Annotated in this window: 50 protein-coding genes and 1 pseudogene; 30 read left to right on the plus strand and 21 right to left on the minus strand. The window is 68.3% G+C overall.

Annotated elements, in window-relative coordinates; translation table 11 throughout:
• Nucleotides 1-96: 96 nt before the first annotated feature.
• A complete protein-coding gene (locus tag ASC98_RS30625) occupies nt 97-357 on the minus strand; it encodes a hypothetical protein (RefSeq protein WP_157597674.1) in 261 nt (86 codons plus the stop codon).
• A 1,108-nt stretch (nt 358-1,465) separates the two neighbouring features.
• Between ASC98_RS30625 and ASC98_RS30630 the strand changes: the two genes are divergently transcribed.
• The 3 genes from ASC98_RS30630 to ASC98_RS19810 all read left to right on the plus strand — a co-directional run bounded on the left by ASC98_RS30630 (nt 1,466) and on the right by ASC98_RS19810 (nt 3,162).
• Entirely contained in the window at nt 1,466-1,801 is a 336-nt protein-coding gene (locus ASC98_RS30630; RefSeq protein ID WP_157597675.1) for a hypothetical protein, read from the plus strand.
• Between the two features lie 86 nt (nt 1,802-1,887).
• Nucleotides 1,888-2,382 carry a hypothetical protein gene (locus ASC98_RS30635; protein ID WP_157597676.1) on the plus strand — a complete coding sequence of 165 codons (495 nt, stop codon included), beginning with the start codon at nt 1,888-1,890 and terminating at the stop codon, nt 2,380-2,382.
• Nucleotides 2,383-2,517: 135 nt separating this feature from the next.
• Complete coding sequence (locus tag ASC98_RS19810; protein WP_056810158.1) at nt 2,518-3,162, plus strand: uracil-DNA glycosylase family protein; 645 nt, start codon at nt 2,518-2,520, stop codon at nt 3,160-3,162.
• A gap of 55 nt (nt 3,163-3,217) precedes the next feature.
• On the opposite strand, the gene ASC98_RS19815 is transcribed toward ASC98_RS19810, so the two are convergent.
• Nucleotides 3,218-5,806 carry a chemotaxis protein CheW gene (locus ASC98_RS19815; RefSeq protein ID WP_056810163.1) on the minus strand — a complete coding sequence of 863 codons (2,589 nt, stop codon included), beginning with the start codon at nt 5,804-5,806 and terminating at the stop codon, nt 3,218-3,220.
• 382 nt (nt 5,807-6,188) lie between these two features.
• On the opposite strand from ASC98_RS19815, the gene ASC98_RS19820 reads away from it, so the two are divergent.
• The 5 genes from ASC98_RS19820 (at nt 6,189) to ASC98_RS30650 (ending at nt 11,974) form a co-directional block, all read left to right on the plus strand.
• Nucleotides 6,189-7,667: a helix-turn-helix transcriptional regulator gene (locus ASC98_RS19820; protein WP_056810166.1), complete on the plus strand. Its 1,479-nt coding sequence runs from the start codon at nt 6,189-6,191 to the stop codon at nt 7,665-7,667.
• A gap of 7 nt (nt 7,668-7,674) precedes the next feature.
• Nucleotides 7,675-8,397: a lytic transglycosylase domain-containing protein gene (locus ASC98_RS31775; RefSeq protein ID WP_056810169.1), complete on the plus strand. Its 723-nt coding sequence runs from the start codon at nt 7,675-7,677 to the stop codon at nt 8,395-8,397.
• A 154-nt stretch (nt 8,398-8,551) separates the two neighbouring features.
• Nucleotides 8,552-9,502 carry a CesT family type III secretion system chaperone gene (locus tag ASC98_RS19830; RefSeq protein WP_056810172.1) on the plus strand — a complete coding sequence of 317 codons (951 nt, stop codon included), beginning with the start codon at nt 8,552-8,554 and terminating at the stop codon, nt 9,500-9,502.
• Between the two features lie 292 nt (nt 9,503-9,794).
• Complete coding sequence (locus ASC98_RS30645) at nt 9,795-11,492, plus strand: hypothetical protein (RefSeq protein ID WP_157597677.1); 1,698 nt, start codon at nt 9,795-9,797, stop codon at nt 11,490-11,492.
• Entirely contained in the window at nt 11,486-11,974 is a 489-nt protein-coding gene (locus ASC98_RS30650) for a hypothetical protein (protein ID WP_157597678.1), read from the plus strand. The genes ASC98_RS30645 and ASC98_RS30650 overlap by 7 nt, the downstream gene beginning before the upstream one ends.
• A gap of 231 nt (nt 11,975-12,205) precedes the next feature.
• On the opposite strand, the gene ASC98_RS19835 is transcribed toward ASC98_RS30650, so the two are convergent.
• A complete protein-coding gene (locus ASC98_RS19835) occupies nt 12,206-13,975 on the minus strand; it encodes a tetratricopeptide repeat protein (RefSeq protein WP_162249214.1) in 1,770 nt (589 codons plus the stop codon).
• Between the two features lie 171 nt (nt 13,976-14,146).
• Here ASC98_RS19835 and sctU point away from each other — a divergent pair, with 171 nt between their 5' ends.
• From sctU to ASC98_RS19885, 10 genes are all read left to right on the plus strand, one after another.
• Nucleotides 14,147-15,241: a type III secretion system export apparatus subunit SctU gene (sctU, locus tag ASC98_RS19840; protein ID WP_056810176.1), complete on the plus strand. Its 1,095-nt coding sequence runs from the start codon at nt 14,147-14,149 to the stop codon at nt 15,239-15,241.
• 23 nt (nt 15,242-15,264) lie between these two features.
• Nucleotides 15,265-17,220: an FHIPEP family type III secretion protein gene (locus ASC98_RS19845; protein ID WP_056810179.1), complete on the plus strand. Its 1,956-nt coding sequence runs from the start codon at nt 15,265-15,267 to the stop codon at nt 17,218-17,220.
• 118 nt (nt 17,221-17,338) lie between these two features.
• On the plus strand, nt 17,339-17,983 hold the full coding sequence (sctP, locus tag ASC98_RS19850; protein WP_082541599.1) for a type III secretion system protein SctP: 645 nt from the start codon (nt 17,339-17,341) through the stop codon (nt 17,981-17,983).
• Nucleotides 17,984-17,989: 6 nt separating this feature from the next.
• The gene (gene sctQ / locus ASC98_RS19855) at nt 17,990-19,060 is read left to right on the plus strand and encodes a type III secretion system cytoplasmic ring protein SctQ (RefSeq protein ID WP_056810187.1); all 1,071 of its coding nucleotides are present in this window, start codon (nt 17,990-17,992) and stop codon (nt 19,058-19,060) included.
• Nucleotides 19,038-19,694: a type III secretion system export apparatus subunit SctR gene (sctR, locus tag ASC98_RS19860; RefSeq protein ID WP_056810190.1), complete on the plus strand. Its 657-nt coding sequence runs from the start codon at nt 19,038-19,040 to the stop codon at nt 19,692-19,694. The genes sctQ and sctR overlap by 23 nt, the downstream gene beginning before the upstream one ends.
• A gap of 13 nt (nt 19,695-19,707) precedes the next feature.
• Entirely contained in the window at nt 19,708-19,968 is a 261-nt protein-coding gene (gene sctS, locus ASC98_RS19865) for a type III secretion system export apparatus subunit SctS (protein ID WP_056810193.1), read from the plus strand.
• On the plus strand, nt 19,965-20,822 hold the full coding sequence (locus tag ASC98_RS19870) for a hypothetical protein (protein WP_157597679.1): 858 nt from the start codon (nt 19,965-19,967) through the stop codon (nt 20,820-20,822). The genes sctS and ASC98_RS19870 overlap by 4 nt, the downstream gene beginning before the upstream one ends.
• On the plus strand, nt 20,819-21,343 hold the full coding sequence (locus tag ASC98_RS19875; RefSeq protein ID WP_235581327.1) for a molecular chaperone Tir: 525 nt from the start codon (nt 20,819-20,821) through the stop codon (nt 21,341-21,343). Before ASC98_RS19870 ends, ASC98_RS19875 begins: the two co-directional genes overlap by 4 nt.
• A gap of 73 nt (nt 21,344-21,416) precedes the next feature.
• Nucleotides 21,417-23,273, plus strand: a complete 1,857-nt coding sequence (locus ASC98_RS19880) for an ATP-binding protein (protein WP_056810200.1) — start codon at nt 21,417-21,419, stop codon at nt 23,271-23,273.
• Nucleotides 23,274-23,346: 73 nt separating this feature from the next.
• Nucleotides 23,347-24,297: a hypothetical protein gene (locus ASC98_RS19885; RefSeq protein WP_157597680.1), complete on the plus strand. Its 951-nt coding sequence runs from the start codon at nt 23,347-23,349 to the stop codon at nt 24,295-24,297.
• Between the two features lie 25 nt (nt 24,298-24,322).
• On the opposite strand, the gene ASC98_RS19890 is transcribed toward ASC98_RS19885, so the two are convergent.
• Together ASC98_RS19890 and ASC98_RS19895 are read right to left on the minus strand one after the other, a co-directional pair.
• Nucleotides 24,323-24,622 (minus strand): hypothetical protein, encoded by a 300-nt coding sequence (locus ASC98_RS19890; protein ID WP_056810206.1) that lies wholly within the window; start codon nt 24,620-24,622, stop codon nt 24,323-24,325.
• Between the two features lie 43 nt (nt 24,623-24,665).
• Entirely contained in the window at nt 24,666-25,736 is a 1,071-nt protein-coding gene (locus ASC98_RS19895; protein ID WP_157597681.1) for a hypothetical protein, read from the minus strand.
• Between the two features lie 115 nt (nt 25,737-25,851).
• On the opposite strand from ASC98_RS19895, the gene ASC98_RS19900 reads away from it, so the two are divergent.
• From ASC98_RS19900 to ASC98_RS19935, 8 genes are all read left to right on the plus strand, one after another.
• Nucleotides 25,852-27,243 (plus strand): sigma-54 dependent transcriptional regulator, encoded by a 1,392-nt coding sequence (locus tag ASC98_RS19900; RefSeq protein WP_056810270.1) that lies wholly within the window; start codon nt 25,852-25,854, stop codon nt 27,241-27,243.
• Nucleotides 27,244-27,747: 504 nt separating this feature from the next.
• On the plus strand, nt 27,748-28,491 hold the full coding sequence (locus ASC98_RS19905; RefSeq protein WP_162249215.1) for a response regulator transcription factor: 744 nt from the start codon (nt 27,748-27,750) through the stop codon (nt 28,489-28,491).
• A gap of 33 nt (nt 28,492-28,524) precedes the next feature.
• The gene (locus ASC98_RS19910; protein WP_056810215.1) at nt 28,525-30,462 is read left to right on the plus strand and encodes a SulP family inorganic anion transporter; all 1,938 of its coding nucleotides are present in this window, start codon (nt 28,525-28,527) and stop codon (nt 30,460-30,462) included.
• Nucleotides 30,459-31,052 carry a hypothetical protein gene (locus ASC98_RS19915; RefSeq protein WP_056810218.1) on the plus strand — a complete coding sequence of 198 codons (594 nt, stop codon included), beginning with the start codon at nt 30,459-30,461 and terminating at the stop codon, nt 31,050-31,052. Before ASC98_RS19910 ends, ASC98_RS19915 begins: the two co-directional genes overlap by 4 nt.
• 29 nt (nt 31,053-31,081) lie before the next feature.
• Complete coding sequence (locus ASC98_RS19920) at nt 31,082-32,149, plus strand: TAXI family TRAP transporter solute-binding subunit (RefSeq protein ID WP_056810221.1); 1,068 nt, start codon at nt 31,082-31,084, stop codon at nt 32,147-32,149.
• A gap of 6 nt (nt 32,150-32,155) precedes the next feature.
• Nucleotides 32,156-32,866 carry a hypothetical protein gene (locus tag ASC98_RS30655; RefSeq protein WP_056810223.1) on the plus strand — a complete coding sequence of 237 codons (711 nt, stop codon included), beginning with the start codon at nt 32,156-32,158 and terminating at the stop codon, nt 32,864-32,866.
• A 98-nt stretch (nt 32,867-32,964) separates the two neighbouring features.
• The gene (locus ASC98_RS32140) at nt 32,965-34,848 is read left to right on the plus strand and encodes an RHS repeat-associated core domain-containing protein (protein ID WP_082541603.1); all 1,884 of its coding nucleotides are present in this window, start codon (nt 32,965-32,967) and stop codon (nt 34,846-34,848) included.
• Nucleotides 34,849-35,290: 442 nt separating this feature from the next.
• Nucleotides 35,291-35,752: an SMI1/KNR4 family protein gene (locus tag ASC98_RS19935; protein WP_157597682.1), complete on the plus strand. Its 462-nt coding sequence runs from the start codon at nt 35,291-35,293 to the stop codon at nt 35,750-35,752.
• A 72-nt stretch (nt 35,753-35,824) separates the two neighbouring features.
• Here ASC98_RS19935 and ASC98_RS19940 read toward each other — a convergent pair whose 3' ends face one another.
• The 16 genes from ASC98_RS19940 to sctC all read right to left on the minus strand — a co-directional run bounded on the left by ASC98_RS19940 (nt 35,825) and on the right by sctC (nt 48,648).
• Nucleotides 35,825-36,301 carry an RES family NAD+ phosphorylase gene (locus ASC98_RS19940; RefSeq protein WP_056810232.1) on the minus strand — a complete coding sequence of 159 codons (477 nt, stop codon included), beginning with the start codon at nt 36,299-36,301 and terminating at the stop codon, nt 35,825-35,827.
• Complete coding sequence (locus tag ASC98_RS19945) at nt 36,298-36,714, minus strand: antitoxin Xre/MbcA/ParS toxin-binding domain-containing protein (protein ID WP_056810272.1); 417 nt, start codon at nt 36,712-36,714, stop codon at nt 36,298-36,300. The genes ASC98_RS19940 and ASC98_RS19945 overlap by 4 nt, the downstream gene beginning before the upstream one ends.
• A 212-nt stretch (nt 36,715-36,926) precedes the next feature.
• Nucleotides 36,927-38,603, minus strand: a complete 1,677-nt coding sequence (locus tag ASC98_RS19950; RefSeq protein ID WP_056810233.1) for an HrpF/NolX family T3SS translocon protein — start codon at nt 38,601-38,603, stop codon at nt 36,927-36,929.
• Nucleotides 38,604-38,634: 31 nt separating this feature from the next.
• Nucleotides 38,635-39,453, minus strand: a complete 819-nt coding sequence (gene sctT / locus ASC98_RS19955; protein ID WP_235581328.1) for a type III secretion system export apparatus subunit SctT — start codon at nt 39,451-39,453, stop codon at nt 38,635-38,637.
• On the minus strand, nt 39,446-39,964 hold the full coding sequence (locus tag ASC98_RS19960) for a hypothetical protein (RefSeq protein ID WP_162249216.1): 519 nt from the start codon (nt 39,962-39,964) through the stop codon (nt 39,446-39,448). The genes sctT and ASC98_RS19960 overlap by 8 nt, the downstream gene beginning before the upstream one ends.
• Complete coding sequence (gene sctN, locus ASC98_RS19965; protein WP_056810237.1) at nt 39,961-41,283, minus strand: type III secretion system ATPase SctN; 1,323 nt, start codon at nt 41,281-41,283, stop codon at nt 39,961-39,963. Before sctN ends, ASC98_RS19960 begins: the two co-directional genes overlap by 4 nt.
• Nucleotides 41,284-41,285: 2 nt before the next feature.
• On the minus strand, nt 41,286-42,074 hold the full coding sequence (gene sctL, locus ASC98_RS29655; RefSeq protein WP_082541606.1) for a type III secretion system stator protein SctL: 789 nt from the start codon (nt 42,072-42,074) through the stop codon (nt 41,286-41,288).
• Nucleotides 42,032-42,772: a type III secretion protein HrpB4 gene (locus ASC98_RS29660; RefSeq protein WP_082541607.1), complete on the minus strand. Its 741-nt coding sequence runs from the start codon at nt 42,770-42,772 to the stop codon at nt 42,032-42,034. Before ASC98_RS29660 ends, sctL begins: the two co-directional genes overlap by 43 nt.
• The gene (gene sctJ / locus ASC98_RS19970) at nt 42,772-43,578 is read right to left on the minus strand and encodes a type III secretion system inner membrane ring lipoprotein SctJ (protein ID WP_369820412.1); all 807 of its coding nucleotides are present in this window, start codon (nt 43,576-43,578) and stop codon (nt 42,772-42,774) included. The genes ASC98_RS29660 and sctJ overlap by 1 nt, the downstream gene beginning before the upstream one ends.
• 25 nt (nt 43,579-43,603) lie before the next feature.
• Nucleotides 43,604-44,026 carry a hypothetical protein gene (locus tag ASC98_RS19975; RefSeq protein ID WP_162249217.1) on the minus strand — a complete coding sequence of 141 codons (423 nt, stop codon included), beginning with the start codon at nt 44,024-44,026 and terminating at the stop codon, nt 43,604-43,606.
• Between the two features lie 13 nt (nt 44,027-44,039).
• A complete protein-coding gene (locus tag ASC98_RS19980) occupies nt 44,040-44,489 on the minus strand; it encodes an HrpB1 family type III secretion system apparatus protein (protein WP_162249218.1) in 450 nt (149 codons plus the stop codon).
• Nucleotides 44,490-44,597: 108 nt separating this feature from the next.
• The gene (locus tag ASC98_RS19985) at nt 44,598-44,948 is read right to left on the minus strand and encodes a hypothetical protein (RefSeq protein WP_056810245.1); all 351 of its coding nucleotides are present in this window, start codon (nt 44,946-44,948) and stop codon (nt 44,598-44,600) included.
• A 90-nt stretch (nt 44,949-45,038) separates the two neighbouring features.
• A complete protein-coding gene (locus ASC98_RS19990) occupies nt 45,039-45,323 on the minus strand; it encodes a hypothetical protein (RefSeq protein ID WP_157597684.1) in 285 nt (94 codons plus the stop codon).
• Complete coding sequence (locus tag ASC98_RS19995) at nt 45,301-45,573, minus strand: hypothetical protein (protein WP_056810251.1); 273 nt, start codon at nt 45,571-45,573, stop codon at nt 45,301-45,303. Before ASC98_RS19995 ends, ASC98_RS19990 begins: the two co-directional genes overlap by 23 nt.
• On the minus strand, nt 45,573-46,589 hold the full coding sequence (locus tag ASC98_RS20000) for a hypothetical protein (RefSeq protein WP_056810253.1): 1,017 nt from the start codon (nt 46,587-46,589) through the stop codon (nt 45,573-45,575). The genes ASC98_RS19995 and ASC98_RS20000 overlap by 1 nt, the downstream gene beginning before the upstream one ends.
• A 1-nt stretch (nt 46,590) precedes the next feature.
• Nucleotides 46,591-48,648 carry a type III secretion system outer membrane ring subunit SctC gene (gene sctC, locus ASC98_RS20005; protein ID WP_157597685.1) on the minus strand — a complete coding sequence of 686 codons (2,058 nt, stop codon included), beginning with the start codon at nt 48,646-48,648 and terminating at the stop codon, nt 46,591-46,593.
• 360 nt (nt 48,649-49,008) lie between these two features.
• Between sctC and ASC98_RS20010 the strand changes: the two genes are divergently transcribed.
• From ASC98_RS20010 to ASC98_RS20025, 4 genes and pseudogenes are all read left to right on the plus strand, one after another.
• On the plus strand, nt 49,009-50,454 hold the full coding sequence (locus ASC98_RS20010) for a serine/threonine-protein kinase (RefSeq protein ID WP_056810259.1): 1,446 nt from the start codon (nt 49,009-49,011) through the stop codon (nt 50,452-50,454).
• A 266-nt stretch (nt 50,455-50,720) separates the two neighbouring features.
• The gene (locus ASC98_RS31140) at nt 50,721-52,859 is read left to right on the plus strand and encodes an RHS repeat protein (protein WP_162252902.1); all 2,139 of its coding nucleotides are present in this window, start codon (nt 50,721-50,723) and stop codon (nt 52,857-52,859) included.
• On the plus strand, nt 52,774-53,163 hold the full coding sequence (locus ASC98_RS20020; RefSeq protein ID WP_056820375.1) for a hypothetical protein: 390 nt from the start codon (nt 52,774-52,776) through the stop codon (nt 53,161-53,163). The genes ASC98_RS31140 and ASC98_RS20020 overlap by 86 nt, the downstream gene beginning before the upstream one ends.
• 4 nt (nt 53,164-53,167) lie before the next feature.
• Nucleotides 53,168-54,118: pseudogene (locus tag ASC98_RS20025) on the plus strand (hypothetical protein); the annotation flags it as partial.
• Between the last annotated feature and the right edge of the window lie 590 nt (nt 54,119-54,708).

Here is a 54,708-nt window from a genome sequence, read left to right on the forward strand (position 1 = left end):
GAACCAATTGAACCAATTCGCTGTGGTCTACGAGGAGCGATTCACACTGCCGGCGCACGGCAGTCGATAAGCGAGTCGGCCAATAGCCAATTCAGCTCAACCGCCTCGCACACAGAAATCCTGACAGCCCCAGACGATATGGGTGCCCGATATGAATCCCACGCCTCGCTGCAGAAAGGCTGCCAAACCGGCTATGACAGTGCCCATCCCAGCTACCACGGCCAAAATTGTTGCTGTCAATCCCTTCTGCAGGGCGGCGGGATCGACCTGAGGGCGAGAAGCGAGCTCCCGCTGAAGATCCTTCAGATGCGCTTGCAACTGAGACATGGTCATCCTTTCAAGCGTGACGTCGGCCATACGGACTCCCTGTCGAGAAGCTTGGTACCCCAAAGCATACCCAGTGGCACCCGTGGCGACATCCCCAGTAAGAAGGATTCGAGCACCGGAGACTACAGGGCGGCGGTGGGAACGAACGTCCGGTTTGTGGTCACGCGTCTTGGCCTCGCGAAGGGCAGATTCGGGTCGATTGTGTGAGCTCGTCCGGTGGCCGAACGACGGCGCTGACCGATAGGCGACCTTCGTCAGTGCTCGCTGCGAGTGACGGCTATGCGTAAGGTCGACGATCCGCGACCGACGCGATGGATCTGTCCAGAGCGATGCCGGCTGTGGCGGAACGGTCGTCCCGGAACGCCGCGCTGTGGAGCTTTCGACCCGTTGGCCCGTTCGATTCGGGTGCTTTAGGTGTGAACGACCCTGCAGCGGAATCCACAATCGCCCAAGGGGGCGGATACGATCCCTTCTCAATCAACGTTCGTCCGGGCGCCGTGAACAGCTATCTAATCGAGTACCGCACTTCTGCTCCCTTCGAGCGTCCGGAGCAATGGTGCGAGTGTGTGCTGTTGGAGGTGCACGAAGCGATCGACGGTGGATGCGCGCGGCTTTGGGTTCGCCGCTATCAAGGAGCGGACTGGGCACAATCCCCGTCGCTCGAGAGCTCAGAGGTGAGAAAGTCACCGGCGATGGACCTTCCACTAGGCGAAGCAGAGAGAGTCCTCGCCATGCTGCGGGAGACTCGCGTCGGCGTAGTCCCGCCCGTAGGTCTTGGAATCCATCCAGCGACTCACAGCCTAAGAATCCAGTCTTTCTCAAGCGAGTGTCACCTTGTATGGCTAGATGTCTTGCCCCCGCAGTGGTCCAGCTTGGAGAGCGTGGTGCAGCACCTGAAACGCCTCGGGACTGAATCTGATGAGCGAGAGCGTTCTCCATCAGCCTGAAGCCAGTCAGCCAAGTGGCGCTGGTAGAAACCGATCGCACCTGGCGCAGCAGTCGTCCAAACGTAGCATGTCTCTGGCAGAGACCGCTTGGGTGCAGTGCGACGAAAGGGCACATCCGGCCACAAGCTGTCTCTCCCCTCTGACTGCTTCCGAACGCTCCGCGGACGGCGGTCGCACCGCAAAATCGAGCCATGAAGAAGCGTTCTCCTCGACTCGTGAAGAAGCTGCATAAGCGCTGGCTAGCCGACTGCGCCATTGATGCAAGCCAATCCGCGTGGTGGCGGACGCGTCTGTTTGCTTCAAAAGCAGGCGCAGTGTTCGAGCTGTCGCGCGCCAGTCTCGAGGGGCTTTCGGGGGATGCAGCAGGTGCGATTCAGAAGCTCGGGCTGCGCTTTTCCGTGACCAGGTCTGAGTCGGAAGCCGCCGACTCGTGGCTGGAGCAGAACGGGGCGGTTGTGTTCAAGTTCTGGGCAACTGACTTTCCTGAGGTCCGCTTCCTCAGCGGCAACAACTCAGCGATCCGATAGCATCGGCCCAACGCGACGAGCTTCCCTGACCGGCCACGATCGGACCGCCGCGACCAACCGTTCTCAAGCAATCAATCTGGATACGCATGCATTGGGTTCAAGCACTGGTAGCGCCTGAGTACGTAGTCAACGAGGCACAACGGATCATTCCGCAGTTTGTCGTCTGTCCACTTTCTCAAGGGATGGCGCTCGTGCCGATGACAGCTCACGTCGAGTCAGCACTCAGAGAAAGTGAATTTCCCGCCTTGGACCCCTCTTCGCCATTGGCAGGCGACATGGTTGCTGGCATTGCGGCGCTTGCCGCTCGACTTTCAGCTCTCGGCCCTGTCGTGTATGCCGCAACATTCATTTGGGGCGGTGAGGGTAGCCAAGATGCGATCGTTTGGGAAGGCGGAGAGGTCGCCCTCGCGCTTCACGATGGCAAAGACGACCCCTCAAAGTGGCCCGATTCTGCGATCAGCCGCGCCTTGCGGAAGGTAGGGGTACGGGCCGCGGAGAGACAGGACGAATTTGATGCCATCGGCTTCGGGCTACATCGCAGCAATGATGCTTGGGCAAAGGCGCACACACGGGGCGCGTAGCAGGCGACTGCTTTCGGGCGTCGAATTCGGTGTGCCAGCTGTCCGCAACGGGTCGATAGCTCCGCTTCGCAGCTCGTGAGAGCGGACGTTCACCGGAGTTCGATCGCGCACCCGATGAGCCTGGAGAATCCAGCAATGACCGAACCCATCGTCCGCGACTTGCAGAACGTCGTCCGCGGCCACGCCCAGCTCGATGCCGACGCCCACGGCTCAGACCTCCAGCCGGTGCTCCCCCGCGGCCCACGCGACGCCGCCATCTGCTTCTTCGGCCGGGACCCCGGTGAGAAGGAAGCGAAATGCGGCATCCCCTTCGTCGGCGAATCCGGCCAGCGCCTGCGCAATGCCTTGCTGTCGTTCTACACGCCGTCAGCCTCGCAAGACGAGCAAAGCCGGCTCCGCATCGGCGAGCGGTTTTTCTGGATGAGCACGGTGCCATTCAAGCCCAAGGGCAACAAGCCCTGGAGCCAGCGGGTGCGGCTCGCGTGCCAGCCGATCCTGCTGCAATTCATGCACGCTCAGTGGAGCGGTCGCGATGTCATCACGTTCGGGAACGAAGCGTTCTTCTGGTTCGGCATCGGCCAGCCGGACGAGACCCGGCAGCGGCTCCATGCCTTCTGGGACCAGGGCGACATCAAGTACGAGCGCAGCATCGACATTCCCTTGCCCGGGCTGGCGCGTGCCGTCCGCCTGCACCCCATGCCCCATCCGTCGCCCGCCAATGCCCGCTGGCGCGCACGGTTTCCCGAGCTGCTCCAACAACGGCTGTCGATGTTGAAGTGACACCGGGTCCCGTTGCCTTCCACGGCCGCGCAGGCTCGGGCGAACGCAAGCTTGCTCAGGCCAGCGCGACTTCCGCCACTGCTGTCACGTCCGGCACCGCCAGCGCCGCGATGCCGGCCTGTGCGACCAGCGCGTCGACGTCCATCAGGATCAGCATCCGCTGGTGGCTGCTGACCAGCCGCTCCTGCGCACCGCCCGGCCGCGCGAGCGATTGCACGCGGGCGCTGGCGACCTCGAACACCGGCCCGAGCTCGTCGACCCGCATCGCGAAGCGCTGGCCGCGCGAGCCCTGGACCACCACCAGCGCCGCCTGCGGGTCGGTCGCCGTGCCGGTGCCGCGCAGCACGCCGAGGTCGACCACCGGCAGCAGCAGGCCTTCGAACTCCAGCATGCCCAGCAGATGGGCCGGCGCGTTCGGCAGCGCGGCAATGCGCGGCGGCTGCAAGGCCTGCAGCGCCGCCGTCGACGGCACGCCCAGCCACTGGCCGGCGCACAGGAAACTCGCGATCGACAGCAGCGGCTCCTTGCCGCGCGGCGGCGTGGCAGCGTTGTCGAACACCAACGGCGCCGCCGGCGCCTGCGACTGCACCGCGCCGAGCTTCAGCAGCGCCACCGAGAACAGGTCGTGGGGGCCGACGCTGCCTTCGGCGTGGTACTCGCGGTAGCCGCCGGAGACGCTGCAACCGGCGCTCCAGGCCACGCCGTCGAGGTGAATCACCGAACTGGCCGACACCCCGCGCGCCAGCGCCTGCCAGTCCGCCGGTACCGACCAGCCGCTGCCGACCGGCCAGCGCGCGGTGTTGCTGCTCGCGACCACCGTGCCGGCGCGCGTCACCAGCAGCGCCGCTGCGCCGTGCGACGGCGCGCCCTGCGCATCGAGCGGAAGCGCGTCGCGAAGCATCGCCGCGAACTGCGGTTCGCCGTCGAACACGATCGCGATGCCGCCGACCACCGCCGCGCTGCCATCGTCGGCCCGCAACGCCGCGCCATGCACGAAGGTCGGCCGCCCGCCGTACAGGTCGCTCGCCGCATGCGCCGATTCGACATGCTGCTGCGCGTCGCGAAGCGCCAGCGTCTCGCGCACCCACGGCGCGTCGAGCAGCTCGCCGCAGCGCGATTGCTCGGCCGGGTCCGACACCGCCACGATGCGGCCGTCGGTGTCGAACAGCACCAGCAGCGCATAGACCGTGTACAGGCCGTTGATCCGCTGCAGCACCGCGGCGGCGCGCGCGGCGTCGCGCTGGCCGGCCGGCTGCGACAGCACGCCGCGCAGCACGCCGTCGAGCGCCCACCAGCGGCAGTCGTTCGCGCGTTCGTAGAGGTTGCGGTCGACGATGTCGATCGCCAGCCGCGCATGGTGGCGCGCCTCGTCGAACACCGCGTTCAGCGTCGAGCGGTGCAGGTTCGCGATCGCCTGCTCGAAGACCTGGCGGATGCGCTCGCCGGTCTGCCCGACTTCGCGCAGCAGCGTGGCGGCAAAGGCATTCGACGTGCCTTCGCCGGCCGGGCGCAACCGGCCGTTCCACAGCACGCGTGACAGGTCGCGCTGGATGTGGCGCGCCTGCGTCGGGATGGTGCGCAGCGCCTCGCCGAACAGCTCGCGGGTGTCCAGTCGCGCGAGCAGGTCGTCGGCATCGGCCGCGGCGGTCATGGCGTCCTGCAACTCGGCGGTGTCGAAGGCCTGGTCCACCGGCACCAGCGCATGCGCCGACCAGCCGGGGCCGCCGTAGCCTTCGTAGCCGGTCGCGGCGGCATGCACCAGCAGGTACTCGCGGCCGGCGAAGCGGGCCAGCTGGTGGGCAGACGGCGCACCGGTGGCCGGTGGCAGCGGCGCACCGACCGGCACCTGCCACGGGTCGGACGACGCCAGCACCGCGCCACGCGCGTCCGACAGCACGATCACGCTGCGGTCGCGCGGCTCCAGCAGCTGCGAGAAGATCGCGTGCATCTCGTCGTCGAAGCGGAACGACAGGCACAGCACGCCCTCGATGCGTTCGTCGACGCGGATCGCCGCCGCATACAGCAGCGCGCGCCGGCCGCCCATCAGCGCTGATGCGCCGAAGTGCTCGACATAGGGGGCGCCCTGCAGCGCCTGCGCGAGCCAGGGTTCGCGGCCGGTGGCGCGGGCGTCGATCGAATCGTCGAGCCGCGCCAGCACGCGCCCATCCGGTGCCAGCGCGATCACGTCGTCGTACACGGTGTACTTGGCCGCGTACTCGGCGAAGCGGGCCCGCAGCGCGCGCAGCGATGCGGCGTCGATCCCCTCGGCGGACTTGCCGGCCCGCACCGCATCGCGCAGCTGCGAATCGGTGCTCAGGAATCCGATGTCGGCGGTGCGCTCGAACAGGTTGCGCACCAGGATGTCGATCGCCACCTGCGCCTGGCTGCGCATGCGCTGCGCGACGTTCGCGAGCAGCGTGCGGCCCAGGCTGTCGAGCAGGTCTTCGGACAGCGACTGGAACGCGGCGCGCGTCGCCCCGATGTCGGGCAGCGTGCCGCTCATCTGCCCGAGCATCGACAGGCTGTCCCACACCCCTTGCAGCCGCAGCAGCGACTCGCGGTATTCGTCGACCGCGGGCATGCGCGACACCAGCGGGGCCACTTCGGGCGAGAAGGGCATCCCGCGGCGCCAGATCTTTTTCATGCTTTGTCCTGAGGATTCAAGTGACTTGGTGAGACATCCGCCTCGCTCGCAGGCCCCAGCCGACACGCACGGTCTCAACTTTGAGAATCGGCCGATCCGCGGCCAGGTACACCTGCGCTTTCGTGAAACGGATCACGCTTGCGCATCACGCGACAGAAACGCGTCCGGCGCGCGTCTTGGAAGGGAGCGCAGCGTCAGCTTCGCGTCAGCCCGGGCCACGGCAGCGCGCGTTTTCGCAAGCTTGCGAATCGGCCGCGTGCGGCTTCTCGTTTTTGAGGCAAGCGGCGTGACTGAGAGTTCATGAGCTTGTTTTTTCAAGCGATCACGAGACTGAGCTGCATCGGGTCCTGCATCGGACCTTGCACCCAAAGGAGAGATCGCCATGCAGATTCAAGTCCTCACCGTCCTGGCCCGCCACGAACACACCCAGGCCCTGATGTCGTCGGTGCTCGACGGCCGCGTCCAGGAAGCCGTCTCGAAAGCCGAAGCGCTGCTGGGCGACCGCCCGGCGCACCTGAGCGAAGACACGCTGAGCGAACTCGCCCAGCTGTGCGGCGACCTGATGCTGTCGCTGGACCGTGCCGAAGAAGCCGAGGAAACCTACCGCCTGGCGGTCAAGCTGGCCGGCGGCGCGCAACGCGGCACGGTGCGCGTGGTGTCGTGCCGCGGCACCGGCTTCCTGAGCCTGTACCAGCACCGCTACGGCACCGCCGCAGCCTGCTTCGGCCGCATCGCGGTCGACGAGGCCGCGACGCCGGCGCAGAAGGTCGAGGCGCTGTGCGCGATGGCGATGGCCCGCCAGGGCCTCGGCCAGAAGGAGCGCGCGATGCAGGCGCTGGACGATGCGAGCGAGATGGCCCGCGACGACGATTCGGCCCAGCTGTCGATGCTGGTCGGGCTGGTGCGCGTGGAGCTGCTCGCACAGAGCGAGATCCGCGCGCACGACGACCTGCGCGACCACGTGTTCTGGCAATCGCCGCTGGTCGACCGCATGCCGGCCTCGGCCCAGCTGCAGCCGCTGTCGGCGATCGAGCACTGCATGAACGCGCATGGCCGCTTCCCGCTGGTGGAGCGCCGGCTGCGCCAGCTGCGCGACCTGGTGCTGGCCTCGTGCGGCGATGCCCGCGCGCAGACCGCGCTGCCCGATCACATCGCCGGCTTGCGGACGCTCGGACTCGCGACGCTCGAGCGCCAGGCGCGGCTCGACACGGCGCTGGTCGCGATCACGCTGCGCCAGGCCGAGCTGGCGCGGGCCACGCTCGAGCCGCTGCAATCGCGCGAGGCCGAGATGGGCGGGCGCCAGCGCTGGCGCATGGAGCTGTCGTACTGCCTCGCCAAGGTGTGCGCGCTGTCGGGCCGGGTCGACGAATCGATGCGCCACTACCAGCGCTATGCGCTCGAATCGATGCAGTGCGTGCGCACCGAATCGGCCTTCGACGACCGCGCGGCCCGGCCGGGCGTGGCGGCGCCGGTGGCGGTGAAGGACGACATCGAGATGCGGCTGCCGGCCAAGTACCGCCGCGCCTACCGCTACCTGCTGGAGCACCTGGACTGCGCCGAGCTGAGCGTGCGCGAGATCGCCGACGACATGGGCGTGACCGAGCGGGCGTTGCAATGGGCCTTCAAGAACCACCTCGGCATGACGCCGGGCGAGGTGATGCAGCGCTGCCGCGTCGAGCGCATCCGGGCCGACCTGCTGCGCGACGACGCGCCGGGCCACAGCGTGATCGAGACCGCGGCGCGCTGGGGCATCCGCAACCGCTCGACGCTGGTCACCTCGTACCGCAAGTACTTCCGCGAAACGCCGACCGAGACGCTGGCCCGCCGCGGCCGTGCGGACCACCTGGCGGCCGCGTACTGAGGCGGCCATGTGGACGCGTGGCGTGCGGGCGTCGATCGGCGCGCTGCTGGCGGGGGCCGCCTCGCAGGCCGGTGCGGCCTTCGACTGCACCGATCCGTTCGGCAACCGCTACCTGAGCGCGCGGCCGATCGCCGACGGCGGGGTGCAGTGCGTGCCGGTGGTGCCGCCGGTGCGGGCAGCGAAGCCGCTGACGTCGCAGGATGTGGCCGGCATCCTCGGGCTCTCGGATGCGGCGCTGGCCGACGAGGTGCAGCGCCGCGGCGGCAGCATGCTGCTGTTGCCGCCGTCGGGGGTGTCGATCTCGGTGGGTGTGCCGCCGGCCGATCGGATCACCGCCTACGACCCGATCATCGCGGCGGTGGCGCGCAGCTTCGGCACCGATGTGAACCTGCTGCGCGCGATCGTGCACGTGGAGTCGCGCTTCAACCCGAACGCGGTGTCGCCGAAGGGCGCGATCGGCTTGATGCAGGTGATGCCCGCCACCGCGCAGCGCATGGGCCTGGCCGATGCCGAGCGCAACCTGTTCGAGCCCGAGGCCAACCTGCGCACCGGCACGCGCTACCTGCGGCTGCTGCTGAACATGTTCGAAGGCCAGCCGGAACTGGCGGTGGCGGCCTACAACGCCGGCGAGGGCGCGGTGATGAAGTACGGGCGGGAGATCCCGCCGTATCCGGAGACGCAGGCGTATGTGCAGAACGTGATGGCGATCTACCGGAGCTTGGGCCGGTGAGTTCGCGCGTGGCCCCACGCACCCGACAGGGACATATCTCCAAGACCAGAGCGCCCGACATGCAGCGGCGACGGAACGCAGCGCGTGACGCGGTGACACAGCAGACACGCCCGCGGCCGCGGGCTGGCGTATCACCTGGCCTGGAGCAGTTCCGATGGATGACCCTGATCGATGGCAAAGCCTGTTCGTGCAGCGGATGCGCGCACTGTTCGAGGCGAATGGGCAGCCCGCACCTGAACTGAGCCTGGACGGCGAAGCGGCCGATGCCGTGGGGTTCACGGTGGACGGGGTCGATTTCGAGATCTCGCACGAGGCCGAGCGGCACCGGGATCGCCTACTACTCGAATGCGAGTTTGGCACCGCCCCTCGGGATGAGTGGGCGCTGAGGAAGCTGCTGCGCCTCAACCGCCGTCTGCAGCCCACGGGCCGCGGAAGCTTCGGCTGGCGGCAGGACGCCGATGCGATCACCTTCGGAATGCAGCTGCCATTGGCGCAGTGCGAGAAGGACACGATCGAAGCGGTGATGGCTGCGATCGCGCAGCAGGCCCACCACTGGCGCGCCGGGCGGAGCCTGGACGAAGCTGGATTCCCGGCGGTGGAATCCCCCGATGAGCCGTGGTCGCCGTCAGACGACGATGTGCGTTCGGAGCTGGTGCATGTGCTGCATGAGGTGTGCGATGACGAGCGCGTGGACGGTGTCGAGGAACTCGATGCGCCGCCACAGGCTTTGGCGCTTCGCTTCTCGGTCGGGGATGCCGACGTGACTCTGGTGCACGCCGAGCCGGGGTCGGTCCGGCTGACGCTGGAGTGCAAATACGGTGCGGCGCCGATCGTTCAGCCGGTCGATGTCTTGCTGGGGCTGCTGGCGTCGAACGACTCCCATGCCACCCGCGGGGCGGACGGCTTCAGTCTTGAAGAGCCTGCGGACTTGGCGGTGTACCGAAGCACCTGCCTCGGTCCGGATTGGACGAGCCAGGACCTGCTGACCGAGATCCTCGATATCGCTCGCAGCTCGACGGAATGGTTCGATGCCTGGTGGGGAAGCCGGAGTCCAACGCAGGTGCCATCGCACCCTGTGGACGAACTGGCCGACGTTTTGAATTAATGCTTTGGAGCTTGAGATGCCGAACTTTGTTGACGGTACGAGGCTGGTTCGTGGTGTGAACCCGTCTAAATCACTTCGGCGCTTTGTGGCTGATGTGCGCATGCGGGTGAAAAATGACAAGGACGAATATAGACTTCTTCCGAAAAGAAAGGAGAGGGCAATATTCAATCAAAAGCATATCTGTTAGGCGCAGGGGGCCTACGAAGATCACATCGCATCGAAGGATAAGGGTCAAACATCCGTTAGCTTTTCAAGCTGTCTTCCCGATGGCTACAAGGATTTTCCGGTCGAGGTGAAGTATGGATACTATCTGCATCCAGAGATAACTGAATTGATCGTGAATGGGTCCGCCGGCGAGTTTGTGTCTGTGGCTGCTGAGGCTGCTCGGACAGCTCGGGCCGAAGCTGCTTCAAAGGGAAGAGAGATTGATGTGGCGAAATTGCCCACCCCGGAAGACTATCCCAAGCAAGCGTTGCATAATTTCCGTAGCCTCCTTCGAGGAGAAAAATTTGATGTAGCCTCGGCAATTCTCGGGGCAAAGATGATTCTCAGGTGGGATTGGGATAATAATAACAAGTTGCCAGCAGAGCTGCATGATCTTGCGTATCGTCTTTGGTCGGCAAAGGATCGAATCAGCGAGGGAAGCAACTTTCCTTCCACCGTCGGCTTTGTGTTTGGAACCGTTGTCCACACGAACGCGCTTGAGGTTGGTGACGTGCACGTGAGGACGCCGGTAGCGGGAAAAATTGCTTTTCGTACCAAGGCAATTAATAATAATAAAACAAGATTTGGGTTTTTGAAAAAGAAGGCGCGATCCCCTGGCGCGACTGAAAGTAAGGTGAGTGCCGCATATCAGTCCCTCTACCATGCCGCACGTCTGGCAAAAAATCCAAATGATCAAACTCCCTTCTTTCTGGAGGTGAGGCCTCTTTATGGATCAACAGGCGATGGGTCGGATGCTTCCAAGGAGGCCGCTGCCAGGACTGCTTTGATGGAGGCGGTGAGATTTGTTACGATCTACCCCAATGTGAGAGTGAAGTTCGGTGGTGGTTCTAGGAGCCATAAGGCATTTCGAAAGAGTTTCGGGAGGCAATTGAATGCGATCTTTTCATATGAAATAGGGAAGCCTGTCAAGACGGCTATCAAGCTGAAAGAAAATACGAGCGTGCTAACCCATGCGAGGGGAAGTCGTGCGTCGCGTTCACTTGCCGATCTCAACGCGACTCTCACTATCGGATCCTCTTCAAATCCTAATTCGAGTGGCTCGATTTCCGAAGATGAAGGGGCGTTATCGGATTCTCAGGCTGAAAGAAGGGCGACGCGCGAGACTGGATCGTCTTCAAGTGACAGTACAGACTTCTTCCGAAGGGAGGGCTCAAAATTTCATCGTAATAGGCCGATCGAGGAAGGTAAACGCTTGGTCAACGCGGAGCGTGAGGCCGAGGAGTCGGAAGGATCTTCAAAATCAGATGATGCTTTTGGTTCGATCGAAAGTGCTGAAGTCACAGATGTCGTCACACCGGAGAAACAAGAATGTAAATCTGCGTTGCTTGATAGAGGTGCGCCTAACTCCAATGCAGAAAGTGATTCATCGAGTTATGCCAGCGAGCACACGACGGATCGTATTCCTAGGTCGCTTTCCAGTGTTGGTGGCGGTCAAGCTACCCTTGGGGTTGGGAACTCAAATTCCAAAGGAAAAGGTTCGATCCGCGTGGATCCAGTTCGCTACGAGAAGCTTGAATTACACCTGCCCGAACTTTCATTGTCGAGTGACAGTGAAACTATTCATATAAAAGGGCATGTTGAAAGGCTGATCGATAAATCTAATAAAGAGAAAAAGCCGGCTGGAAAAAATGAAAAAATAACCCCAGAGGTGAGCAAGCCTGGAAAACGGTCGGTGATAAGCCGTGGTGCCAAGCTGGCGCATGATTTTTTCTATAAAAAATCAAAGGGTAAAAAAATGGTTTGGAGGCGACGGGCAACGTGGTAGCTATCAGCGATAAGCGTGTTGTGACTGGGCAATATCAGCCTGAAGAGGTACTTGGTTTGGTTGGGCGGTTGACAGTCGGAAGGCCGTCACCAGGCGAGGTCTTTCCTGCCAAGAACGCTGAACATGAATTGGAAAAATCCAAAAAACGACTTGCGACTTTGGTACATCCGTTGCTCGACCGTTGGACGAATATTTCGGAGTCGACAGAAATAGATGCTCGTCAACTTTTAAAGGATGTCGAGGTGTTCGCGCGTTATTTGGGGCAATATCGATTGAGAGTTTCTGGTGTTAAGCCACATCCCGGCGAAGGCAGGGTTGGTGTCAATGCCGAGAAAACGTGGGTGGAACATTGTGAAATTGACATACATATCATAACGATCGGGCTTTCGGGGTATTCACTCGCAGGTGAACACGGCGGCAAGGAGGAGCTAAGAAAGGGATTGGAACGCTTCGTGAAGCTGCTCAAGGATGCCGCTGAATAAAGTGACTCAGCTTTGTCTCCGCAGGTAGTCGCTAGGCCACGCGCAGTTCCTCCTGTGGCGCATTCATGCGCCACAGGTAGCCCCCACGCGATCTGTGGCAAAGCGTGCAGCCGCGACGCCGTGCAGTGCGTCAGCGGTTCGCGCGGCTCCGATTGGTCGAACGCCATATCGTCGTAGGCTCGATGCCAATCCGAGAGCGCGTCGCGCCGCCGTCCCGGATTGGCCACCGGGCTACCTCTCCGCCGGCAACTCCAACGCCACCCGCAATTCCCCGGCCGGCGCATCCATGCGCCACAACCCCCCCTGCATCTCTCGCGCGATCTCCTCGCACAGCGTGAACCCCACGCCGCCGACTGCCGAGGCATCCGCCTCGCGGGCGGCCGACGCGAACAGCACCCGCACCGCCGAGCCGTTCATCGACAGGTGGACCTGCGGCGCCTGCGCGCCGCCGAGCCGCTCTATCTCGATCAGCAAGATGCGCAGCAGCACCGCCAGCCGCTGCGCATCGCCGCGCACCTGCGGCGGCGCCACACCGTGCAGCGCCAGCGGCTCGCGCGGCCCCGATCGGCCGATCGCCATGCCGTTCCAGGCCTCCTGCAGCGCGAGCGACAGGTCGAGCACCATCGCCTGCGGTGCCGCGCGGTACGAGAACATGCGCAGCTGCCGCGTCAGCGCGGTCGCCTCGTCGATGTGCGCGACCACGCCGCGCAGCGCCGCCGACATCTCGGTCGGCTTCAGATGGTCGGCCTGCGTGATGCACAGCGACAGCGCCTGCCGCGCCGCCACCAGCGGCGCACCCAGCGAGTGGTAGATCTGCGCCATCAGCCGCCCCACCACCGCCAGCCGCTGCGCATGCAGCAGCGCGGTCTCGCGCTCCAGCCGGCGCTCTTCGGCGTCGCGCTCCAGCGCGGCCATCCGGTAGTGCAGCCGCTCCTGCTCCGGCTGCGTGAAGCGCCGCGCCGCATGCGCCTGGCGCAGCCAGCGCAGCGCATCGGCATGGCGGCCGTTCGCGGCGTGCGCGTTGGCCAGCATCTGCATCGTGTTCGGCAGTTCGCCGTCGTGTCGGATGCTGCGCATCGCACGGATCGCCCGCTCGAACCGCGCCGCGGCCCGCCCCGGCTTGCCGGCGTGCTGGTAGTACACGCCCATCGTCAGCCACACCTGCGCCATCCAGCGCGGCGCGCGCGGCAGCTGGCGCACGCGACGCAGGAAGATCGCCGCGGTGTGGCGCGCGCCTTCGAGGTCGCCGAGCCGCGAGCGCGCGTAGATCACCATGTGCAGCGACGCCAGCGGGCTGCGGTCGCTCGCCTGCGGCAGTGCCTCGGCGGCACGCCGCCGTTCGGCCTTGGCCTCGGCCAGCCGGCCGCGCCGCTCGTGCGCATCGGCCAGGTAGGTGCGACTGAAGCCGAGCGCGGCGCGCGCGCTTTCGGCGGTGGTCGCCACCTGGCTGCGCACCGCGTCGGCTGACTTCTCTTTCGACGTCTGTTTCGACGCCTCTTTCGCAATCTCGGCCGCCACGCGCAGCACCTCTTCGCAGCAGTTCGCCGCCGCATCGAACTCATCGACGCACAGGAAGGTGCAGGCCTGGTTGAACAGCAGCCGCACCAGCAACTCCAGGTCGCCACGCGCGCGGGCGGCGGCCTGCGTCTGGCGCAGGTGCTCCAGCGCGCGGCTGAAGTCGCCGGTCTCGATGCAGATCGAGATGCAGGTGCTGTCCGCGCTCGACGCGCGCGAGGTGTCGCCGGCGCGCTGCAGCTTCTCGCTGGCCGACAGCGCCCGCGCATACGCCAGCTCGTACTCGCCGAGCTGCGCATGCAGCCGGGCCATCAGCAGCTGGATGCGGCCGAGCGTGTGGCCGTCGACACCCTCGCCGGCGGCCAGTGCCGCCGCCTGTTCGAGCAGGCCGCGGTGGCGGGCGGGGTCTTCGGCGGCTTCGAGGGTCGGCAGCGCTTCGATCACGCGCTGCAGTTCGGCCGTCGGCGGGGCGATCAGGTCGGGCATGCGCCGCATTGTGCGGGCTCATGCGGGCGCCGCGGCACGGCCGGCACGAAGCTGAACGCGCGGCGTCGGGTTTGCGCACGCCGCTTCGTGCGCGGGACCCGCCGCCGCGCACGGCCCGCCTAGCCTGTCGATGTCGGCAATCCGTCGACGCCCGTTGCATTCGGTCACGCCATGTCCGACGAAAAAACCGAAGAGCCCACAGAGCAGAAGCTGCGCAAGGCACGCGAGGAAGGCCAGGTCGCGAAGAGCCAGGACGCGGCGATCGCCGCTTCCACGCTGGCGGTCGTCGGCACGCTGATGGCCATGGCCGACAGCAGCGTCGCCCGCATGCGCACCGTGATCTCGCTCGCGCTCGACATCGGCCCCGGCGACATCCCGATGGACGTGATCTGGAAGCGCCTCGCCGCCATGGGCATGGAAGCCGGGTTGGTGATCCTGCCGCTGCTGGTGGTCGCGGCCATCGGTGCGGCCATCGGCATCGCCGCGCACGTCGGCTTCCAGCTGACGCCGAAGGCGGTGCAGCCCAAGTTCGACAGCCTGAACCCGGCCCAGGGCATCAAGAAGGTGTTCTCGGTGAAGTCGCTGATGACCTTCGCGCAGATGGTGCTGAAGGCGGTCGTCATCGGCGCGGTGATGTGGCAGGTGATCGTGCAGCTGCTGCCGCTGATCTCGGGCGCGGTGTTCCAGACGCCGATGGCGATCGGCGCCATCGCGTGGGGCGCGATCGGCAAGGTGCTGCTGTTCGCGGTCGCGCTGTTCCTGGTGCTGGCCCCGCTGGACTACGCGCTGCAGCGCCACCACTTCATGAAGGGCCAGCGCATGTCCAAGGACGAGATCAAGCGCGAGTTCAAGGGCCAGGAAGGCGACCCCGAGATCAAGGGCCAGCGCAAGCAGCTGGCGCGCGAACTGGCCGAGGAAGACCCGAAGCAGGCGGTCGGCCGCGCCGATGCGGTGATCGTCAACCCGACCCACTACGCGGTGGCGATCCGCTACCGCGCCGACGAAGCCGGCGTGCCGGTGGTGCTGGCCAAGGGCGTCGACGACGCGGCGCTGGTCATCCGCGGCCATGCCGAGGCGATGGGCGTGCCGGTGTTCGCGCATCCGCCGCTCGCGCGTGCGCTGCACAAGGTGCCGGTCGACCACGCCGTGCCCGAGGAACTCTTCGAATCGGTGGCCGTGGTGCTGCGCTGGGTGGACGAGATCGGCGCGAAGCGCGGCGATCCGGCCGCTGCCCGGCCTCCCGGCGACGACAACCCCGTTCATTGACTCTCATCACCCAGGCGGATGCCATGAAGAAATTCAAGATCAACATAGGCGGCGATGCCGCGATGGTGGCCACGATCGTGGCCATCCTCGCGCTGATGGTGCTGCCGCTGCCGACCTTCCTGATCGACGGCCTGCTGGCGGTCAACCTGACGGTCAGCACGCTGCTGCTGATGGTGACGATGTACATCCCGAGCGCGGTCTCGCTGACCTCGTTCCCGGCGCTGCTGCTGTTCACGACGCTGTTCCGGCTGTCGCTGAACATCTCGTCGACCAAGCTGATCCTGCTGCATGCGGACGCCGGCCACATCATCGAGTCGTTCGGCAACCTGGTGGTGGGCGGCAACCTGGTGGTCGGGATCGTGGTGTTCCTCATCATCACGGTGGTGCAGTTCATCGTGATCGCGAAGGGCTCGGAGCGGGTCGCCGAGGTCGGCGCGCGCTTCACGCTGGACGCGATGCCGGGCAAGCAGATGAGCATCGACGCCGACCTGCGCGCCGGCCACCTGACGGGCGACGAGGCGCGCCAGCGCCGCGCCGCGCTCGCGATGGAAAGCCAGCTGCACGGCGGCATGGACGGCGCGATGAAGTTCGTGAAGGGCGACGCGATCGCGGCGCTGATCATCACGGTGATCAACATCCTGGCCGGCATCGTGATCGGCATCACCTACCACGGCATGCCGGCGGCCGAGGCGGCGAACCGCTTCGCGATCCTGTCGATCGGCGATGCGATGGTGTCGCAGATCCCGTCGCTGCTGATCTGCGTGGCGGCCGGCGTGATGATCACCCGGGTGGCCGACGAGCACGCCGCCAAGCCGAAATCGCTGGGCGAGGAGATCACCTTCCAGCTGACGCGCAGCCCGCGCGCGCTGTACCTGGCCGCCGGCTTCCTGTGCGGCTTCGCGCTGGTGCCGGGCTTCCCGTGGTACGTGTTCCTGCTGCTGGCCGCGTCGCTCGTGATGCTGGGTCGCAAGCTGCAGGGCAAGACCGCCGGCAAGGCGACCTCGCACGAGGGGGAGACCGATGCACTGAAAGGCCTGCAGCGCGAAGGCGCGAAGGCGCGCAAGGGCGACATCCAGGCGATCGAGGACAAGGCGAGCGCGTTCACCGCGCCGCTCGCGGTGACGATGTCGCCGGCGCTGGCCGCCTCGCTGCGGCCCGACGTGCTGAACAGCGCCTTTGAGCGCGAGCGCCTGAGCCTGCAGGAGCAGCTGGGGCTGCCGTTCCCCGGCATCCGGCTGTGGACGCGCGCGACCCATGCCGACAACGAGTACGAGCTGCTGCTGCACGACGTGCCGCACGGCAGCGGCCAGCTGGCGATCGGGCCGAAGGCCGAGGGCGAGCCGTCGAACGAGGAGGTGATCGCGAAGCACGCGGTGCAGTCGCTGCACGAGCAGGCGCACCAGTTCCTCGGCATCCAGGAGGTGCAGTGGGTGCTGGAGCGGGTCGGCGCCGACTATCCCGGCCTGGTGGCCGAGATGCAGAAGGTCGTCACGGTGCAGCGCATCGCCGAGGTGCTGCGCCGGCTGCTGGAAGAGCAATTGCCGATCCGCAACATGCGGGCGATCTGCGAGAGCCTGATCAACTGGGGCCCGAAGGAAAAGGACGCGCTGATGCTGACCGAGTACGTGCGCGGCGACCTCGGGCGCTGGCTCAGCCACCGCGCGACGCAGGGCAGCGGGGCGCTGTCGGCGGTGCTGCTGGAGCCGGCGGTCGAGAAGATGATCCGCGACGCGATCAAGCCGACGCCGGCCGGCAACTACCTCGCGCTGGCGCCGGACGCGGTCGGCGCGATCGCCCGGCGCGTGAAGGAACTGGCCGGGTCGGCGCCGCGCGCCGGCATCGCGGTGGTGACCTCGATGGACATCCGCCGCTATGTGCGCCGCATCGTCGAATCCGAATCGAAGTGGCTGGCGGTGTACTCGTACCAGGAGCTGGGCGCGCAGGTGCGTGTCGAGCCGCTCGGCCGGGTGGCGCTGTGAGGAGGCCCACCCCCGTAGGCGCTTCGCGCCACCCCCTCAAGGGGGCAACCCCAGTGGCCCGGCAAAGCCGGTTCCACGGGGTTCGCTGGATTGCGTCCAACTGGCGCCGAGGTGCTGAATGAGCCGCGCTCGTCCTGTCACCTTTGAAGTGCACCGCAGCGCGCTGCCGAAGCAGCCCGCCCCGGCCGACACGCTGCGCGCGCCGAGCTTCACCGACCTGCTGCGCCAGCGCCGCCCGTCGGGCGGTGCGCGGCCGTTCGGCGAGCGGCTGCGGCCCGATGCCGAGCCGTCCTCATCGCATGCGCCTGCCGGGGACGAGCTTGCGGTCTCGGCCGAGCCCGAACACGCCGCCGCGGTCACCCGCGAGCCGGAACCCGAGCAACACGCCGAACCCGATTGGGCCGACGAGCTGGTCCCCAGCGCAGAACTGCTGCAGCCCCTGCTGCACGGCACGGCCCGCGTGGCCCGTGCCGCCGCGCCGACGCATCCGGTGGTCGCCGCGATCGCCCAGACCATCGCGCGCTTCTGCAACGAGAGCGCGGTCGACGACAGCGAAGGCTGGCAGGTGCGCATGCCGCTGCGCCCGGACGTGCTGCCCGACACCACGCTGGCGCTGTCGCTTTCGTCGTACTGGCTGCAGCTTCGCTTCGAGACCACCGACTCGAAGGCCCGCGACCTACTCTTTGCCCATCGCGACGCCCTCGCCGCAACGCTCGAAGAATCCCTGAACCGCCGGCGCGATGTCGCCATCTCCATTGACTGAATCGCCATGACCGCTGCCACCCGCATCGAACCCGTCACGCCGATCGCCGCCCACCTGGGGGCCGTCGGCGCCGCCGCCGCCAGCGCCTCGCGCCTGCTGCACGACCGCCGCCTCGGCGCGCTGTGGCGGGCGCTGGACCTGCGGCACGGCCTCACGCTCGCCGCGGCGCCGGATGCCGGCGACACCCCCCGCGGTTTCGCAAGCTACGCGCTGGAGCTCGACTGCGACGCCGGCCGCTTCAGCCTCGCGATCGCCTGCCGCGCCGATGCCGCGCTGTCGCTGGCCGCGGCGCCCGACCTGGGGGCCCCGCTGCGCGCGCTGGCCGCCGAGGCGCTGTTCGGCGAGACCACCGAGCGCCTGTCGCGCCTGGTGCTGCCCGGCGTGCAGGCGGTGGCGCTCGCGCCGCTGCCGGCCGATCAGGCGCCGCGCAGCGGCTGGTGCAGCCTGCGCCGCGACGGCGCCGAGATCGCACGCGTCGCGGTGCAACAACTTCCCGGGCCGGTGCACGACGCGCTGCGCGGCGCCGCGCGGCCGCACGGCCAGCGCAGCGCCTGGCGCACGCTGCTGCGCCTGCCTGGCGCCGTGGCGATCGCGAGCCGCGCGCTGTCGATCGACGTGCTGCGCTCGCTGCGCGTCGGCGACGTGGTGCTGCTGCCGGCCGACCTGCAGGCCCTGGAGGGGGCCGCCGCGGTGCTGCGGCTCGGGCCGCGCGGTGCGCGCTGCCTGGCGGCACCGGGACGGATTCAAGGCAATTCATGGACAGTCGAAGGAGGACTTCAGATGTTGGACGATGACCAGGACCTGCTCGCCGAACCCGGCGAACCCGCGGATGCGATCGGCGAGCTCGAGCTGCCGGTGCGTTTCGAGATCGAGACCGTGTCGGTGCCGCTGGCCGACCTGGAGGCGATCGAGCCCGGCTACGTGATCGAGCTCGCGGTGCCGGCGGCCGAGGCGCGCCTGCGCCTGGTGTCGTGCGGCCAGGTGATCGGCCACGCGGAACTGGTGGCGGTCGGATCGCGGCTGGGTGCCCGCATCACACGCATGGTGGCACGCGATGACGCAGACCACCACGGGTGAACTGCTCCCGCTGCTCGTCATCGCGTTCGCGATCGGCGTGCTGCCCTTCGTCGCGATGATGGTGACCTCGTACACCAAGATCGTCGTGGTGCTGGGCCTGCTGCGCAACGCGCTCGGCGTGCAGCAGGTGCCGCCCAACATGGTGCTGAACGGCATCGCGATCATCGTGTCGGCCTACATCATGGCGCCGCTGGTGATGGATTCGTACGACAAGATGAAGGACCAGGGCTTCGCGCCGTCGAGTGCCGGCCAGATCGGCCAGGTCCTCGAGGTCGCGAAAGAGCCGGTGCGCAAGTTCCTCGACAAGCATGCGCAGGCGCGCGAGAAGGCCTTCTTCCTGAAATCGGCGGCCGCGGTGTGGCCGCCGGAGCGGGCGAGGGCGCTGAAGGCCGACGACCTGATCGTGCTGGCCCCGGCCTTCACGCTGTCGGAGCTGACGGCGGCCTTCAAGATCGGCTTCCTGCTGTACCTGGCCTTCGTCGTCGTCGACCTGATCATCGCGAACATCCTGCTCGCGCTCGGCCTGTCGCAGGTGACGCCGACGCAGGTGGCGATCCCGTTCAAGCTGCTGCTGTTCGTGGTGATGGACGGCTGGTCGACGCTGATCCACGGCCTGGTGCTGACCTACAAGTAGCGAGCGAGCCCCCATGGACTACGACAACATCGTTCGACTGACCTCCCAGGCCATGCTGCTGTGCCTGATGGTCTCGCTGCCGGCGGTGCTGGTGGCGGCGCTGGTGGGCCTGCTGGTGTCCTTCGTGCAGGCGATCACCTCGCTGCAGGACCAGGCCATCTCGCAGGGCGCCAAGCTGATCGCGGTGGTGATCACGCTGGTGGTCGCCGCGCCGTGGGGCGCCTCGATGGTGCTCGGCTTCGCCCAGCAGGCAGTACAGGCGGCGCTGCAATGAGCATCACCCGTTCATTCACCCGGATGGCGCCGGTCGTCGCGCCGCGTGCGCCCGCGGTCGCCGCCACCGCCACGACCGCGCAGACCGCGCCGCCCGCGACGCCGCAGGCCACGCACCAGCATGGCGGCCACCATGGCCCGCACCGCTCCGGCGGGCAGGGCCGCCAGGTGGGCGGCAACCGGCCGGGCGCGCGGCCCAAGCGCTCGACGACCAGCAAGGCGCGCAAGAGCCGGCGCCGCGGTGCGAACGGCATCCAGGGCGACGACGACGATCACGATTTCCACTCGGCGGAGTCGCAGCAGACCGGCACCCAGGCCGTCGGCCTGAAGGACCAGTCGCAGGACTCCGGCGACGACCAGGACGAGGGCGGCGGCGAACGCTCGCGCCAGGACAAGCTGGCGCAGGCGCGCAGCCTGTCGCAAAAATCGGATGAACCCGGGCGCGGCGGATCGCCGCGCCGGGTGTTCGATTCGAAGATCCCGCTGCAGCGCTGCAAGAAGGGCATGCTGGGTGTCGTGCAGAAGGCCGTCATCGACCGCGAGCTGAACAAGGCGGCCGAGACCGGCAACGGCGCGCTCGCCGCGAGTGCGCTGCGCAAGCTGAACCTGGCGCTGCTCGGCAGCGCCCGGGCCGGCGCCCGGCTCGACAGCGGCGGGCTGAACGCGGTGGCCGAGTACCTGGCCGCGAACTACCTGAAGCCGGCGCTGCCCGAAGGCGGCTTCCCGCTGTCGATCAAGATGCTGCACTGGATGCTGCCGATGAAGCTGTTGCAGCTGCAGGTGCCGCGCACCGAGGAACAGTCCGCGCTGAGCATCGCGAAGATGCTGGTGCAGGCGAGGAGGAACCAGCCATGAGCGCTGTCATGAACGACGACGAGCTGCCCGAGGGCACCGAGGGCGACGCGCCCGATGGCGGCGATCCCGACCACGAGCGCTACATCGAGCTGCTGACCGCGCTGTGCGGCGAGCTCGACCTGCCGGACGTGCCGGCGGTGCTGCAGTCGCGGCGGGTCGAGGTCGAAGGCTTCAGCGTGATCGTCGACCATGTGACGAACGATCCGCAGGCGATGTACATCCAGTTCGACTACGGCATCACGACCGCCGGGCGGACGCTGTCGATCTTCCGGCTGATGCTGGAATCGAACCTGCTGGTCTATGCGCAGGACCAGGCGCAGCTCGGCCTCGACCCCGACACCGGTTCGACGCAGCTGATCGTGCGCGTGCCGATGACCGACGACATCGACGGCCCGTGGCTGATGGACACGCTGACCCACTACGCCGAGCACGGCCGCTACTGGAAGGACCACCTGCTGCAGGCGCCCGACGACATGTTCGAGGCGATCTCGGCGGGCGACTACCTCTGGCTGCGCGCTTGAATTCGTGCGGTCGCCCGCCATGAGCCGTTCGGGCTGAGCCTGTCGAAGCCGGCGCACTGCACAATCCCGCCCCATGCCCGACAGCGATCCGCACGACTTCTTCGAAGACCGCCCGACGCTCTGGCCGCACACCGCGCCGGAGCGGCTGCTGCCGTCGCAGGTCGAGCAGCGGCTGCTGAAGGCGATGGAGCGGGTCGCCGCCGACGGCCCGTATGCCGTCGCGCTGTGCGAGGAAGCGATCGCGCTGGCGCGTGCCGGAGGCGACGACGGCGAGACGGTGCGCACGCTGTTCCGCGCCGCCACCCTGGTGCTGCAGGCCCGCCGCCCGGACCGCGCCTACGTGCTGTGCCTCGAAGCGCAGCAGGCCTTCGAGCGCCGCGACGACCGCTGGCGGGCCACCCGCATCCTGCTGCTGCGCGGCCAGTGCTGGCTCGAGGTCGGCGAGCACGAACGCGCGATGACGCTGATCGCCGAAGCCACCGAACGCTTCCGGCTGATGGACCACCGTGCCGACCTGGCGCGCTGCCAGGCCGCGATGGCGATGGCGCACCGGCTGGGCGGCGACCTCGACAGCGCGATCGCGATGGCCGCCCACGCAGTCGGCACGCCCGGTGCGCCGAACGACCACCACCTCGACATCAGCCTGCGCCACAACGAGGCGCTGATGCGCCTGGAGCGCGGCCGCCAGCTGGCGCAGCAGGGCGACGTGCAGGGCGCGCAGGCCGAGTACGCACGCGCGTCGGCGGTGCTGCCCGATGCGCGCCACATCGAGTCCCCGCGCAGCCAGCCCGATGGCGGCCAGGTGCTGCAGAACATCGCGCAGGTCGCGACCGCGATCGGCGACGACGCGACGGTGCTGCTCGCACTGCGCCGGCTGGCCGACTGGGCGCGCCGCCGCGGCAGCCGGCTGGAGCGCGGCGCCGTGTGGTTGCAGATGGCCGAGCTGCAGCGTGCGCGCCACCGCAGCCGGGCAGCGGTGGCCTGCGCACGCGCGGCGGTGCGGCACCTGGTGACGCTGCCGAACGAGCCGCGGCTCGTGACCGCGCGGCTGCTGCTGGCCGACCTGCTGGAAGACCAGGGCGACTACCCCGGCGCCTACGAGGCCTACGCCGAAGGCTCGCGCGTGGCCGCCGAGCAGCAGCGCGAGGCGATCGCGCTGCGTGCCGAGATGCTGGCGCTCGACCGCGATGCCGAGCAGGTGCTGCGCAGCACCGAGCAGACGCTGGCCTATGCGCAGCGGCTGTCGAACGTCGGCCACCTGGTCGCGAGCATCAACCACGAACTGAACCAGCCGATGGCATCGATCCGGCTGGTCGCCGAGACGGCACTCGAACTGATCGACAGCGGCGAGACCGCCGAGGTGCTGGCCAGCATGCGCTCGATGCTGAAACTGTCGACCCGGCTGACCGACCTGACCGCGCAGCTGGCGGCGTTCCCGGCCCGTTCGACCGCGCAGGTGCAGCAGCTGAGCCTGCGCCAGGCGGTGCTCGAGGCGCTGGGCATGCTGCGCTCGCGGCTGGGCCAGACGCCGTGCGAGATCGTCATCGGTTTCGACGATGCGCTGGCGCACGGCTTCGAGGGCCAGCTGGTGCGGGTGATCGCGAACCTGGTCAACAACGCGCTCGACGTGCTGGAGCCGGTGCAGGGGCGCCGCATCGAATTCAGCTGCACGGCCGACGGCGAATTCGTCGTGCTCGGCGTGGCCGACAACGGCCCCGGGCTCGCGCCGGCGGTGCTGGAGCGGCTGTTCCAGCCGTTCTTCTCGACCAAGGCGGCCGGCCGCGGGCTGGGCCTGGGCCTGGCGCTGTCGCGCGACGTGATGCGCGAGATGGGCGGCGACCTGCTGGCGCGCAACGGCAGCGGCGGCGGCGCGGTCTTCGACGTGCGGCTGCCGCTGGAAGACCCGACGACGGTGCCGGGGACCTTGTAGCTGGCGAATCGAGCGTTCCGCGAGGGAACCAACTGCCGTGGCGCGGTACTCAAGCAGCTTTGAGGAGCGCGGCATGAAAAGAACCGGATCCGATTCGCCCCCCAGGCCAGCCTCGCCGCGAGCATGGCCGCAGCCGGCGCGCACGCCGGAGACGGACGAGACGGAAAGCTTCGAAGACTCGAGCGACGACCCTCTCGAGCAGGCCTGGGCGTGCATGGAGGACCTTTCCAGTCCCGCCGCGGAGCGGGAGGACGCCATCCGCCGCTGCATCGCCGGGTTGCCGGTCGGTCAGCGGGGAGGGAGCTTCTGCCTCGAAGACGGGCATTGGAAGATCCTGATGGCGATCACCGACCTGGAGGCCCCGCAGGAATGCGCCGCGATCTTCGCTGCCGCCTACCTGACCGCACCGGGCTCGCCGTTGGCGTCAGCGCAATGCCTGGGCTGCGTGAATCAGGTCAAGGCGGCCCGGGCCGCCCTGGCGGCCCTTGCCTTGCACAAGACACCCGTCGGTTGCTCGGCGGTCGCAACGCACGTGCTGGAGATCGCGTATTCGTTCAATGTCTGTCCCCATGTGTGCCGGAATCTGCTCGAGTTGGTCTTTCGGGGCCGGGCAGGGCTGGTCGCCGACGTGTACGCCGCCCTTTGCGTGAAGATCGAGACGGGTCCCCGCCCATCGGTGTGGGTCTGCTTCGTGGCCCTGGCCTCGTTGCATGGCGTGCCTGGTGGAGAGCAACTGGACCCCATGGCGGGTGCGACGTCGCTGTGCGGCGGCAACCAGATCCGGCAGTCGCTGTTCATTTCCGGACTGACGCAGTGCCGGGCGCTCCTTCATGCCGCACAGTGCATTCAATGCGGGGAGGCGACGGAGATCGTCGCCGCCGATCTGGCGATGATGAAGGACGCCATGGACGGGGTGAGGCAGATGGCAGAACCGTGCCCGGAGGATCAGCGAGGCCGGGACCTGCTGGTGATGCTCGGCGTGCTGCAGGCGTGGACCCTGTCGCTCTTGAACCAGATGCGGTGACGGCGGCACCGGCCAGCATGCCGACTCATGCGCCCGGCAGGCCTGCGAGCACCTGCGCCAGCAGCGAATCGGCACCGAACTCGGACCGGTTGGCCTCGGCCAGCAGCGCGATCGCGGCCAGCCGGCAGGCCTCGCGGTCGTGGGCCGGGCCGTTGTCGACCGGGTCGCTCATCAGGCCGTCGGTGATGCGGTCGACCAGCGCCTCGAAGCGGCGCACCGCTTCGTCCCGCAGTTCGTCGAACGAGCTGTCGTCGAAGGAGAAATCGGTATCGGGGGCCCCGGTGCCCGGAGCGGCGGTGGGGGGCGTGGCGGCGTGCAGGGTCATGTCATGGGTCCTGTGATCGGGTTCGTGGGAAGCGAAGCGCGGCTCAGGCGGCGTCGGCGCGCACCGCGCTGTTCAGCGCCAGCATGAACTTGGCAAGCGTCGGGCCGTCGTCGACGATCGAGAGATCGGCGCTGTCCTTGTACTTGCCGAGCAGTTCGTCGTGGGTTGGCTGGGCGTGCAGCTTGTAGTTGCGCATGTCCTGCTGCAGCGCCTTCAGGTCGACGCCGCGTTCGCGCAGCGACTGGACCCCTTCCGCGGGCGTGGACGTCGACAGCGAGACGGGCTCGGGCTTGGCCGCGATGCCCAGCGGCGCGGACGGCTGGGCCGCCGCCGGTTGCTGCGGGGTCGGCTTCTCCGTGGTCGGCTTCTGAGTCGGGGGCTTCTGCGCGCTCGGCTTCTCCGCGCTCGGCTTCGGCCCGCCGGACAACCCGGCCAGGCCGGACTGGAAGCGCTGCATCATGTCGTGGATCGCCTGCAGGCCGGTGCGCGCCTCGCCGAGCATCTGGGTCACCAGCGGCGGGGCGAAGTTCTGGTACAGCGCGTTGCTTTCGATGTCGTGCAGGGCCTGCAGGAATTCGCCGGCCACCCGCGAGGCCCGGTCGGAGCCTTTCAGCGCCGCGGCCATCGGCTTGTGCAGCGCCGACTGCGCGGCATCGCGGATCTGGCCGAACTGCCCGAGCGGAAGCTGACCGAGGTTCGCCATGTGCCCCATCGGTCCCGCGGGCCCCATGCCCCCCATCTGCGCCGCCTGTCCCAGCCGGCCCATCTTCCCCAGCATCGACGCGTTCTGCAGGCGCGGGCGCAGCCCGGCGATGCCGGATTGCAGCGTCGCGGCGCTCGGCAGCTTCGACGGCAGGCGCTCGGCCAGTCCGCTCAATCCGCTCATCTGCTTCGCGGCGAGGCGCGCGGCGCCGGTCGCTTTTTCCGCCAGGCCGGGCGCGGCCGTCGCCAGCTTGCCGGCCTGCTGGCCGATGCGGGTGAACGCCTGGAGGCCGTTCTTCACCAACAGCGGATTGATCGGAGGCATGCGGGTTCCTTGGAGCTGTGACGTCGTTGGCCGCCACGGTAGGCCGCCCGTGCGCCGCCGGCTGCGGCATGGCGCGAAGCGGCGCATGCGGGGGCGAAGTTGTGCCCCGCCGCCCGTGCAATGTGCCGGCGGGGCGCTACGATGGCCGCATTGCTTGCATTGCGCCGACCGACACGTGAAGCCCTCGATTCCCGACAAGACCATGCAAGACAACGACCCAGCCGCCGGCGCTGCCGCCACGGCGGTGACGCGCATCCTGGTGATCGAGGACGACGAAGCCTTCCGTGCCAGCGTCAAGCGCGCGCTGGAGCTGGCCGGCTACCAGGTCAGCCTGTTCGAGGACGCCGAATCGGCGATGGAGCAGATGGCCGCCGTGGCGCCCGCCGCGGTGCTGACCGACCTGCGGCTGCCGAAGGCCGACGGCCTGTTCGTGCTGCAGCGCACCCGGGAGAAAGACGCCGACCTGCCGGTCGTGCTGATGACCGGCCATGGCGACATCCCGACCGCGATCCAGGCGATCCGCTCCGGCGCCTACGATTTCCTCGAGAAGCCGTTCAGCCGCGAGCGGCTGCTGGCGGTGATGCAGCGCGCCGCCGACCAGTACCGGCTGGTGCAGGAGAACCGCCACCTGAAGACGCGGCTGGCCGAGTCGTCCGGCATCGACCAGATCGTGCGCGGCGACGCGGCCCCGGTGCGCGAGCTGCGCGACCTGATCCTGCGCCTCGCGCCGACCCCGGTCGACGTGCTGATCCACGGCGAGACCGGCACCGGCAAGGAACTGGTCGCGCGCTGCCTGCACGATTTCGGCCGGCGCAGCGGCAATTTCGTCGCGCTGAACTGCGCGGCCATTCCCGAGAGCCTGTTCGAGAGCGAGCTGTTCGGCCACGAGGCCGGCGCCTTCACTGGCGCAGGCAAGCAGCGCATCGGCAAGATCGAGCATGCGAAGGACGGCACGCTGTTCCTCGACGAGATCGAGGCGATGCCGCTGGCGCTGCAGGCCAAGGTGCTGCGCGTGATCCAGGAGCGCGAGATCGAGCGCCTGGGCAACAACAAGCCGATCCACGTGAATTTCCGCGTCGTCGCGGCCACCAAGGTGAGCCTCGAAGACCTGGCCAAGAAGGGCGAGTTCCGGCCCGACCTGTTCTACCGGCTCAACGTGGCGTCGCTGAAGATCCCGGCGCTGCGCGACCGGCTGGGCGACATCCTCGGGCTGTTCCAGATCTTCCTGCAGCAGGCGAGCCTGCGCTTCCAGATGCCGGTGCCGTCGCTGACGCCGGACCAGCACCAGGCGCTGCTCGCATCGCGATGGCCGGGCAATGTGCGCGAGCTGAAGGCCTGCGCCGAGCGGATGGTCCTCGGCCTGCCGATCTTCGTCGACGGCGAGCCCACGGCCTCGGCGCCGCGCTCGTTCGACGAATCGGTCGCGATGATCGAGCGCAGCCTGCTCGAAGAAGCGCTGCGCCGCCACGGCGGCTCGGTGAAGGCCGCCTGCGCCGAGCTGTCGCTGACGCCGGCGACGATGTACCGCAAGCTGAAGGCGCTGGCGGTCGACCCGTCGGCGTACAAGGATCCGGGCACCGATCCGGCCGGCTGAGGCGAATCCCGATACTCCTTTGCGCCGCGCGCTGCGCAGAGGCCGAACATCGTGGTCATGAAGGACGCGCAGCTCGCGTCCGATAAGCGGAATTCAGCGCACGAACCGCGGGTGCGATCCGTTCGCCGCAGAGGCCGACAGGCATCCGGCGGCACGCCGGCACGAAGGCCTGCCCGCAGGCATCGTTAGTCCAGGCGAAACGGTCCTGTCACGCGACGTTCGATGAACGTCGCAGTCGTGAGAGAGACCTCGCCCCTCCCTTCTCAAACTTGATTCGCCCCGCCGGCGCGTCCGCCTTCGGACGCGCATCGGGCGGGCACCCGCACGCCCGTTCGTTTCCACGCGGGCCACGATGAATCAAGCACTTGCAGGGCGATTTGAAACCGCTTGCAAGCGGCGGGTCCGTCGCACAGCCATACATCGCTTCGTGGCACATGGCTTGCGAAACGAGACCGTCAGACATCATTCAACACATAGGGGAGTCTCGTGAACAAAGCAGCCTTGTTGATCGAAGACAAAGACACGCAACTGGTCGTGCGGACCGCACTGGAGTGCGCCGGTTTCCACTGCGAGGTCTATGCGTCCACCGGTACGCTCTTGCGCGGCATCAAGCGCGACGACCATGGCCTGATCGTCGTCGACGTCGACGACCCCGCCACCGATTGCGCCGCGCTGGTCGACTGGCGCCGCAACTGGCTGAACCCCGAAGTGACTTTGGTCGCCCTCGGTCGCACCGACCCGCTGACGGCCGCCCGCGTGCTGAACGCCGGCGTCGACGACTTCGTCGCGAAGCCGGTGCGCGGCGCCGAGCTGCTGGCGCGCATCGGCGCCGCCGCGCGCCGCCGCCAACCCGCCCCGGCCGAGGCCGGCCTGAGCGTCGCCGGCTGCAGCATCGACCGCAGCGCCTGCGCGATCGTCTCGCGCTCGCAGCGCGTCGGCCTGACCGCCCGCGAACTGGCGCTCGCCCAGCTGCTGTTCGAGAACGCCGGCCAGCTGGTGACCCGGGCCCGCCTGGCGCAGGACGTCTGGGGCGCCGACGCCGGCATCACCGGCCGCTCGATCGAGCAGCACATCTATCAGTTGCGCCGCAAGCTCAAGCGCTGTGCCGGCGAAGCGCTCGCGTTGCGCGGCGTCTACGGCAGCGGCTACCGCATCGACGCGGCCGTCGCGCCGCGCTCCGCCAGCGGCCCCTCTTCTGCGCCGGCAGCCGCCTCCGGGCTGGCGGGGCAAGCCACGCTCCACGCCTAGATCACCACCGTCCACCACACCGCCCACACCACCATGCGCTCCCACACCCACTCCACCTTCGACGGCCTGCGTCCCGACCGCGTCCCGCTGCCCTGGGGCGACGTGCGAGGGGCTTCGTTGTCCGCGCTGCTGTCGCTGATCACTACCGTGTCGTACGGCGCGGTGGCGGCCGGTTCGATCTCGTCGATGGGGCCGGGCGTGGTGTCGGCGATGGTGCTGTCGGGGCTGATCGCCGCGTCGCTCGGCGCGCTGGTCGCGAGCGCACTCGGCTCGGTGCCGACGCAGATCTTCTCGCCGCGGGCCTCGGTCGCGGTCGTGATCGCGGCGGCGGCGGCATCGTTCGCGGCCGGCGACGGCACCAGGCTGCCGCAGGTGCTCGCGCTGCTGTCGCTGTGCCTGTTCATCGCCATGCTGTTCCAGCTCGCCTTCGCGGCGCTGCGGCTCGGCGGCCTGATCCGGCTGATCCCGACCTCGGTGACGGCCGGCCTGGTGATCGCGCTGGCGCTGCGCCTGGTGTGGTCCGAGCTGCCCGACCTGGTGGCCGCGCCGGACCGCCTGCGGCCGTGGGCGCCGCTGTGCACCGCCATCGGCACCTTCGGCGTGTTCGCGCTGCTGCGCGCCCGCTACGGCGCCGGCGGCGCGATGCTCGCCGGGCTGGCGGCCGGCCTGTTGATCGCGCTGGTGGTCGACCTCGGCGCGCCGGGCGCGTTGCCGCACCTGCCGGCCATCGACCTGGCTGGCGGCCCGCTGCTGCCGGTGTCGCGCCTCGTCGGGCAGTTCGTCGACGGCTGGCCGCCCGGCCGCTGGCTCGACGTGCTGGCCTTCGCCGTGGTGATCGCGCTGGTCAACTCGGTCGAGACGCTGACCTCGGCGATGCAGATCGAAGACCTCGGCACGCAGCGCTTCGATGCCAACCGCGCGCTGCTGGCCGGCGCGCTGGGCTCGCTGGTGTCGCTGCTGGCCGGCGGACTGCCGGTGGCCGGTGGCACCTCGACCTCGTCGGTGCACATCAAGGCCGGTGCCAGCTCGCGCAGTTCGGCGCTCGCGTCGGCGATGCTGGTGGGCCTGGGCACGCTGCTGTTCGCCTCGCTGATCGTCAAGGTGCCGCTGGCGGTGGTCGCCGCGCTGATGTTGTGCGTGGCAGGCGAGATCGCCGTGCCGCCGGTGCGCGAGCTGCTGGCGCAATGGCAGGCCGGCCGGCACGGCATGCGCGGCGAGATCGCGGTGGTCGCGCTGGTGTGCGTGCTGCTGCTGTCGGCCGACATCCTGGTCGCGGTGGGCGCCGGCGTGGTCGCCGCCTCGGTGCTGGCCTTCGTGCAGATGCGCGACAGCCTGGTACGCCGCGAATACAACGCCACCGATGCGATGGCGCCGACGATCGTCGGCGTGCCGATGGGCAGGACGAGCTCGCGCGACGTGCCGGTGATCGAGATCGGCCAGCCGTTGTTCTTCGCGACCGTCGAGGCCGCGGTGCATGCAGTCGAACGGGTGAACATCAGTTCGCGCCAGGTGGTGCTCGACCTGACGCGCAGCGGCGGACTGGACCTGACCGCGGCGAAGGCGCTGTCGCGCTGCGCCGCGGTGATGCAGCGCGACGAGCGCCAGCTGCTGGTGGTCGGTGGCGAGCGCATCTCCGAGATGGAATCGCCGTTGCGGCCCTGCCTGGTGTTCGGCCACATCGGCGATGCGGTGAACTACTGCACCGATGCGCAGAGCCTGCGCGAGCTCGAAGCCGAGCGGGCGCGGCGCGATGCGCAGACCCTGCCGCTGGCGGTGATCGACCATGCGACCCGCTTGCTGGCGGAGCACATCGGGCCGATCGCCGACGTGCTGGTGCGCCGCGCTGCAGCCGCCGTCACCAGCCGCGACCAGTTCTGCAACGTGCTGGCCGGCCAGCTCGACGAAAGCCGTGTGCGCGAGGCCTTCCTCTCCGGCATGAAGCGCGTCGACATCGTCCGGAGCGCACCGTGAGCGCCGCCGCCATGCAAGCCGGCGCGCGCGAACGCGACGCCTTCGTCTCGATGCTGGCGCGGCTCGACGCGCAACTCGACCGCGACCTGGCCTCGACCGATGCCGAGGACGAGCAGACCGACTTCGTGCCCACCCTGCAGATGCTGAAGCCCGACGAGATCGCCGCGCTGACGACGGCCGCGCCGCGCCGCGAGACGACCGCGGCCCGGGCCGCGGCGGCCAGGCCGGCGCGTTCGTACGCCCGGCTGCTGCCGTGGCTGGTGGGCGGCGGGCTGGCGGCCGGTGCGGCGTCGTTCGCGATGTCGTTCAGCGGCTCGCGGCCGGTGGCGCCGCGGATGCCGGAGGTCGCGACCCTCGTGCCGGTGGCGCCGGTCGTGTCGGCCGCGGCAGTCGCACCGCCGGCCCCGGCCGTGCAGGTCTCGGCGGCTGAACCGGTGCCGGTGTCCGCTGCGGTGTCCGTTTCCACGCCTGTTCCCACGCCCGCTGCCATCCCGACCGCCACCGTCGCGCTACTGCAGCCCGCCCCATCCACCGATTCCTGTCCCCCTGCTCGCCGGGCCCTCGGCCTGTGCGAGCTCCCGGCGCCTTGAGCGCCGTCCACCGTTCAACGGAGAAATCCATGCGTCAACTTCTTCTGACTGCTGCCCTGTGCCTGGCCTCGCTGGGTGCCCATGCCGCCGGCGACCGCATCGTCACCGGGTCCGACCGCGGCACCTACATCGAGATCGGCCGCGACCTGTCGCGCCTGATCGGCAAACCCGCCGGCCTGCCGCTGGAGGTGCTGCCCTCCAGGGGTTCGGCCGAGAACGTGCGCCGCCTTCGCTCCGAGCCGGGCGTGCGGCTCGCGCTGGTGCAGTCCGACGTGTACCGCGCCTACCTCGACCAGGCGAATGCCGGCGATGCCGAGGCCGCCCGGCTGATCAAGCCGCTGCGCGTCGTGATGCCGCTGTACGACGAGGAGATCTACTTCGTCGCGCGCGCCGATTCGCCGCTGCGCTCGATCCATGAGCTGCGCGACAAGCGCATCAACGTCGGCCCGGTCGGCAGCGGCACCGCACTGACCGCGACCACGCTGTACCGCGCGATGTTCGGCAGCCCGATGCTGGAGCAGAACACCAGCTTCCTGTCGAACGAGGAGGCGCTGGTGAAGCTCGCGACCGACAAGTCGATCGACGTGGTCGTGATCGTCGCCGGCCAGCCGGCGAAGCTGTTCGCCGACATGAAGTCGGAGGCGAGGCAGTACATCAAGCTGCTGACGCTGGACCGCGCGGCACCCGAGACGCAGGCGCTGGACGGCACCTACGTGCCGGCGACGATCCGCGCCACCAGCTACCCGAACTGGCTGACGCAGGACGCGACCTCGCTGTCGGTCAAGTCGATGCTGGTGACCTACGACTACCAGTCGCCGGGCGTGCGCGACTCGCTGACGCGCTTTGCGAGGTCGATGTGCAGCAACTTCGAGAAGCTGAAGACCGAAGGCCATGCAAAGTGGCAGGAGGTGAGCCTCGCGCCGCCGCAGCTGCCGAAGGGCTGGTCGTACTACGCGCCGACGCAGAAGGTGCTGTCGCACTGCGACACCCAGGCCGAGCCGGCGCACAACGTCGCGTCCGAAGGCAAGGCCTCGGTGGCATCGAGCTGTTCGCAGAGCCGCGAAGTGCTGGGCCTGTGCCGCGTGGCATCGCGCTGAACGGACATGCCGCCGCCGCAGATCCCGCTCGGCAACGCTCCGCGGCTGCAGCGGTCGAACTCGATCGGGCCCGGCGTCACGCCGGGGTCGGTGCCGGGCAACCGGCCGGCGATCACGCCGCGGCCGTCGACGCCATCGCAGCGCGACGCGGCGGTCGGCGGCCCGTTGCGGCGCGAGGGCGGTGCGGCGCCGCTGGCCAGTGCGGCACAACGGCCCCGTTCGGCGAGCCTGCCGCCGCCGGTGCGGCGCGACGGCGCATCGCCCGGCGAAGGCGGATCGCAGGCGCTGGTGCTGCACAGCCAGGCCGGTGGAGCGGGCGGGCCGCCGAAGCTGCCGCCGCGGCCGCCGGCAACGGCGTCGCCGTTCGGGCGACCGGGCCCGAACTCGAGCATGGCCTTGACCCGCCCGACACTCGGCGGCTTGAAGCCGATCGGGCAGGGCGGCAGCCAGGCGCAGGCCACGTCCGCGGCGTCCGGCGCCGGCGCCGGCGATCCCGAACTGTCGAAGCTGATCGACCAGCTCGAGGGGGCGACCCACGAGCTGCGCGAGCTGCAACAACAGGGCGCCGACAAGAGCGATCCGAAAAAGCTGATGGACGCGCTGGAGAAGATGCTCGACACCTTCAGCCAGATCAACGACAAGCTGAACGCGCGCATGGAGGCGGCCGGGCAGTCGTTCGCGCAGGCAGCGGAAGCGCAGCCGCAGCAGCAGGGCTGACGCGCCGATCGAGAGGTTCATCTGAACCGGTTGACCCGCAGGGAGCCGAATTTCTAGACTGCGCCGCATCCTGAACGAACGGACCAGGGAGGTCTTTCATGATGCATGTGCGCGCCGGGCTGTGGACGGTGATCGGTTGTTCATTCTCGTGCGCTTCTCTGCTGTGCACCTTCCCCCGTGCCGCGCTGGCGCAGACACCGCCACCGGTATCACCTTCGCCGGCCACGCGCTACGAGTACGACGCGATGGGGCACGTCACGAAGATCCTTCGCGGCGCGAGCGGCGACAGCACGTCGATCGCGTACGACAGCGTCCACCGGATCCAGTCGATCACCGATGCGAAGCAGGGCGCGATCCGCTTCGAGTACTGGGGCATGACGCCGTACATCAACAAGGTGATCGACCCGCGCGGCCTGGAGACCTCGTACGAGCGCACCGGCGTGGGCCACCTGCTGAAGATCGTGAGCCCCGACACCGGCACGACGGTGTTCACCTACGTGCCCGGAACCATGCTGGTGAAGACCGCGCTCGACAGCCGCGGGGTGCTGACAAGCTACACCTACGACGCCAGCGAGCGCCTGACGCGGACCGAGTTCAGCGCGAGCGGCCGCAGCGATCCGGCGCTGATCTGGACCTACAGCGAACGAGGCCCCGAGTTTCCGCACGGCATCGGCAGGCTCACGAGCATGCGGCATGGATCCGGAGGAGACCGGTACGGCTACGACGACCAGGGGGATGTCTCGGTCCACACGCAATGGCTCGATCCTGCGGTGGGCGCGAACAGCAGCACCGTGCGGCTCGAGGTCGGGTATGCGCGCCCGCTTGGCAACCTCGAGGGCATCACGTATCCCTCCGGGCGCCGGTTGGTCATCTCGCGCGATGCGGGTCAGGCGACGTCGATGGCACTCGCCAAGGACGGCGCCAGCCTGCCTGTGCCGCTCGTCAGCGACATCCAGTGGGCACCATTCGGCATGGGCATCAACGGGTGGAAGTGGCACACCAGCGCCGGTCTGGTGCCGCACCAGCGCATGTTCGACCTGAGCGGTCGCATGGTGCGCTACCCGATCGGCCGGGTGCTGCGCGATGTGCGCTACGACGCGCAGGACCGCATCGCCGCGTTCACGCACCAGCAGGTCGGTGGCGGCGCGCAGCCGGCGCTCGACCAGCAGTTCGGCTACGACGAACTTGACCGGCTCACCAACGTGTCGACAGCGACGACCAGCTGGTCGATCGCCTATGACCCCAACAGCAACCGCGCAAACGTGAGCCTGGATGGTGTGCCCAGCCGCTACGACACCGAGCCGGCGAGCAATCGGCTGCGCGGCGTGACGAACCCGGCGCGCAGCCTGGCGCACGACGGCGCCGGCAACACGACGAGCGACAGCGCCGGCTACACGGCGACCTACGACCTGGCCGGGCAACTGGCGACGCTGACGAGGGGTGGCGTCACGACGACCTACACCTACAACGCGCTGGGCCAGCGCATCCGCAAGGTGAACAGCACCGGGCCGCAGAGCACGGTGGTCTACGTGCACGACCAAGAGGGGCAGTTGCTGGGCGAGTACGACCACCAGGGCCGGGCGATCCGCGAATACGTGTGGCTGCAGAATGTCCCGATCGTGGTCCTCATGCCGAACCCGGCGGATGCGAACGGGTCGCCGCTGGTGTTCCACATCCACGCCGATCACCTGAATGCGCCGCGGGCGGTGGTGGACACCGACGGCGTGATCCGCTGGCATTGGCTGGCCGAGCCGTTCGGCACGACGGCGCCGATCGTCAACCCGGAAGGGCGCGGGCCGTTCGCGTTCAGCCTGCGCTTCCCGGGGCAGGTGGCAGATGCGGAGAGTGGGCTGTTCTACAACTGGAATCGGTACTACAACCCGGTGGACGGGAGGTACACGCAGAGCGATCCCATTGGGCTGGCGGATGGTCCCCTTCGCAACAATTGGTCGACTTCGGCGGGGGCTTTGGTGACGTCGTGACCTTCGGCATGACCAGACAGGCCAGAACCTTCCTGGACATCGAAGGTGTCAATCGATGCTCGAGGTGGTACACAGCCGGAGAGGTTGCGGGGATCGTCGCAGCGATGTCCTCTGGTTATGTTGCAGGCACGAGATCTTTCGCGCGCCACGCCAGCCCGAACAACTGGAGCAACTTCTCGCATTCAGGAACACCAGCAAGCTGGAAGCGCGGGAGTTGGTGGAGCAGGACTGGCAACAGAGCCAACGGCGACTACATTCCGACAACGGGCGCGAGACCGGATCTTCACGACCTCATGGACGCAACTGCTGCAGGCATCGGTGGGACGTACAAGACATGGCCTGCATGGCGAAGGCTGCCAAATCGCATGCCTTACACGCCAGGCGCGGCGCTGTATGGAGGCGCTTCTGCCGCCTTGAACGCGTGTGAATGCGGAAACTGACGATGGACATCAGCTCACTGACAAAAGTTGTACGTTCGGCCAGCCGGAAGGCCTTCTTTCGACATCGAGCGCTGTTCAGCCCATATGCGGCTGTCTCGCCTGACGAACTCCGCGCCGTGGAAAGAAGAATCGGGATGCCCATGCCCGACGATCTCCGTGAGTGGCTCCTCGCGCTGGGTTACGGAGACCTCAATGAAGAAATTAGCTTCCGCAAAGAATGGTTCGCCGCCATAGAGAGCGGTCAATTGAAAGGTAGCGCTCGTTTCGCGCAGGATCTCCTGGGGAACTTCTATGCTTTCGATGCTTCGGGTCGCATCTATTTCTTGTCGCGATCCGAACCCGCTTTTTCAATCATTTCAGAGAGCTTCTCCGGATTTGTCGAAGAGCTTGTCCGTCGCGACTACAAGCTGGTTGATTGGGTGGCCTCGCTGGCAACGCGGCCATATGAGTGGCAGTCTCAATGACCTCCAATCCGGAAATGCATGCGACGAAGGCATTCCTCGCCGATCGCTGGCAAAAAGGCAGTTGACTTCGCGCTACACCCGGTGGTCGTAAACGAACCGCCGCACCTTCGTCGCCGTCAGCGCAACAGCATCCGCATGCGCCGGGTTGATCAGCACGTTGTCTTCTTCGTCGATGATCACCGATGGCACGACCAGCAGCGCAGAGGCTGCGCTGCCCAGCCATGCCGAACCGAGCGCGCGCGAGACCATTCCTTCGGGGATCGCATCCCAGCCGACGCTCACTGGCCGTTGCAGCACCCGCCGCGCGGCCCACACCGCATCGGGCACGTCGATGCGCACCAGGAAGCGATTCCAAGGCAGCTTGCCGGCGATCTGGCCGATGTGCGCCCGTGTCTCCCAGGCTGCCAGCGACACCGAGGTTGCCGCGAACGTCAGCGCCTCGCCGGGATGATTCCAGCGCGATCCGCGGCTCGCCGCCCCTTTGCCCGTCAGGTCGTCGGCGCTCCACTGCGGCGTGTCGGTGGCGATGCGCCACAGCGCCACCGTCATGCGGGCAAACCCCCGCGCATGCGTTCGAGCACCTGCTCGACGGCACGCAGGCCTTCGGGGTTGCGCAGCAGTTCGGCGGGTGTCCGCCGGCCCAGCTCAGGCAGCGGCTCGTGCATCCAGTCGGCGAGCCAGGCGTCCAGGTCGACAGCCTTCAGCAGTTCCGGATCGCCGCTCTCCTCGAGCAGGCGGCGCAGCGTCGCCGCCACGCGCAGCAGGCCCATCACGCGGTGCCCGGCAACGTCCGGCAGCAACTCGCCGGCCTCGTCCTTGCGGCGGAAGGTGGTGGGCGACACGCCGATGATGTCCATCACGGTCGACGCCGACTGGCCGGTCGCTCCCGCGATCACGTCGACCAGCCAGGTGGGCACGCCGGCTTCCACGGCGTCGAACAGCACGATGCCGGTCGAGCTCATCACGCGCTCGACCAAGTCACCGAAGGCTTTGCGGGATGCCTTGGCACCGGCCGCTTGCGCGCCCCCTTGCACGGACCAGAAGTCGCCGGGCCGTCGAGAACTCAGCGCCGGCCGGGCGCGCACAGCGGCAGCACACATGATTCATCCAAATGGTTGATCGGAATGCGCCATATGGTAGTTCATTCTCCTGGCGCGTTCCAACCCCCGGTGGATCAGAAGAAATCCGCCGCCTTCGGCTTCTCGCCGCCCGCCCCGTTCAGCCCGGCCTTCACGCCGCCGGTGATCATGCTGCCGGCGCTGGTGTTGGTCACCACGTTGAGCCCGGTGCCGGCGATGTCCAGCCCGGCGTCGCGCAGGGCCTTCTTCACATCGCCGCCCTGGATGGCCGTCGCCGCGACATTCGTGCCTTCCGACCAGGCGCGCGATCCGACCGCGACCGCCTTGGCCGCCAGGTTGAACGGCGGCGGCAGCACCCTGCCGAGCTTCTCGGCCACCTTGGAGATCACGTTGGCGATCTTCGACACCACGCTCAGGCAACCCTGCAGGAACTTCTTGAAGCCGCCGCCCTTGGCCTTCTTCTGGTCCGGCTGGTCCATCTCGCCGGCCACCATGTCGCCGACCGCCTTCTTGTCTTCGGCACTCTTCGGCTTGTGCGTCGCATTCGCCGGCGTCGTCGCGACCTCCTTGTTCTCCAGGTGCTTGTTGAAGGCCTTGATGTCGTCGCGGCTGATGGTGCCGTCGTCCGACTGCTGCCACAGCTTCTTGGCGCCATGGATGTCGCGGCCCTGCTTCGCGTTGTCGAGCTTGCCGAACAGCACCGGGTCCTCGAGGAACTTCTTCGCCGCTTCCTTGTCTTCCGGCGCGGCCTTCGGGTCGTCGGCGATCTTCTGCAGCTTGTCGCGGTTGAACTTGTTGCCGAACGCGCCGTTCGGGTCGGCATCGATGCGGTCCAGCGCCTTCTTCTGGTCGGCGTCGAGCTGGCCCTTGGCCGCGATCTTGTCCTCCATGCTCGCGTGCGAGACCTTGTCCTTGCCGTTGTTCAGGTCCTTCCACTCCTGCGGATGGTCGGTGAAGTACTTGGCCGCGGCGATCAGCTGCGGCGGGCACTTGCCGGTGTGCGAGCTGCCGTCGACGATCTTGTGCAGTTCGTCCAGCGACATGTTCTTCGGCAGGTAGTCGGCGTACTTGTAGAGCTCGTTCTCGGCATCGTTCTTCGTGATCGGCCGCCCCTCGGTGGTCTTGCCGTTGTCGCCCGACGGGATGTAGTTGTCGGCGTAGCCCTTCGCCTTCTCTTCGTTGTAGGCCTTCAGCTCCGGGTCGTCCGCCAGCTTCTGGATGTCCTTCGAGCTGATCTTGTGGTCGAGCTTGCCGTTCTTGGCGCCGTCCAGCTTGTCCCGCAGATTGTCCGGACCGGTGTCCGACAGCACGGTGTTCAGCGCCTTGCGCAGGTCCGGCGGCGTCTTGTCGTCCTTGGCCATCTTCTCCATGTCGGAGATCTTGGTGCCGTGCTTGCTGAACGCGCCTTCATGGCGCTCCAGCGTCGACAGCGCATCCATGCGAGCGGCCTTCTGCTCGGCCGACACCGGCCGCGGCGCCGGCGGCACCTGCTGCTGTTGCCGCTGCGTCGCCTTCTGCATCGCCGGTGCCTGCTGCGCACCGCATTGCTGCACCGCGCCCATCATGCCCTTCAGCAGCTGTGCGCCGCCGCCTTCGCCATCGTCGTCGTCGCCACCGGGCAGCGACAGCGGAGGCAACTGTCCCATCGTCGATTGCGCGAGCGACTGCATCGGGTCGCCGCCTTGCGGCGCGCCGCCGAGCTTGCCCTGCGGCGGCACCGCGACGCCGATGCGGCCGTGCAGCCAGGCCTTGTTGTCGACCATCATGTTCATGGGTGTCCTCCGTCGGGAATGGGGTGGGGCATCAACGCGCCTGCAGGCTGCCCTGCAGCTGCTGCAGCAGGCCGGTCGGCAGCAGCAGGTGGCGCACCTGGCTGACCAGCACGCCGATCAGCAGCGCGAGCATCAGCATCGTCACCGCGCCCTTGACAGGCTGGCTGAGGTTGGTGGGTTCGAGCTTGTCGGCGGCCCGCGTGATCAGCCCGAAGCCCAGGTCGATCAGCACCAGCACCAGCATCATCGGCGCGGCGAACTTGATCGTGCTCGTCATCAGCGAATCGGTCTGCTGCACGATGAACAGGTCGGGCACCTTCGCCAGGTCGGGCATCGGCGCGAACAGCGGCCACACATGGAACGAATCGAAGATCGCGCCGATGAACACCAGCATGCCGCCGAGGGCGAAGAACACCGCGATCACCAGCTGCACCAGCAGGTTCGACACCGGCGTGCTCTGCTGCCCGCTCATCGGGTTGGTCAGCTGCACGCTGTTGTAGCCGGCCTGCGTGTCGATCATCGCGCCGACGCATTCGGCGACCCAGAACACCGTCGACGCGGCAAAGCCCATCAGCAGGCCGATCATCGATTCCTTCAGTGCGAAGCCGGCCCACTGGCCGGCCGTCAGGTTGCTCGCGACATCGGGCGGCAGGCCGAACGCGACGAAGCCGCCGATGATCACGACCAGGCCGGCGCGCACGTAGCCCTGCACGAACTGGTCGCCCATCGGCGGCAGCACGTTGAAGGCGGCGAACAGGCGCAGGCTCGCGAGCGCGGTCGCGAGGAACAGGTCCTCCAGCGGGTGCAGCGTGCGCGCGGCCACCTCGTACAGGCCTTGCATGTCATCCATGGGCGGCTTCCTGGCGCTGGGCGCGCTGGCGGGCGACGAAGCGCGCGGCGCCGGTCTCCTCGGTCTCTTCCTCGGCCAGCTCCTCGATCGCGGCCTCGCGCTCGCGCAGGATGGTCGCGATGCGCTGCTCGAATCCCTCGATGCGCTGGTCGTTGCGGCGCACCGCGGCCTGCGCGGTCTTCACGACGGCGGCCTGGCGCTCGACGTGCTTGTGGCTGTCGGCCAGGACCTTCTCGGCCTGCGCGGTCGCGCCTTTCAGGTCCTCGATGCGATAGTCCGCCGCACGCACCGCGTACGGCGTGAAGGACGTGCGCAGAAGCGCATCGCGTTCGTCGCGCGCGGTGGCTTCGTCGGCACGGCAGGCGGCGAGTTCGCCTTCAGCGGCCCGGCGCGCTTCTTCCAGCTCGGCAAGCTGCTTGCGGGCCGCCTGCACCTCGGCTTCGAGTCGCTCGCCCTGGCGCTTGCGGACCTTCACCAAGGTCCGAAGGGCCTTGACGGGGGCCGCACTCACCTCACCACCTCCGCCAGGTGCCCGAGGATGTCCTCGTACGGCATCAGGTCGCTGGTCTTCTGGTTCAGGAATGCGCGGATCTCGCCGACGCGCTCGATCGCCAGGTCGGCCACCGGGTCGTTGCCGGCCTGGTACTCGCCGACCTGCAGCAGCATCTCGACCTCGTCGTACTTGGCCATCAGGTTGCGCAGGTGGCCGGCCGCCTCGGCATGCTCCGGCGGCACGATCTGCGTCATCACCCGCGACAGGCTGCCCAGCACGTCGATCGCCGGGTACTGGTTCTTCGCCGCGATCTTGCGCGACAGGATCATGTGGCCGTCCAGGATGCCGCGCACTTCCTCGGCGATCGGGTCGCCGCCGCTCTCGTCCTCGGCCAGCACGGTGTACAGCGCGGTGATCGAGCCGACCGCGCCCATGCCGGTGCGCTCCAGCAGCCGCGGCAGTTCGGCGAACACCGACGGCGGGAAGCCGCGGCGGGCCGGCGGCTCGCCGGCGGCCAGTCCGATCTCGCGCTGGGCGCGTGCGAAGCGCGTCAGCGAATCCATCATCAGCAGCACGCGCTGGCCCTGGTCGCGGTAGTACTCGGCGACCGCGGTGGCCACGTAGGCCGCCTTCGCGCGCTCGATGCTCGACCGGTCGGAGGTGGCGCACACCACGACCGACTTGGCCATGCCTTCGGGGCCGAGGATGAACTCGATGAACTCGCGCACTTCGCGGCCGCGTTCGCCGATCAGCGCGATCACGCTGACGTCGCACTGCGCGCCGCGCGCCAGCATGCCCATCAGCGTGCTCTTGCCGACACCGGCCGGCGCGAAGATGCCCATGCGCTGGCCTTCGCCGAGCGTCATCAGCCCGTCGATGATCTTGACGCCGGTGGGCAGCGGGTGCTCGATCATCGCGCGGCTCATCGGGTCCGGCGGATCGGCGAACACTGGTCGCTCCTCGTCGCCCAGCAGCGGGCCGAGCCCGTCGATCGGGTCGCCCAGGCCGCTGATCACGCGGCCGAGCAGCTGCGGGCCGACGCGCACCGACAGCGGCCGGCCGGTGCCGACCACCTGCGTGCCTTCGGAGACGCCGCCCATCGAGCCGAACGGCGACAACAGCGCGCCGTGCTTGCCGAAGCCGACCACCTCGGCGCGCTGCAGCAGGCGGCCGCGCGGGTCGCGCAGCTCGCACAGCTCGCCGACCTTGGCGTCCAGTCCGCTGGCCCGGATCAGCGTGCCGACCACCTCGGTCACGCGGCCGGTGCGGGCCAGCACGTCTTCATGCGTCAGCTCCTGTTCGAGCGTGCTGACGAAGCGCTGAAAGCTGGTGTCCATGGTCAGGCGGCTTCCAGGTGGTCTTCGGTGGCGGTGTCGTCGATCGCTTCGTCGACGCCTTCGTCGGCGACCTCGTCGCCCGAGTCGCGTTCGTCAGCGTCGCCGGCCTGCGCCATCTCGCGGGCCGCGCGTTCGACCGCCCGGCGGATCGCCGCCAGCTGCGTGTCGAGCCCGGCATCGATGACGCCGCTGTCCGATTCGAAGCGGCAGGCGCCTTCGGGCATCAGCGCATCGGCGACGACCTCGATCGTCGTGCCCTGCGGCAGTTGCGCGCTCAGCTCGGCCACCGCGCGCTGCGCGTTGTCGCGGTCGGCTTCGGGCACGCGCAGCGTCAGCAGCGGCGAGTCCTTCACCAGCTTCGCGATGGTGCGCAGCGAGCGGCGGTACAGCGCCGAGCGGTCTTCCTGCTCGATCACCCGCTCCACCGCCATCGAGACGATGCCCGACAGCCGCTCGCTCTGGCGCACCAGCGTACGCCGGCGCGATTCGGCGGCCTGCAGCTGCTGCGAGGCCCAGTGCGCCGCGGCGTCCTGCGTGCCCTGGTCGAAGCCCTGCTGCCAGGCGCCGTCGTACTGCGCCTGGGCCTGGGCCATCAGCGCATCGGCCTGCGCCTGCGCCTCGGCGAGCAGGGCATCGGCCTGGGCTTGCGCCTCGGCCAGCACGCGCTCGCGCTCGGCGTCGATCGTCGCGGCGACTTCGGCCGACGACACCAGGCGCGCATGGTCCTGCGCGCGCAGCACGCCGTCGTCTAGGCCGACAGTGCACGGTCCATGGGTGAGCCAAACAGCCATGCATGCTCCGGAAAGTAGTGGGGAAGTCGAGCCATCATTGAATCGCCGGTGGGCGAGCCCGATGGGGCGGCGGAAGAAGACGTGGATGGAAACGCGAAGGACGGGTCGCTCTGCGTGCTGCCCGGCGTGCTGCCCGGCGCGAGTGCCAGCCGCACCCAGGCCAGCGCGTGCCGGCACTGCCATTCGCGACGCTCGCTCAGGCGGGCGTAGCCGGCGGCGGCCAGCCGGTCGGGGTCGAGGTCGGCCGCCGACAGCGCGCCCGCGCCGTCGTTGCCGGTGGTGCGCGGTGCGGCCAGCAGCTCGTTGTAGGCGGGCTCGCCGATGCGCTCGATGACGGCCTGGCGCGCGCCGCGGCCGATGCAGCGGCGCACGCGCTCGCGCTCGGCATGCAGCGCCACGGCGGCCAGCACGCGCAGCACCTGGTCGCGCGGCAGCAGCGCGATGCGGTGCGCCCGGTGCTGGAAGCCGGCCAGCGAAGCCCAGCGCAGCCCATACACGGAACCCAGCGCCGCCGCCAGCGCGGCCTCGCCGCGCGCGCCGGCGGCGGGCGGCGGCGTGTCGAAGCCGATGCGTTGCCAGGCGGCCTGCACCCAGGCCGGGTGCAGCTGCGCGGCGATGTCGGCAGACTTGGCGCGCGCGGTCGCCAGCAGGTGGCGCAGCAGCGGCACGGGCTCGGCAGACGCGGGCAGCGCGTCCATCAGGCGGCTCCGGCGGCGGCGTTCGCCGGCTTCAGCAGGCCGCGGCGGCGGGCGAAGAGGAAGCCGCCGCCCAGCAAGCCGGCCGCGCCGAACAGCAGCGACAGGCCCAGCACCGGCGACATGCCGCTGCGCTGCGCGATCGCGGCGGTGGCCGCTTCGGGCAGCGCGGCCGCGGCCACCAGCGTCACGTTGACGTTCTCGTACGACAGGCCTTCGACGCTGCGCACGACCAGGTTCTTGACCGTCGGCACCAGCGTGGCCACGTTCGATTCGGCGCGGTGCTTGATGAACACCGACGCGCTCGACGGCTTCACATGCTCGGCCAGCGGGTCGTTGTTGGGCAGCACCACGTGCACGCGGGCCGAGACCACGCCGTCGATGCTCGACAGCGTCTTCTCGAGTTCCTGCGACACGCCGTAGATGAAGCGCACGCGCTCTTCGGTCGGCGTCGAGATCAGGCCGTCCTTCTTGAACATGTCGCCCAGGTTGGCGCGGCGCTCGGCCGGCAGGCCGTTGGCGCGCAGCACCGCGAGCGCGCGGCCCATGTGGTCGGTCTCGACCGCGACGTTCCAGGTCTTGCCGTCGGGGCTGGACTTGGCGGCGTCGAGGTTGGCGACCAGCAGCACGCCCAGCATGTCGTTGGCGTCGGCCTCGGTCAGCTTGGTGTAGACGTCCTGCTTGCAGCCGGCGAGCGCGAGTGCGCAGGCGGCGAGCGCGAGGGCGCGCATCAGGAAGGCCGGCGGGCGCGCCGTCCGGATCTGCGGGATGGCGAGGGTCGGCAGGGGGGACGGCACGAGGATCGGCACGATGGGCTCCTTCAGGACCGTGAGGTCACTGGTTCTTCAACAGGGTTTGCAGGCTCTTGTTCGAGCCCTGCGTGATCGAGGTGGCGATCTGCAGCTTCAGGTTCGTCACCGCGACGTTGCGGCTGACGGCCATCGATGCGGCGACCACCTCGGAGGCGCCCATGCCGGGCGCCGCGGCGAGGAAGTTCTCGACCTGGCCTTCGACGCGCTGCAGGTCGCCCTGCTGGCGCTCGATCACGTGCTGGATCACGTTGCCGGGGTGGCTGACCGACGCGGCGGCGTGGTCGGTGTTGCGCTGCATCAGCGATTCGAAGCGCTGCTGCATCTCGGGGGTGACCGGGGCCTGGGCCGGCGGCACGATCGCGCCCGAGGCGCCTTGCGTGGCGTGGGTGGCGAGCGCCTTGAGCGCCTGCTCGGCCGGGCCGATGGGGGAGATGGCGTCCATCATGATGAGGCTCCGTTCAGCAGACCATGGCCATGGGGGGCAGCATCGACAGATGCGCGGACGTGTCCTGGGACAGCACGCGGATCTTCTTGTTCGAACTCGCTTCCACCGCCTGGATGATTCCGCGTGCGGCGGCGTCGTGCGGCAGCGCGAGCGCCTCCTCGGCATAGGCCTCCCACAGTCCGTCCTGCTGCACGTACAGGCAGAAGGACAGCATGGCCTTGATGACGGCGTTGGACGGGTGGGCCCGTTCGGTGCGCTCCAGCACGGAGCGGGCGCCGTTGAGGTCGCCGGCATGGATCAGGATCCGCGCCTCGGCCGCCGCCAGCTGCGGCAGGTTCGGGTGCACGGCGGACATCAGCTTCAGGACCGCTGCCACGTCGGCGCGCGGCGCGATGTCGGTCGCCAGCGTGTACACCGCTGCGAACAGATCGGTTTGCCACTTCGGCAGCTTGGGAGCGGACATGGTCATATCCTTCAGGCGAATTCAGGGAAAAGGTGGCGCCGCCGACCCGGCGCCCCGGGAGTACTGCTGGGGAAAAGGGGGCGGACGGCCGGTCCGCCATGAACGCACTTATTGCGCAGCCGACTTGAACGACTCGCCAGCCTTCTTCATGACGCTGTTCAGGCCGTCGTTCACCGAGGCCATCATGTTCATGGCAGCCATCGCGGAGCTGGCCTGCATGTTCATCTTCGTCATCGCGGCGGCATCCTGCACGCCGTTTGTCAGCGCCTGCGCGGTGTCGTTGACGTCCTTCTGGCCGTTGGCGTCCAGCGTTTCGCCGGTCGAGTTGCGGGCGTCGTTGGAGGCGCCTTCAACGCCAGCCGTCGACACCTTGTTGCCGACAGCGCCCTTGAACATGTCGACGCCGCCCTTGACCTTGCCGATGACACCGGTGTTCGACATGAAATTCGGGATGCCCATGATGTTTTCCTTCAGTTGGTTGAGTGAGAGAGATCAATGAATTGCGACCACTTGCCGGACGCCTTGGCGGCGTCCGCTATCGAGAGCGGGTCACGTTGCTCTTGCGAATTCGTCTTCAATCGACCTGGACCGATGTGCCGCGGCGGCCGCGTCGATCGCCTGCTGCAGCCCGCCACCGGGCCACATGCGCGACAGCGCGCTGAAGATCGCCGCGGCTTCCGTGCCGCATCCATGCACGCTGCCGAGCCAGATCACGGCCACCAGCTTGCGGACGACTTCGATGTCCAGCGGCTGCGCGGCGTTCGTTTCGTGGGCGTGGCTCATGCGTGTCCCGGCTTCGTCGATGGGTTGATCAGGCGGCCAGTTCGCGGCCATGGGTCTTCTGCCAGGCCACCAGCACGATGCGGCGGGCCGCGGCGAAGGCGTCGCTGACGAGGCCGGCGAAGTTCTTCTCCTCGAAGTCCGTGGCGCGCAGCTGCATCTGCTGGCTGAGCGTCTCGGCCTGGGCGAAGTACCTGGCCAGGCGGCGGGTCTTCTCGCCGGTGGTGTCGTCGTTCACGGTGGCCTGCAGCTTGTCGAAGTCGGCCAGCAGTTCGGCGGGCGGGGGGGCGAGATCGGTGCTCATCAACGTGCTCCTTGAAAGGCGGTCCGGCCGTTGGTCAGGACCGCATCGGGGGCGACGGTGAGCACCAGGTGCTTCACGCCGTCGCGGGTTTCCATCACCGACACGCCGTCGGTCGACAGGGATGACAGGACGGCCGGGCTCGGCGGCTGCGGCGTCGCAGGCTCCTCGAGCACCGCGTCGATGCGCTTGACGACCGGCGACAGGTCGGCGGTGACGCGATCGATCGCGGCCTGCGTCGCGGCCACGTCGTTGGCCTTCACCGCGTAGCTGAAGACGCCGGCGCCGCGGTAGGCGATCTGCGCGCCGGGCAGGCCGATCGCATTGCGGATCGTCTCGGCGACGTCGCTCGCCACCGACACGCGCTGCTGCAGCGGGAAGCCGGCGGGTGCGGACTTCAGCGCGGCGTTCACCGCACGCAGCTGCTCGGCGTTGTCGAGCAGGCCGTCGATGCTCAGCGAGCCCTGGGCAATGCGCACCGACAGCCGGCCGGCGGCCACCCCGTCGATCGCACGTTGCAGCGTGGCACGGCTCATCTCCAGCGTCGGCGCGGGAGCCTCGTTGGCCCTGGAGCTGGCCGAGACCAGCCAGCCGGTGGAGACGAGCGCGACGATCACTGCGAGCGCTCCGGGGACGGCACGGGCAGGGTGGGCCACCAGCCGTTGACGGACGGCAGCCAGGCTGCCCGACGGCGCGACGGCGCGGGTTGCGGCCAGCAGCGCGGCATCGTCGGGCCAGTCGGAATCGCTGGGGCCGGTGCAGACGCGGACACCGCCGAAGTCGACCGGGACGAAGTCATCGAAGCGAAGCAGCTGCGGGCTGCCGTTCGTCCACTGTGCCAGCGCGACACCGTCGGCGCCGAGGCGCAGCGTGAGGGCCTGAAACTGCCAGTCTGCAATGGAAATGTCGCATTCATCTGCTTGTCCGATCGAATGGGTTCCTGGACTCAAATCCAGATAGGCACCGGCATGCGTGCCGCTCAGGATGCGAAGGCGTTTGTGCGCCGGCGAAGTGCTCATGTCAGCGGGCTCCCTTGTTGTCGCAGCCGGTGGCCAGGCCCATCGCCTGGGCCGCGCAGCCTGCCTTTGGCGCGGTGGTCTTGTTCGCCTTGCCGGTCGTGGCCGCCGCGGTCCGGGTGGCGCTCGCGGGGGGCGTGGCGGTCGGTGCGGTGCTGCCGGGGAACAGCGCGGCACGCGGCGTCAGCAGCGGCTTCAGCGTCGGGATCACGTAGCCGGGCGACAGCGCGCCGTAGGTCGTCAGCGCAGCGACGGCGGTCGGACCCGAGAAGCCGCGTTGCGTGCTGCCGGTGCGCGGCGTCGACGACGACGAAGGCGGCGGCGCGAGCGGCGCGGGCAGCTCGGGGACCGGTGCAGGCGCCGGCGTGGGGGCGGGAGCGGGTGCCGGCACGGTCGGCGTCGCTGCCGCGCGGCCGACCCCGATCACCTTCGGCGTCAGCAGGAACAGGCGTTCGCTGCGGAAGCTCCCGCTCTCGTCGTGCCGGAAGGCGGCTCCGAGCAGCGGGATGCGCGAGAGCCCCGGCAGGCCGCTGCGGCCCTTGCTGTTCGATTCGATCGAGATGCCGCCGATCAGCAGGCTCTCGCCTTCGCGCACGGTGGCTTCGGTGTTGATCTCGGTCTGCTTGATGATCGGCACCGAGTCGACGACCGTGCCTTCGAAGTTGCCGTCCTGGATCGACAGCGACAGCCGCACCTCGCGGTGGTCGGCGTAGCTGACGATCTGCGGCGTCACCTGCAGCGTGGTGCCGGCCTCGACGGTGAAGAGGTTGGCGTCCAGGTTGCCGGCCACGCGCACCGAGGCGACGCGCTTGTCGGTCATGCTGGCCGTGCGGTTGACGGCGCCCAGCACCTTGGGACGCGCCAGGATGTTGGCCTTGCCGGTGCCTTCGAGGGCACGGATGCGGGCCAGCAGTTGCTTGCCGGCGTTGCCGACCAGCGTGGTGACGTTGCTGCCGGCGAGCGTGTTGCTGCCGGCGCTGCCGGGCTGCGAGCCGGGCGAGCCTGGCGAGACCGTCAGCCGGGTGACGCCGTCTTTCGTGAAGGTCCAGTCGACCCCGAGCGATTCGAAGGCATCGCTGCTGACGTCGATGATCGTGGCTTCGATCTCGACCAGGTCCTGCGCGATGTCGAGCTGGCGGATCAGCGTCTCGTACTCGCGCATCCGGTCGGGCAGGCCGCGCACGATGATCGCGTTGGTGGCCTCCTCGGCCTGGAAGAACGGGCGTTCGGCCTCGGTGGGTGTCAACGCGTCGCTGCTGCTCAACTGGTTGGCGCGCACTTCATCGTCGCGCTTGTTCGCGTTGCTGCCGCCACCGGTCTCGGGCAGCTTCATTCCGTAGGTGGCCTGCGCGGCGCGGGCCTTGTTGGCATTGCCGACCATGCCGTTGACGGCGCCTTTCAGCGCCTGGTTGCCGCCAGTCGCAGCGCCGCCGCCGTTGTTCGAGAACAGGCTGTTCAGCGTGCTGGCGAGGCCCGGCACCTTGGCGTTGCCGAACACCCGGTCGCCGGCCGTCGCGAAGCGCAGCGGGAACACCTGGATCGACTTGCCGACGCGGTCGTGGCCGTCGCGCTCCAGCTGCTCGAGCACCGTCGAGACCAGCTCGATGTGTCGCGGCGGGCCGTAGGCCAGCAGCGTCTGCTGGCGGTCGTCGAACTTGAGCGGGAAGCGCGCGTCGCCCAGGCCCAGCGAGCCGAGCATCGAGCGCACCTGCTGGCGGTCGTAGCCGCGCATCCGGAACACCCGGCTCTGCATCGCACGGGACGGGTAGACGAACAGCGTGGTGCCGTCGAAGTACCAGATGACGCCGTAGGTGCGGGTCATCGCATTCAGGAAGTCTTCGGGACGGGTGTTGAAGTTGGCATTCACCGAGCCGTCGACACCGGAGTCGACGACCACCGGGATGCCCTGGCTGGCGGCGAAGTCCTGCAGCACGTCGGGCAGCTTCTTGCCGTCGGCGCGGTAGACGAAGCGCTTGCCCGAGAAAGGCGTCGCATCGGCAGCAGCGGCGGGCTGCATGCTGGCGAGGGCGGCGGCGGCAATCAGGGTGGTCAGGAATCGCACGGCTTGTGTCCGGTTTTGTTGGCTGTCGTTGCCGGTTCAGGGCGTCGACTGCATGGATGCAAGTGTGGGCATCGCATCGAGTCCGGCCGGGTCCCGATGCGAAGCCGCGGACAGCGCCGCGAAGGGCCGGCAGCCCATTTTTTGAAAGCGGTTTCGAACGAACGTTCGAAAAAGCGGTGGAGACGGTTCCGCTGGGGGTTTCCACGCAGGAATGTCACAGGTGAAAGCCGTTGTGAAGGCCGTGTGAAAGCGGATGTGAAAGCATTTGCGAGAAGGGACACGCCGCCGCCGCCGTTGTCGTGTAGCCTTGCGTCGTTGCGTGTTTCCATCCCTTTCTCGAGCCCTCCGACGCGACGTCGAATGAACCATCCGACCCAGCTCTCCAAATACGCGATCAACCAGGTGATCGGCGAAGGCGCCATGGGCGTGGTCTACAAGGCCACCGACACCGTGCTGCGACGCACCGTCGCGATCAAGACCTTGCGACGCCCGCTGGTGGAGCAGGGTGGTGGTGGTGCGCTGCTGGCGCGCTTCCGCAACGAAGCGCAGGCGGCGGCGCGGCTGATGCACCACAACATCGTCGCGGTGCACGACTATGGCGAGCACGACGCCGAGCCGTACATCGTGATGGAGTACGTGCAGGGCTCCACGCTGAAGGAACCGCTGCGCCGCGGCACCCGCTTCGACGATGCCGACATCGTCGGCCTGATGGGCCAGCTGCTCGACGGCCTGCATTACGCGCACGAGCAAGGCGTGTGGCACCGCGACATCAAGCCGGCCAACCTGTTGTGGACCAACGACGGCCGCCTGAAGATCGTCGACTTCGGCATCGCGCGCATCGCGACGATGGGGCTGTCGCAGGTCAGCTCGACGATCGGCACGCCCGGCCACATGGCACCCGAGCAATACGCCGGCGAACAGGTCGACCGGCGCGTCGACATCTTCGCGGCCGGCGTGCTGCTCTACATGCTGCTGGCCGGGCGGCCGCCGTTCGTCGGCAGCAACGAGAACGTGATGTTCCAGACGCTCAGCAGCGAGCCGCTGCCGCCGTCGCGGGTGCATGGCAGCCACCGTCCGCAGTGGTTCGACCCGGTGGTTGCGCGCGCGATGGCCAAGCGGCCCGATGACCGTTTCGCGACGGCGATGGAGTTCAAGCACGCGCTGATGGCGCAGGCGAGCCAGGCGCTGGGGCTGCCGCCGATCGCGGCGCGGCTCGAGGCAGGCAGTTCGTTCATCGAGCTGCAAAGTGCGCCGACGCTGCCGGATCCGCGCGCTAGCGATTGGCAGCGCGGCACCTTCGCACTCGACACGCGACCGCAGCCGGTAACGACGCGGCCATCGCAATGGCATTCAGAGACGCTGCAGATGCTGGAGTCCGAACTCGCGCAGTCGATCGGTCCGCTGGCGCGCGTGCTGGTGCAGCGCGCGGCGCGGTCGACCGGCGACCTGATGTCGCTGCGGCAGACGCTGGCCGAGCAGATCGACACCGAAGCCGGGCGCGACCAGTTCCTTCAGCGCACGCGTTCGCGGGCCAGCTCGTTCGGCACGCTGGGGTCGGGCGGGGCCGCGGTCACGACGCGGCGGCGTGCGGCCGACGACACGCTGCTGGGCGACCAGGTGATGCGCGTGGCCGAACTGGCGCTGACGCAGCACGTCGGCCCGGTGGCACGGGTGATCGTGTCGCGCGCGGCCGCGCGGGCGTCGTCGCGCGACGAGTTCTTCCGGCTGCTGGCGCAGCATGTGGAAGACGAGGACGAGCGCGAGGAGCTGATGCGCACGCTGGAAAGCAGCTCGGCGGGGCGGTGAGGGCGTGCGTCTGCGGAATCCGGATGGGTCGTGCGACTGAAGCGCGATGGATCTGCACCGTTCAGCACCGGAGTGACGCTTGCGTTCCGTGAGGAATTGGCGAATCGTCAACGATTGTCGTGAGCCTGCGACCGGCGCTTGCTGCGGTCATTTCGTTCACGTCTAATCCGCTCGCTCCGCTGTCGAACCACTCCCACGAAGAAGGTGTGACCGCGGACTTGTCGAGTGCGCGGGGTGACACCTGCGGGTGATCAGGGAGGAACGAGATGTCAAACAGATGGCAGCGCCTGTGGGCGCTGACGGCGCCATGGGCGAGCCGCGTGGCGATGCTGATGATGTGTTGCTGTGTGTTGTTGCAGCCGAAGCCGGCGCATGCGGAACAGGAGGTCGTGTTTTTGACTGGCTGTGTTATCTACACGCCAGACTGCGGTCCTGCGCAGAACCTGGCCGGCACGGACCGGGCGACGATGTGCCAGCACCCGACGTTCAACGGATGGACGGTGGACGGCTTCCGGGTCACGTCGGTGTATGCACCGACCGGGCCGGACTATCCCTTCAACACCCCGTACGGCGGCTGCTACATCACGACCGAGGGGATTGGTTCGCGCCTGCAAGGATTCGTGGCGATCTGGGGCGAGGTGGCCACCATCCCCTCAGTGCTGGCGCCGCCACCGCCCGAGTGCGAGGTGTGCAAGGGCAACCCGATCTACCCGCTGCGCGGGGTCAAGCAAGAGGTGGTGGACACCGGCCTGGCGATCGGTCGCACAACGCTGCGCTTCACCTACGACAACGCGAGCCGGATCCCGACCGCGTCGGGGGCGCTGACCGACATCGGCGCGGTGGAGAACCGCGCCGGCGTGATGGGCAGCCTGCAGTGGGTCAGCAACCTGCACCGGCAGGTGAACCTGTTCACGAGCGGTGCCGGTTCAGCCCCGGGGCTGCCGGTGCCCACCGTCTTCCCGCGCGGCAACGGCGTCGTCAAGACGATGACGAGCACCGATGGCGGCCCGCGGGTGGGGGAACCGGGGAACAAGGATCGCTTCGTGCAGCTGCCCGGTGGCGAGTACGTGTACACCGACAGTGGCGCCAACGCGCAGGAGACGTACACCGGCCAGGGCGTGTTGACGACGATGGCCTGGGCCGACGGCACGCGCATCGACTTCACGTACGACACCGCCAGCGGCATGCGTAGGCTGGCGCAGGTGAGCGACAACCGGGGACACCGCCTGGGCTTCGGCTACACGCTGTCGGCCAGCGGCGTGCCGCGGGTGAGCAGCATCACCGATGCGATGGGCCAGGTCACGACGCTGAGCCACGACAGCCGCAACAACCTGGTGGGCATCACCTGGGCGGATGGCAAGACCCGGGGCTTCGTGTACGAGAACACAGACCTGCCGTGGGCGCTGACGGGTGTGGTCGACGAGCGTGGGCTGCGCTATTCGACCTTCGGCTACGACGCACAAGGCCGGGCGATCAGCACCGAGCACGCGGGCGGGGTCGACAAGTACACGGTGAGCTACACGACGCCACCGAGCATCCAGGTGACGCAGCAGAGTTTTGGTGGCGCCATCGCGCGCTTCCAGACCTGGAACCTGCCGCAAGGCATGGTGATGACCGAGCCGAGCGGGCAGACGACGACCTGGAGCGCGATCAGCCTGAACGGCAAGAACTACTTCAGCAGCCAGGCCCAACCGGCCGGTGCGGGCAGCCTGGCCAGCAGCCGGGCGCAGAGCTACGACGCGAACGGCAACATCGCGAGCCGGGACGACTTCAACGGTTCGCGCAGCTGCTACCTGAACGACCTGACGCGCAACCTGCAGACGGTGAACGTCGCCTCGCTGGGCACGGGCCAGGACTGTGCGGCGGTCACGGCAACCAACGCCGCGCTGCCGGCCGGGGCGCTCAAGACCAGCACGCAGTGGCACCCGGACTGGAGCTTGCCGCTCAAGGTGGCAGCACCGGGGCAGATCACGACAAGCGTCTACAACGGCCAGCCCGATCCGCTCAACGCCGACGCGGTCGCGAGCTGCGCACCGACCACGGCAAAACTGCTGGACGGCCAGCCGATCGCCGCGCTGTGCAGGCAGGTGACGCAGGCGACGACGGATGCAGACGGCCACCTCGGCTTCGCCGCCACGCGGCAGGCCGGCACCCTCGACACGGTGCAGACCTGGACGTACGACGTGGACGGCCGGGTGCTGAGCTCGACCGACAGCGACACCCAGCGACACCGACACGACCACCTTGGCGTACCACGCCGAGACGAACGAGGACCACCAGCGTGGGGACCTGAAGTCGATCACGACCTCGCTCGGCAAGGTGACGACCTTCGACCGCTACAACCGCTACGGCCAGGTGCTGCAGAGCACCGACCCGCAGGGGATCGTGACGGTGAACACCTATGACCTGAGGCAACGGCTGCTGACGAACACCGTTGGCGCAGAGACGACCACGTATGCCTACGACGAAGCCGGTCAGTTGAAGAAGGTCACGTTCGACAACGGCAGCTGGGTGGGCTTCGACTACGACGGTGCCCACCGGCAGGTGGCGGCATACGACCACAAGGCCAACCGCATCGACTACGTGCTYGACAACGCGGGCAACAAGACCGACGAGCACGTGCAGGACCCGGCCGGCGCGCTCAAGCGCGGGCTGGCCCGGGCGATGGATGCACTGGGCCGCGCCCAGCAGCGCACGGGCAGGGAGTGAGCACATGAACAAGACGACGATGAACCGCCACCTGATTGCCGGCGCAGCGGCGGCGTTGCTGAGCGCGCCCGCGGCCTTCGCACAAGTGCCGCCTCCGCCGGTGTCTGCGACCCCGGTGACGACCTATGAATACGACGCCGAGGGCAACCCGACCAAGACRACCAAGGCGCCCGACAGCCTGAACCTGCAGAACAAGGCGAGCTACGACCCGCTGGGCCGGGTGAAGGAGCTGACCGACCCGAAGAACGGCAAGACCTCGCTGGAGTACGACGGCGGCGGGCGGCCCACCCAGGTGACCGACCCGCGCAGCCTGGTCACGCAGTACCCGCGCAACGGCTTCGGCGATGCCACGCAGCTGATCAGCCCGGACACCGGCATCACCAACATCACTTACGACGCGGCCCGGCGGCTGAAGACCCGCACCGACAGCCGCGGCGTCACCGAGACCTACACCTACGACCTCGAAGGCCGATTGACCAGCGTCGTCTACACGCAGAGCGGCCAGCCGAGCCAGACCACCACGTGGAGCTGGGACCTGACCGGCCCGGACTACACCTACAGCATCGGCCACGTGAGCCGTGTGGATCACCCGAGCGGCTTCGCCCGCTTCCGGTACGACCCGCGGGGCCGGATCACCGAGACCGTGCAGTCGGTGAACGCGAAGGCCGGTGCGAACACGGTGCCGATCCTGACGACGGTGAAGTACGCCTACTCGCACGGCGACCTGATGAGCATCACCTACCCGTCGGGGCGGCAGCTGATCCTCGCGCGCGACGTCGGCGAGCTGATCGGCATGAGCCTGGCGCAGACCGCGGGCGGCACGCCCATCCCGCTGATCAGCAACGTGAAGTGGGAACCCTTCGGGCCGGTGAGCGGCTGGGACTGGCACATGGCGAGTGGCCTGGTGAACCACACGAGGCTGTTCGACCTGAGCGGGCGCATCGCGGTCAGGCCGNGCTGATCCTCACGCGCGACGTCGGTGAACTCATCGGCATGAGCCTGGCGCGCCTGGCGCAGACGGCGGGCGGCACGCCCATCCCGCTGATCAGCAACGTGAAGTGGGAACCCTTCGGGCCGGTGAGCGGCTGGGACTGGCACATGGCGAGTGGCCTGGTGAACCACACGAGGCTGTTCGACCTGAGCGGGCGCATCGTGCGCTACCCGCTGGGCAACGCGCTGCGCGACGTGAGCTACGACGCGGCGGACCGCATCACCGGCTTCTCGCACCTGCTGGCGAGCGACGGTACGCCGCAACCGGCGCTGAACCAGGGCTTCGCTTACGACGAGAACAGCCGGCTGACCAGCATCGTCACGTCGGCAGCGAGCTGGTCGATCGCCTATGACCCGAACGGCAACCGCACCAGCGTGAGCCTGAACGGCATCCCGAGCACCTACACGACCGAGGCGACGAGCAACCGACTGAGCAGCATCACGAACCCGGCCAGGAGCTTCGGCTACGACAGCGCCGGCAACACGATCAGCGACAGCGCGGCGTACACCGCGACCTACGGGCTGAACGGCTCGATCGCGAGCATCACGAAGGGG

The sequence above is a fragment of the Rhizobacter sp. Root1238 genome, from assembly GCF_001425825.1.
Classification (GTDB): domain Bacteria; phylum Pseudomonadota; class Gammaproteobacteria; order Burkholderiales; family Burkholderiaceae_C; genus Rhizobacter.

Bases quoted from the DNA above. Each gene is read 5' to 3' on its own strand.
- ASC98_RS29660 (WP_082541607.1), bottom strand. From the start codon at position 42,772: ATGGACGCGCTGCCCGCGTCTGCCGAGCCCGTGCCGCTGCTGCGCCAC.
- ASC98_RS19895 (WP_157597681.1), bottom strand. From the start codon at position 25,736: ATGCGCCGCTTCGCGCCATGCCGCAGCCGGCGGCGCACGGGCGGCCTA.
- sctT (WP_235581328.1), bottom strand. From the start codon at position 39,453: ATGGATGACATGCAAGGCCTGTACGAGGTGGCCGCGCGCACGCTGCAC.
- sctL (WP_082541606.1), bottom strand. From the start codon at position 42,074: ATGGCTGTTTGGCTCACCCATGGACCGTGCACTGTCGGCCTAGACGAC.
- ASC98_RS32140 (WP_082541603.1), top strand. From the start codon at position 32,965: ATGATGCATGTGCGCGCCGGGCTGTGGACGGTGATCGGTTGTTCATTC.
- ASC98_RS19940 (WP_056810232.1), bottom strand. From the start codon at position 36,301: ATGACGGTGGCGCTGTGGCGCATCGCCACCGACACGCCGCAGTGGAGC.
- ASC98_RS19950 (WP_056810233.1), bottom strand. From the start codon at position 38,603: ATGAACATGATGGTCGACAACAAGGCCTGGCTGCACGGCCGCATCGGC.
- ASC98_RS19910 (WP_056810215.1), top strand. From the start codon at position 28,525: ATGCGCTCCCACACCCACTCCACCTTCGACGGCCTGCGTCCCGACCGC.
- ASC98_RS20010 (WP_056810259.1), top strand. From the start codon at position 49,009: ATGAACCATCCGACCCAGCTCTCCAAATACGCGATCAACCAGGTGATC.
- ASC98_RS30655 (WP_056810223.1), top strand. From the start codon at position 32,156: ATGCCGCCGCCGCAGATCCCGCTCGGCAACGCTCCGCGGCTGCAGCGG.
- ASC98_RS19975 (WP_162249217.1), bottom strand. From the start codon at position 44,026: ATGATGGACGCCATCTCCCCCATCGGCCCGGCCGAGCAGGCGCTCAAG.
- ASC98_RS19835 (WP_162249214.1), bottom strand. From the start codon at position 13,975: ATGCCCGACCTGATCGCCCCGCCGACGGCCGAACTGCAGCGCGTGATC.
- sctQ (WP_056810187.1), top strand. From the start codon at position 17,990: ATGACCGCTGCCACCCGCATCGAACCCGTCACGCCGATCGCCGCCCAC.
- ASC98_RS30625 (WP_157597674.1), bottom strand. From the start codon at position 357: ATGGCCGACGTCACGCTTGAAAGGATGACCATGTCTCAGTTGCAAGCG.
- ASC98_RS19880 (WP_056810200.1), top strand. From the start codon at position 21,417: ATGCCCGACAGCGATCCGCACGACTTCTTCGAAGACCGCCCGACGCTC.
- ASC98_RS19845 (WP_056810179.1), top strand. From the start codon at position 15,265: ATGAAGAAATTCAAGATCAACATAGGCGGCGATGCCGCGATGGTGGCC.
- ASC98_RS19900 (WP_056810270.1), top strand. From the start codon at position 25,852: ATGCAAGACAACGACCCAGCCGCCGGCGCTGCCGCCACGGCGGTGACG.
- ASC98_RS31140 (WP_162252902.1), top strand. From the start codon at position 50,721: ATGTCAAACAGATGGCAGCGCCTGTGGGCGCTGACGGCGCCATGGGCG.
- sctS (WP_056810193.1), top strand. From the start codon at position 19,708: ATGGACTACGACAACATCGTTCGACTGACCTCCCAGGCCATGCTGCTG.
- ASC98_RS19870 (WP_157597679.1), top strand. From the start codon at position 19,965: ATGAGCATCACCCGTTCATTCACCCGGATGGCGCCGGTCGTCGCGCCG.
- ASC98_RS19985 (WP_056810245.1), bottom strand. From the start codon at position 44,948: ATGGGCATCCCGAATTTCATGTCGAACACCGGTGTCATCGGCAAGGTC.
- ASC98_RS19935 (WP_157597682.1), top strand. From the start codon at position 35,291: ATGGACATCAGCTCACTGACAAAAGTTGTACGTTCGGCCAGCCGGAAG.
- ASC98_RS30635 (WP_157597676.1), top strand. From the start codon at position 1,888: ATGCATTGGGTTCAAGCACTGGTAGCGCCTGAGTACGTAGTCAACGAG.
- ASC98_RS19920 (WP_056810221.1), top strand. From the start codon at position 31,082: ATGCGTCAACTTCTTCTGACTGCTGCCCTGTGCCTGGCCTCGCTGGGT.
- ASC98_RS31775 (WP_056810169.1), top strand. From the start codon at position 7,675: ATGTGGACGCGTGGCGTGCGGGCGTCGATCGGCGCGCTGCTGGCGGGG.
- ASC98_RS19815 (WP_056810163.1), bottom strand. From the start codon at position 5,806: ATGAAAAAGATCTGGCGCCGCGGGATGCCCTTCTCGCCCGAAGTGGCC.
- ASC98_RS19885 (WP_157597680.1), top strand. From the start codon at position 23,347: ATGAAAAGAACCGGATCCGATTCGCCCCCCAGGCCAGCCTCGCCGCGA.
- ASC98_RS19890 (WP_056810206.1), bottom strand. From the start codon at position 24,622: ATGACCCTGCACGCCGCCACGCCCCCCACCGCCGCTCCGGGCACCGGG.
- ASC98_RS19830 (WP_056810172.1), top strand. From the start codon at position 8,552: ATGGATGACCCTGATCGATGGCAAAGCCTGTTCGTGCAGCGGATGCGC.
- ASC98_RS19945 (WP_056810272.1), bottom strand. From the start codon at position 36,714: ATGAGCTCGACCGGCATCGTGCTGTTCGACGCCGTGGAAGCCGGCGTG.
- ASC98_RS19820 (WP_056810166.1), top strand. From the start codon at position 6,189: ATGCAGATTCAAGTCCTCACCGTCCTGGCCCGCCACGAACACACCCAG.
- ASC98_RS19995 (WP_056810251.1), bottom strand. From the start codon at position 45,573: ATGAGCACCGATCTCGCCCCCCCGCCCGCCGAACTGCTGGCCGACTTC.
- ASC98_RS20000 (WP_056810253.1), bottom strand. From the start codon at position 46,589: ATGAGCACTTCGCCGGCGCACAAACGCCTTCGCATCCTGAGCGGCACG.
- ASC98_RS30630 (WP_157597675.1), top strand. From the start codon at position 1,466: ATGAAGAAGCGTTCTCCTCGACTCGTGAAGAAGCTGCATAAGCGCTGG.
- sctP (WP_082541599.1), top strand. From the start codon at position 17,339: ATGAGCCGCGCTCGTCCTGTCACCTTTGAAGTGCACCGCAGCGCGCTG.
- ASC98_RS19810 (WP_056810158.1), top strand. From the start codon at position 2,518: ATGACCGAACCCATCGTCCGCGACTTGCAGAACGTCGTCCGCGGCCAC.
- sctN (WP_056810237.1), bottom strand. From the start codon at position 41,283: ATGGACACCAGCTTTCAGCGCTTCGTCAGCACGCTCGAACAGGAGCTG.
- ASC98_RS19990 (WP_157597684.1), bottom strand. From the start codon at position 45,323: ATGGCCGCGAACTGGCCGCCTGATCAACCCATCGACGAAGCCGGGACA.
- sctR (WP_056810190.1), top strand. From the start codon at position 19,038: ATGACGCAGACCACCACGGGTGAACTGCTCCCGCTGCTCGTCATCGCG.
- ASC98_RS19875 (WP_235581327.1), top strand. From the start codon at position 20,819: ATGAGCGCTGTCATGAACGACGACGAGCTGCCCGAGGGCACCGAGGGC.
- sctU (WP_056810176.1), top strand. From the start codon at position 14,147: ATGTCCGACGAAAAAACCGAAGAGCCCACAGAGCAGAAGCTGCGCAAG.
- ASC98_RS19980 (WP_162249218.1), bottom strand. From the start codon at position 44,489: ATGTCCGCTCCCAAGCTGCCGAAGTGGCAAACCGATCTGTTCGCAGCG.